The sequence below is a fragment of the Cypionkella sp. genome, from assembly GCF_034376685.1.
Taxonomy (GTDB): Bacteria; Pseudomonadota; Alphaproteobacteria; order Rhodobacterales; family Rhodobacteraceae; genus Cypionkella.
The window spans coordinates 1-51,343 of the sequence record NZ_JAXMJJ010000038.1 but is presented as its reverse complement, the minus strand read 5'-3'; the positions used below and the strand labels follow the sequence as shown (position 1 = coordinate 51,343).

The 51,343-nt window shown below is 60.3% G+C and carries 51 protein-coding genes, 1 tRNA gene, 4 pseudogenes and 1 other annotated feature; of the genes and pseudogenes, 33 read left to right on the top strand and 23 right to left on the bottom strand.

Annotated features, from left to right (window positions below; translation table 11 throughout):
- Positions 1–3: 3 nt before the first annotated feature.
- The 8 genes from U1A24_RS09190 (at position 4) to U1A24_RS09155 (ending at position 7,710) form a co-directional block, all read left to right on the top strand.
- Positions 4–1,068, top strand: a complete 1,065-nt coding sequence (locus tag U1A24_RS09190) for a 2Fe-2S iron-sulfur cluster binding domain-containing protein (protein ID WP_322321683.1) — start codon at positions 4–6, stop codon at positions 1,066–1,068.
- 37 nt (positions 1,069–1,105) lie between these two features.
- The gene (locus U1A24_RS09185) at positions 1,106–2,164 is read left to right on the top strand and encodes an aromatic/alkene monooxygenase hydroxylase subunit beta (RefSeq protein WP_322321681.1); all 1,059 of its coding nucleotides are present in this window, start codon (positions 1,106–1,108) and stop codon (positions 2,162–2,164) included.
- Positions 2,165–2,175: 11 nt separating this feature from the next.
- A complete protein-coding gene (locus U1A24_RS09180; RefSeq protein ID WP_322321680.1) occupies positions 2,176–2,544 on the top strand; it encodes an MmoB/DmpM family protein in 369 nt (122 codons plus the stop codon).
- Between the two features lie 59 nt (positions 2,545–2,603).
- Positions 2,604–3,629 carry an amidohydrolase family protein gene (locus tag U1A24_RS09175; RefSeq protein ID WP_322321679.1) on the top strand — a complete coding sequence of 342 codons (1,026 nt, stop codon included), beginning with the start codon at positions 2,604–2,606 and terminating at the stop codon, positions 3,627–3,629.
- Complete coding sequence (locus tag U1A24_RS09170; RefSeq protein WP_322321678.1) at positions 3,629–4,456, top strand: iron-sulfur cluster assembly protein; 828 nt, start codon at positions 3,629–3,631, stop codon at positions 4,454–4,456. The genes U1A24_RS09175 and U1A24_RS09170 overlap by 1 nt, the downstream gene beginning before the upstream one ends.
- A gap of 51 nt (positions 4,457–4,507) precedes the next feature.
- Complete coding sequence (locus tag U1A24_RS09165) at positions 4,508–6,139, top strand: molecular chaperone GroEL (RefSeq protein ID WP_322321677.1); 1,632 nt, start codon at positions 4,508–4,510, stop codon at positions 6,137–6,139.
- Between the two features lie 36 nt (positions 6,140–6,175).
- Positions 6,176–7,219 (top strand): NAD(P)-dependent alcohol dehydrogenase, encoded by a 1,044-nt coding sequence (locus U1A24_RS09160; RefSeq protein WP_322321676.1) that lies wholly within the window; start codon positions 6,176–6,178, stop codon positions 7,217–7,219.
- Between the two features lie 95 nt (positions 7,220–7,314).
- Positions 7,315–7,710, top strand: a complete 396-nt coding sequence (locus U1A24_RS09155) for a VOC family protein (RefSeq protein ID WP_322321675.1) — start codon at positions 7,315–7,317, stop codon at positions 7,708–7,710.
- Between the two features lie 78 nt (positions 7,711–7,788).
- Here the strand turns inward: U1A24_RS09155 and U1A24_RS09150 are convergent, their stop codons facing one another.
- From U1A24_RS09150 to U1A24_RS09110, 9 genes are all read right to left on the bottom strand, one after another.
- Positions 7,789–8,244 (bottom strand): DoxX family protein, encoded by a 456-nt coding sequence (locus U1A24_RS09150; protein WP_322321674.1) that lies wholly within the window; start codon positions 8,242–8,244, stop codon positions 7,789–7,791.
- 82 nt (positions 8,245–8,326) lie between these two features.
- Entirely contained in the window at positions 8,327–8,644 is a 318-nt protein-coding gene (locus U1A24_RS09145) for a hypothetical protein (RefSeq protein WP_322321673.1), read from the bottom strand.
- Between the two features lie 125 nt (positions 8,645–8,769).
- Positions 8,770–9,438, bottom strand: a complete 669-nt coding sequence (locus tag U1A24_RS09140) for a potassium channel family protein (RefSeq protein WP_322321672.1) — start codon at positions 9,436–9,438, stop codon at positions 8,770–8,772.
- Positions 9,419–10,594 carry a low temperature requirement protein A gene (locus U1A24_RS09135; RefSeq protein ID WP_322321671.1) on the bottom strand — a complete coding sequence of 392 codons (1,176 nt, stop codon included), beginning with the start codon at positions 10,592–10,594 and terminating at the stop codon, positions 9,419–9,421. Before U1A24_RS09135 ends, U1A24_RS09140 begins: the two co-directional genes overlap by 20 nt.
- Positions 10,595–10,832: 238 nt before the next feature.
- Positions 10,833–12,074 (bottom strand): ABC transporter substrate-binding protein, encoded by a 1,242-nt coding sequence (locus U1A24_RS09130; RefSeq protein ID WP_322321670.1) that lies wholly within the window; start codon positions 12,072–12,074, stop codon positions 10,833–10,835.
- A gap of 68 nt (positions 12,075–12,142) precedes the next feature.
- Complete coding sequence (locus tag U1A24_RS09125) at positions 12,143–13,195, bottom strand: aldo/keto reductase (protein ID WP_322321669.1); 1,053 nt, start codon at positions 13,193–13,195, stop codon at positions 12,143–12,145.
- Positions 13,192–13,533: a TIGR04076 family protein gene (locus tag U1A24_RS09120; protein ID WP_322321668.1), complete on the bottom strand. Its 342-nt coding sequence runs from the start codon at positions 13,531–13,533 to the stop codon at positions 13,192–13,194. Before U1A24_RS09120 ends, U1A24_RS09125 begins: the two co-directional genes overlap by 4 nt.
- Positions 13,533–14,003, bottom strand: a complete 471-nt coding sequence (locus tag U1A24_RS09115; RefSeq protein WP_322321667.1) for a DUF3830 family protein — start codon at positions 14,001–14,003, stop codon at positions 13,533–13,535. Before U1A24_RS09115 ends, U1A24_RS09120 begins: the two co-directional genes overlap by 1 nt.
- Positions 14,000–14,707, bottom strand: coding sequence for a GntR family transcriptional regulator (locus U1A24_RS09110; protein ID WP_322321666.1), 708 nt, complete (start codon positions 14,705–14,707; stop codon positions 14,000–14,002). Before U1A24_RS09110 ends, U1A24_RS09115 begins: the two co-directional genes overlap by 4 nt.
- A gap of 91 nt (positions 14,708–14,798) precedes the next feature.
- On the opposite strand from U1A24_RS09110, the gene U1A24_RS09105 reads away from it, so the two are divergent.
- The 5 genes from U1A24_RS09105 to U1A24_RS09085 are packed head-to-tail and all read left to right on the top strand — an operon-like array spanning position 14,799 to position 19,438.
- Positions 14,799–15,563, top strand: coding sequence for an ABC transporter ATP-binding protein (locus tag U1A24_RS09105; RefSeq protein ID WP_322321665.1), 765 nt, complete (start codon positions 14,799–14,801; stop codon positions 15,561–15,563).
- Complete coding sequence (locus U1A24_RS09100; RefSeq protein WP_322321664.1) at positions 15,560–16,297, top strand: ABC transporter ATP-binding protein; 738 nt, start codon at positions 15,560–15,562, stop codon at positions 16,295–16,297. The genes U1A24_RS09105 and U1A24_RS09100 overlap by 4 nt, the downstream gene beginning before the upstream one ends.
- Positions 16,294–17,202: a branched-chain amino acid ABC transporter permease gene (locus U1A24_RS09095; protein ID WP_322321663.1), complete on the top strand. Its 909-nt coding sequence runs from the start codon at positions 16,294–16,296 to the stop codon at positions 17,200–17,202. The genes U1A24_RS09100 and U1A24_RS09095 overlap by 4 nt, the downstream gene beginning before the upstream one ends.
- Entirely contained in the window at positions 17,199–18,143 is a 945-nt protein-coding gene (locus U1A24_RS09090; protein WP_322321662.1) for a branched-chain amino acid ABC transporter permease, read from the top strand. The genes U1A24_RS09095 and U1A24_RS09090 overlap by 4 nt, the downstream gene beginning before the upstream one ends.
- On the top strand, positions 18,143–19,438 hold the full coding sequence (locus U1A24_RS09085; protein ID WP_322321661.1) for an FAD-dependent oxidoreductase: 1,296 nt from the start codon (positions 18,143–18,145) through the stop codon (positions 19,436–19,438). The genes U1A24_RS09090 and U1A24_RS09085 overlap by 1 nt, the downstream gene beginning before the upstream one ends.
- Before the next feature lie 94 nt (positions 19,439–19,532).
- On the opposite strand, the gene U1A24_RS09080 is transcribed toward U1A24_RS09085, so the two are convergent.
- A complete protein-coding gene (locus tag U1A24_RS09080) occupies positions 19,533–20,879 on the bottom strand; it encodes a sigma-54 dependent transcriptional regulator (RefSeq protein WP_322321660.1) in 1,347 nt (448 codons plus the stop codon).
- On the bottom strand, positions 20,876–22,501 hold the full coding sequence (locus tag U1A24_RS09075; RefSeq protein ID WP_322321659.1) for a sensor histidine kinase: 1,626 nt from the start codon (positions 22,499–22,501) through the stop codon (positions 20,876–20,878). Before U1A24_RS09075 ends, U1A24_RS09080 begins: the two co-directional genes overlap by 4 nt.
- A 222-nt stretch (positions 22,502–22,723) precedes the next feature.
- Here U1A24_RS09075 and U1A24_RS09070 point away from each other — a divergent pair, with 222 nt between their 5' ends.
- Positions 22,724–24,085: a dicarboxylate/amino acid:cation symporter gene (locus U1A24_RS09070; protein ID WP_322321658.1), complete on the top strand. Its 1,362-nt coding sequence runs from the start codon at positions 22,724–22,726 to the stop codon at positions 24,083–24,085.
- A 332-nt stretch (positions 24,086–24,417) separates the two neighbouring features.
- On the opposite strand, the gene U1A24_RS09065 is transcribed toward U1A24_RS09070, so the two are convergent.
- The 3 genes from U1A24_RS09065 to U1A24_RS09055 all read right to left on the bottom strand — a co-directional run bounded on the left by U1A24_RS09065 (position 24,418) and on the right by U1A24_RS09055 (position 28,385).
- Positions 24,418–26,352, bottom strand: coding sequence for an ABC transporter permease (locus U1A24_RS09065; RefSeq protein WP_322321657.1), 1,935 nt, complete (start codon positions 26,350–26,352; stop codon positions 24,418–24,420).
- On the bottom strand, positions 26,349–27,362 hold the full coding sequence (locus U1A24_RS09060) for a betaine/proline/choline family ABC transporter ATP-binding protein (protein WP_322321656.1): 1,014 nt from the start codon (positions 27,360–27,362) through the stop codon (positions 26,349–26,351). The genes U1A24_RS09065 and U1A24_RS09060 overlap by 4 nt, the downstream gene beginning before the upstream one ends.
- Positions 27,363–27,440: 78 nt before the next feature.
- Positions 27,441–28,385: an ABC transporter substrate-binding protein gene (locus U1A24_RS09055; RefSeq protein WP_322321655.1), complete on the bottom strand. Its 945-nt coding sequence runs from the start codon at positions 28,383–28,385 to the stop codon at positions 27,441–27,443.
- 177 nt (positions 28,386–28,562) lie between these two features.
- Here U1A24_RS09055 and U1A24_RS09050 point away from each other — a divergent pair, with 177 nt between their 5' ends.
- Positions 28,563–29,267 (top strand): response regulator, encoded by a 705-nt coding sequence (locus U1A24_RS09050; RefSeq protein WP_322321654.1) that lies wholly within the window; start codon positions 28,563–28,565, stop codon positions 29,265–29,267.
- Here the strand turns inward: U1A24_RS09050 and U1A24_RS09045 are convergent.
- Positions 29,248–32,130: a sensor histidine kinase gene (locus U1A24_RS09045; protein ID WP_322321653.1), complete on the bottom strand. Its 2,883-nt coding sequence runs from the start codon at positions 32,128–32,130 to the stop codon at positions 29,248–29,250. The two genes, U1A24_RS09050 and U1A24_RS09045, sit on opposite strands and share 20 nt — an antisense overlap.
- Positions 32,131–32,186: 56 nt before the next feature.
- On the opposite strand from U1A24_RS09045, the gene torT reads away from it, so the two are divergent.
- A complete protein-coding gene (torT, locus tag U1A24_RS09040) occupies positions 32,187–33,245 on the top strand; it encodes a TMAO reductase system periplasmic protein TorT (protein ID WP_322321652.1) in 1,059 nt (352 codons plus the stop codon).
- A 131-nt stretch (positions 33,246–33,376) separates the two neighbouring features.
- Here torT and U1A24_RS21695 read toward each other — a convergent pair whose 3' ends face one another.
- From U1A24_RS21695 to U1A24_RS21685, 3 genes and pseudogenes are all read right to left on the bottom strand, one after another.
- A complete protein-coding gene (locus tag U1A24_RS21695; RefSeq protein ID WP_416136384.1) occupies positions 33,377–33,622 on the bottom strand; it encodes a hypothetical protein in 246 nt (81 codons plus the stop codon).
- 223 nt (positions 33,623–33,845) lie between these two features.
- Positions 33,846–33,899: pseudogene (locus U1A24_RS21690) on the bottom strand (hypothetical protein); the annotation flags it as partial.
- Between the two features lie 126 nt (positions 33,900–34,025).
- Positions 34,026–34,133: a sequence feature (AL1L pseudoknot), on the bottom strand.
- 121 nt (positions 34,134–34,254) lie between these two features.
- A pseudogene (locus tag U1A24_RS21685) lies at positions 34,255–34,455 on the bottom strand (IS3 family transposase); the annotation flags it as partial.
- Positions 34,456–34,597: 142 nt separating this feature from the next.
- Here U1A24_RS21685 and U1A24_RS21680 point away from each other — a divergent pair.
- The 5 genes and pseudogenes from U1A24_RS21680 to U1A24_RS09010 form a co-directional block, all read left to right on the top strand.
- Positions 34,598–34,726 (top strand): annotated as a pseudogene (locus U1A24_RS21680) (IS3 family transposase); the annotation flags it as partial.
- A 396-nt stretch (positions 34,727–35,122) separates the two neighbouring features.
- Positions 35,123–35,611, top strand: a complete 489-nt coding sequence (locus U1A24_RS09025) for a paraquat-inducible protein A (protein WP_322321651.1) — start codon at positions 35,123–35,125, stop codon at positions 35,609–35,611.
- Complete coding sequence (locus tag U1A24_RS09020) at positions 35,578–36,216, top strand: paraquat-inducible protein A (RefSeq protein WP_322321650.1); 639 nt, start codon at positions 35,578–35,580, stop codon at positions 36,214–36,216. Before U1A24_RS09025 ends, U1A24_RS09020 begins: the two co-directional genes overlap by 34 nt.
- Position 36,217: 1 nt before the next feature.
- The gene (locus U1A24_RS09015; protein ID WP_322321649.1) at positions 36,218–38,305 is read left to right on the top strand and encodes an intermembrane transport protein PqiB; all 2,088 of its coding nucleotides are present in this window, start codon (positions 36,218–36,220) and stop codon (positions 38,303–38,305) included.
- A 1-nt stretch (position 38,306) separates the two neighbouring features.
- The gene (locus U1A24_RS09010) at positions 38,307–38,867 is read left to right on the top strand and encodes a PqiC family protein (RefSeq protein ID WP_322321648.1); all 561 of its coding nucleotides are present in this window, start codon (positions 38,307–38,309) and stop codon (positions 38,865–38,867) included.
- Positions 38,868–39,142: 275 nt separating this feature from the next.
- Here U1A24_RS09010 and U1A24_RS09005 read toward each other — a convergent pair.
- Positions 39,143–39,244 (bottom strand): annotated as a pseudogene (locus U1A24_RS09005) (IS5/IS1182 family transposase); the annotation flags it as partial.
- A gap of 188 nt (positions 39,245–39,432) precedes the next feature.
- Positions 39,433–39,507: transfer RNA gene (locus U1A24_RS09000), tRNA-Thr, on the bottom strand.
- A gap of 137 nt (positions 39,508–39,644) precedes the next feature.
- On the opposite strand from U1A24_RS09000, the gene U1A24_RS08995 reads away from it, so the two are divergent.
- The 3 genes from U1A24_RS08995 to U1A24_RS08985 are packed head-to-tail and all read left to right on the top strand — an operon-like array spanning position 39,645 to position 41,589.
- Complete coding sequence (locus U1A24_RS08995) at positions 39,645–39,836, top strand: hypothetical protein (RefSeq protein ID WP_322321682.1); 192 nt, start codon at positions 39,645–39,647, stop codon at positions 39,834–39,836.
- A gap of 11 nt (positions 39,837–39,847) precedes the next feature.
- Positions 39,848–41,116, top strand: a complete 1,269-nt coding sequence (murA, locus tag U1A24_RS08990) for a UDP-N-acetylglucosamine 1-carboxyvinyltransferase (RefSeq protein ID WP_322321647.1) — start codon at positions 39,848–39,850, stop codon at positions 41,114–41,116.
- Positions 41,113–41,589 carry a DUF2948 family protein gene (locus tag U1A24_RS08985; RefSeq protein ID WP_322321646.1) on the top strand — a complete coding sequence of 159 codons (477 nt, stop codon included), beginning with the start codon at positions 41,113–41,115 and terminating at the stop codon, positions 41,587–41,589. The genes murA and U1A24_RS08985 overlap by 4 nt, the downstream gene beginning before the upstream one ends.
- Before the next feature lie 29 nt (positions 41,590–41,618).
- Here the strand turns inward: U1A24_RS08985 and U1A24_RS08980 are convergent, their stop codons facing one another.
- Positions 41,619–41,792: a hypothetical protein gene (locus U1A24_RS08980; RefSeq protein ID WP_322321645.1), complete on the bottom strand. Its 174-nt coding sequence runs from the start codon at positions 41,790–41,792 to the stop codon at positions 41,619–41,621.
- 499 nt (positions 41,793–42,291) lie between these two features.
- On the opposite strand from U1A24_RS08980, the gene U1A24_RS08975 reads away from it, so the two are divergent.
- The 8 genes from U1A24_RS08975 (at position 42,292) to U1A24_RS08940 (ending at position 49,242) form a co-directional block, all read left to right on the top strand.
- The gene (locus tag U1A24_RS08975) at positions 42,292–43,572 is read left to right on the top strand and encodes an ABC transporter substrate-binding protein (RefSeq protein ID WP_322321644.1); all 1,281 of its coding nucleotides are present in this window, start codon (positions 42,292–42,294) and stop codon (positions 43,570–43,572) included.
- A gap of 112 nt (positions 43,573–43,684) precedes the next feature.
- Entirely contained in the window at positions 43,685–44,653 is a 969-nt protein-coding gene (locus U1A24_RS08970; RefSeq protein ID WP_322321643.1) for a sugar ABC transporter permease, read from the top strand.
- On the top strand, positions 44,650–45,483 hold the full coding sequence (locus U1A24_RS08965; RefSeq protein ID WP_322321642.1) for a carbohydrate ABC transporter permease: 834 nt from the start codon (positions 44,650–44,652) through the stop codon (positions 45,481–45,483). Before U1A24_RS08970 ends, U1A24_RS08965 begins: the two co-directional genes overlap by 4 nt.
- A gap of 4 nt (positions 45,484–45,487) precedes the next feature.
- Positions 45,488–46,489 (top strand): ABC transporter ATP-binding protein, encoded by a 1,002-nt coding sequence (locus tag U1A24_RS08960; RefSeq protein ID WP_322321641.1) that lies wholly within the window; start codon positions 45,488–45,490, stop codon positions 46,487–46,489.
- A 66-nt stretch (positions 46,490–46,555) separates the two neighbouring features.
- Entirely contained in the window at positions 46,556–47,341 is a 786-nt protein-coding gene (locus U1A24_RS08955; RefSeq protein WP_322321640.1) for a ThuA domain-containing protein, read from the top strand.
- Positions 47,341–48,399, top strand: coding sequence for a Gfo/Idh/MocA family oxidoreductase (locus tag U1A24_RS08950; protein WP_322321639.1), 1,059 nt, complete (start codon positions 47,341–47,343; stop codon positions 48,397–48,399). The genes U1A24_RS08955 and U1A24_RS08950 overlap by 1 nt, the downstream gene beginning before the upstream one ends.
- A 117-nt stretch (positions 48,400–48,516) precedes the next feature.
- Positions 48,517–48,693 (top strand): CTP synthetase, encoded by a 177-nt coding sequence (locus U1A24_RS08945; RefSeq protein ID WP_322321638.1) that lies wholly within the window; start codon positions 48,517–48,519, stop codon positions 48,691–48,693.
- A 60-nt stretch (positions 48,694–48,753) separates the two neighbouring features.
- Positions 48,754–49,242, top strand: coding sequence for a cytochrome b (locus tag U1A24_RS08940; RefSeq protein ID WP_322321637.1), 489 nt, complete (start codon positions 48,754–48,756; stop codon positions 49,240–49,242).
- A gap of 72 nt (positions 49,243–49,314) precedes the next feature.
- Here U1A24_RS08940 and U1A24_RS08935 read toward each other — a convergent pair whose 3' ends face one another.
- Positions 49,315–50,088: an alpha/beta fold hydrolase gene (locus U1A24_RS08935; protein ID WP_322321636.1), complete on the bottom strand. Its 774-nt coding sequence runs from the start codon at positions 50,086–50,088 to the stop codon at positions 49,315–49,317.
- A 96-nt stretch (positions 50,089–50,184) separates the two neighbouring features.
- Between U1A24_RS08935 and U1A24_RS08930 the strand changes: the two genes are divergently transcribed.
- Entirely contained in the window at positions 50,185–50,556 is a 372-nt protein-coding gene (locus U1A24_RS08930) for a hypothetical protein (RefSeq protein ID WP_322321635.1), read from the top strand.
- Here U1A24_RS08930 and U1A24_RS08925 read toward each other — a convergent pair.
- On the bottom strand, positions 50,553–51,343 hold a 791-nt coding region (locus U1A24_RS08925; RefSeq protein WP_322321634.1), incomplete at its 5' end, for a DUF817 domain-containing protein. The genes U1A24_RS08930 and U1A24_RS08925 overlap by 4 nt on opposite strands.

Genomic DNA, 51,343 nt, shown 5'->3' with positions numbered 1-51,343 from the left:
CAGATGTCAGAAACCTTCACCGTTCGATTGGAACCCGTCGGGGTCGAATTCGAAGTGGCAACCGGCGAGACCGTGCTGGACGCCGCCTTCCGTCAGGGCATTTCGCTGCCGCATGGCTGCAAGGAAGGCCAATGTTCGGCTTGCAAATGCAACCTTACCGAAGGCGAGGTCGAACTGTTGAAATACTCCACCTTCGCCTTGTCGGATGGTGAACGCGAACAGGGCGGCATCCTGCTGTGCCGGTCCCTTGCGCAAGACGATCTGACCATCGAGCTGTTGAATTTCGACGAGGAACTGCTGTCGAAATCCATTGCGGTCAAAGACTTTAAGGGGAAGATCACGGCCAAATCCAACCTGACGCATGACATCCGGGCCATCGAAATAGACATCGAAACGCCGATCAAATTTTGGGCCGGGCAATATGTCGACATCACCGTCAGAACCAAAGATGGGGAGGAGATTACGCGCTCGTTCTCCATGGCAAATACGCCGGACGAAACCCAAAAACTCCGGTTCATCATCAAAAAATACCCTGACGGAAAGTTCAGCAATGAACTCGACGCAGGCGGTATCGAAGTCGGAGCCGCCGTCACCGTGCGCGGACCCTACGGCACCTGCTTCCGCCGTGAAGGACGGACAGGGCCGATAGTGCTGGTCGCCGCAGGTTCGGGCATGTCGCCGATCTGGTCGATCCTGCATGACCACATCGCCAGCGGCGAAAAGCGTCCGGTTCATTTCTTCTACGGTGCCCGCACCCAGACTGATCTGTTCTACCTGCCGCAGATCGCGGCCATCACCGCCGCCCACCCGGAAATCAGCTTCACCCCGGTTCTGTCACACGCCAGCGATGATCCCGATTGGCACGGCGCGCAGGGCTTTGTGCATCAGGTGGTTGGCAGCGAACTCAAGCGATTGGGCATCGAAGACGGCGATGCTTACGCCTGCGGTCCACCGCCGATGATCGACGCGCTCAGCCCGGTTCTGTTCATGCTCGATTTCGACCCCGAGCGCACCTTCTACGACAAGTTCACCCCGTCCACCGCACCCGCGCCGATCAAAGCGCATTGATACCAAAGGGTTAAAACCCACCACAAGGGAGAGAGACATGGTTGCCACATCAAGCTCGGTTGGCTCAGGCGCCGCAGGGGCCGCGATTTTCGCCGACAGCGAAAGCCGCCGCTACCGCTACTTTGAGCCCCGCGCCAAGCGCGCCACCCATTACGAAGACGTCACGGTTGACGTGCAGCCCGACCCCGAACGCTACCTGATTCAGGATTGGATCATCGCGTTCCCGGATGGTCGCGGGGCCTATGAAAAGGGCAACACCAAGGCGCAAAGCAGCAACTGGCACGCCTTCCGCGCCCCCGATCAGGAATGGGAACGTACGCATTACCAGCGCCAGTCGCGCATCGAAGTGATGGTGCAGGCGGTGATCGCCAATGGTCGCAAATCCGGCGCGCAACTGGTGTTTGATGCCGCTTGGGGCAAGACCCTGCAAAAGCATCTGGGTGCGTGGAAACACGCCGAATTCGGCTTGGGCTGTGCGCTGATGCAAGCGCAGCGTCAGGGCTACACCCAGATGATCAACAACGCGACGCTGACCAATTCGTCGTACAAACTGCGGCTGTCGCAGGACATCACGCTGTATCTGGCCGAGATCGGTATGGATATTGCCGGCTGGGATGACGAGGCGGGCAAAACCGGCTGGTTGGAAGACCCGATGTGGCAAGGCACCCGCGAAGCCGTCGAAACCATCATGGGCACCGAAGATTATCTCGAACAGTATTTCGCGATCAATCTGGTGTTCGAACCACTGGTTGGTGAGCTGTTCCGCTCGGGCTTCCTGATGCAGTTCGGTGCTGCCAACAACGACTTCATGACGCCTTCGGTGATCGCGGCGGCAGAAGGCGATTACGAGCGTAACCTCGCCAATGCCATCGACCTGATCTGGCTTCTGGCCAATGACGAAAAGTTCGGCGCGCAAAACCGCACGCTGTTTCAATCCTGGGTCAAAAAGCATGGCGCACTGGCCGACAAGGCCGCCCGTCAGTTGCAGCCGATCTGGTCAAAGCCGCATTCCAAGCCGATCAGCTTTGAAGAAGCGCGCGCCGTTTCCGAAGAACGTTTCGCCAAGATCCTCGGCGAAGTTTCCCTGTCCCGCTGAAAGGAAGTCCCATGTCAAACGTTGCACGCGACAATTCGCACGACAACATCTTCAAGGCGATGAAGGACATCACCTTTGATAAAACCGTTTCGCATCAATGCGGTGTCACCATGTCAGATTCGGTCGAGGCCCGCGCCATCGCCGAATTCATGGATCAAAAGCCGGGGGTGACGGTGACGTATAACCCCGCGCTGATCCGCATTGATGGTTCCGGCAAGCTGATCTTCAAAATGGATGAGATCAGCGAATTCTTGGGCCGCGAAATGACCGCCGAGTTGTTCGAGGTGAATTCCTCGACCCACTATGGCCGCATGGTGCGCACCGACGACAACACGGTGATCCTGTTCGGCGATATGAACGAGATGCTCGAATACATCTGAAAATCCGGTGCGGGGGCAACCTCGCACCCCCTTTCAACCCATTCCCAAAGGCAACGAAGATGTATGTAACCCCCGAAGGCAAAGAGATTTTCGTGGTCGATGGCCACGCCCATTTCTGGGACGGCAGCCCGGAAAATCAGAAAAACATCCACGGCAAGCAGTTCATCGACTGCTTCTATGCCTACCATACCGGCCTTTCCCCGAAAGAGCAGCTTTGGCAGAAGTCGAAGTTCGAGAAATACAGCGCAGATGAACTTTACAATGACCTGTTCATCGACGGGCCCGACGACATCGCCATCTTCCAGACCACCTCGCTGAGCGACTTCTACAAGACCGGCTTTGGCTGCATCAAGCGCACCAGCGAAATCGCCAAGAAATATCCCAACCGTTTCATCGTCAACGGCGCCTTTGATCCGCGCGACGGCGAAAAGGCCTTGGAATACATCCACTTCATGAAAGAGACCTATGACATTAAGGGGGTGAAAATGTACACCGCCGAGTGGAATGGGGCCTCGAAAGGCTGGCGGCTGAACGATCCGGCGGCGTATAAATGCTTCGAGCTGTGCGACAAGCTCGGGATCAAGAACATCCATGTGCACAAGGGCCCGACGATCATCCCGCTCAGCAAGGATGCGTTTGATGTGCATGATGTGGACTATGCCGCGACGGATTTCCAGAACCTCAACTGGATTGTCGAGCATTGCGGCCTGCCGCGTCTGGATGATTTCTGCTGGATCGCCACGCAGGAAACCAATGTCTATGCGGGCCTTGCCGTGGCCCTGCCGTTCATCCATTCCCGCCCGCGCTATTTTGGCGAGATCATGGCTGAACTGTTGTTCTGGCTTGGGCCAGAGAAGATCCTGTTCGGCTCGGACTATGCGATCTGGACGCCGAAATGGCTGGTCGAAAAGCTGTGGGCCTTCCAGATCCCGGAAGACATCTCGGCGGAACGCGGCGGCGTGCAACTGACCGATGAGATCAAGGAAAAGATCCTCGGCCTGAACGCGGCGCGGCTCTACAACATCGACGTCGCTGCGCGCAAAGCCGAATTTGCCGCGCATCCGATCTCTATCGCAGCCGAGTGATGACCATGACCGCGCCCACACCTTTCGTCTTGGATGACGCCCCGTTAAACCAAGCCCCATTGGAACAAGTGTGGGCGCGGCTTGATCTGGTGATGGACCCCGAACTCGATGAACCCGTGACCGACATGGGCTTTATCGAGGCGGTGTCGATCACCAGCCCCCCTGATCAGAACATCTCTACGGTGCATGTCAGCTTCCGCCTGCCAACCTACTGGTGTTCGCCCAACTTCGCCTTCCTGATGGCTGAGGGTATCAAGCGTCAGATCGAAACCCTGCCTTGGGTCGGTCAGGCCGTGGTGACGCTGCAAGACCACATGGCCGCCGAGGAAATGAACGCCGCCGTCAACGCCGGGGCCAGTTTCGGCGCGGTGTTTGCCGAACTCCACCCTGATGAAAACCTTGCTGCGCTGCGGGAGAAGTTCGACATCAAGGCGTTCCAGCGTCGGCAGGAAGTGGTGATCAAAGCGATGCTCGCCATGGGTTTCCTGCCCAATGAAATCCTGACCATGCCGCGTGCGCTTGTCGAAATCGCCGAGTTTGCCGACCCCGATGCTGTCCGTCAAAAAGCCCGCTACCTCGCGATCCTCGACGAAAAACACCTCGCTCCCAGCCCGCGCGATCTGGCGTTCCCCACCTATCAGGGCACCAGAATTGACGATTACCCGCAGTATATGGACCTGCTGCGCGCGGTCAGGATCAACATGGAATTCTCCGGCTCGCTTTGCCGGGGCTTGAAACGCAGCCGCTACCAAGAGGCCGATCTGTCCGGCGATATCCCGGTTCTGGTCGATTTCACGACCCATACCCCGACGCACGCCTGCCGCTGACAGGCGATCCCAAAAACACTGCAAAATCCGGCTTTGGCCGAAGGAGGAACTATGCCCAAGATCATGATCCACGGTAACGACGCCCGCCGCGCCTTGGCGCATGGCGTGCAGAAACTGTCGGCGGCGGTTGAAGCCACACTCGGCCCGATGGGCATGAACGCGATGATTGATCGCCCGATGGGCACGCCTTTGATCAGCCGCGATGGCGTCTCGATTGCCTCGGAAATAGAGTTGTTCGACCGCTTTGAGAACATGGGCGCGCAGGTGGTGCGCGAAGTCTCAATGCAGACCAATGACGTGGCAGGCGACGGCACCACCACCTCGATTGTGCTGGCCAATGGCATGATCCAATCCGGCGTGGTGCTGATCGACAAGGGCGCGAAGCCCGTCGATCTGTGCCGTGGCATCGCGATGGCGGTAGAGGCTACCACCCATGCCCTCCGCGCTGCGGCCAAGCCCGTCAAAGATCACGCCGTGCTGTCGGCGGTCGCCAAAATCTCGGCCTCCAGCACCGAACTGGGCGAACTGGTCGCCGAAGCCTTCCGCCGCGTCGGCGCGCAAGGCGTGATTTCCACCGATTACGGCACCGGCAACACCTCAACCCTGCAGGTGGTTGACGGCATGGCCTTTGATCGCGGCTATATTTCGCATCACATGGTCACCGATCTCGATGCGATGCGCGCCGTGGTGCTGAACCCCTATATCGTGCTGACCGATATCAAGATGAAGACCGCCAGCCAGTTGGATGCCGCCAAGGCGATTGCCGCCGAGGATGGCCGCCCGCTGGTGATCATCAGTGAAGAAACCTCGCCCGAGGTGCTGCTGACCCTTCTGGGCAAAGACGGCCCCGGCAAATTCCTCGTGGTGCATCCGCCAGAATTCGGCCACTGGCGCCGCAATATGATGGAGGATCTGGCGATCCTGACCGGCGGCAAGGTTCTGGCCCGCGATCTGGGAGACAGTCTGGAAAACATTACCCGCCTGGATATGGGGTCTGCGGAACGGGTTGAGGCGACCAACTCCGACACCATGATCATTCGCGGCAATGGCGATCCGCAAGCCATCGCCGCCCGCCGCGCGCAAGTGCAGCGCCTATACGAAGTCGCCCCTCCCAACGTCGACAAGGACAAGCTGCAAGAGCGCCTCGCCAAACTCTGCGGCGGCACCGCGACGATCTTCGCGGGCGGCGTTACGCCAGTGGAGCAAAAACGCACCATCCAACTGATCGAGGACTCCTTGAACGCCGTGCGCGCTGCATCAGACGAAGGCGTTCTGGTCGGCGGTGGCGTGGCACTGGCGCGGATTGCGCCCTCGCTGGCCGAACTGGCGCTGGCCGAGCAGGGCGATGTGCGCCGCGGCATCGAGTTGGTGCAATCGGTTCTGACCCTGCCGCTGGCCCGCATCGCCTTTAACGCAGGTGCTGAACCCAATGACGTGGTGCGCAAGGTCTGCGCGCTGCATGGCGATCACGGCTACAACGCCGCCACCGGAATCTATCAGGATCTGATGAAATCCGGCGTGATCGACCCGGTGCGTGTGACCTATTCAGCGCTGATGAATGCAGCTTCCGTCGCGACGCTGATCCTGACCACCGAAACCCTGATCGCCGATCTGGCCGAGGATGAAGACCCGACCGCAGGCGCTGCCTTGGGTGGCGGGGCCGAAAAGCTGGGCCGTAAGTGATTGGTTGACCATTAGAAATCAGGAAAGGGCTGCGCCATGAAAGCCGCAAGACTTTACGAATACGACCCCGCGATGAACGTCCAGTTGAAGATCGAAACCGTCAAAGCCCCCACCATCATGGGGCCGAATGATGTGATCGTTAAAGTCGGGGCTGCGGGCCTCTGCCGCACCGATCTGCACATCATCGAAGGCGTGTGGAAAGACATCATGGATCAGGGCGGCAACCTGCTGCCCTATATCATGGGCCACGAAAACGCCGGTTGGGTCGAGGATGTCGGCTCGGGCGTCACCTCGGTGAAACCCGGCGATACGGTGATCTGCCATCCGCACCGCACCTGCGGCATCTGCCTGTCCTGCCGCTACGGCGATGACATGCACTGCGAACACAGCCTGTTTCCGGGCCTCGGGCTGGACGGCGGCTTTGCCGAATACTTCCTGACCTCCGAGCGCAGCCTGATCAAACTGAACCCCAACATCACGCCGCTCGATGTGGCACCAATGGCCGACGCTGGCATCACCGCCTATCGGGCGGCGAAAAAAGCCGCCAAAGCCCTGCGCCCCGGCGCTTATTGCGTGATAGTCGGGGTAGGGGGCCTCGGCCATATCGCCCTGCAATGCCTGCATGAAATCTCGGGCTGCCGCATCATCGCGGTCGACCGTGAACCAGCAGCCCGCCAGCTGTGCAAAGACCTCGGCGCGGATTTCGTGCTGGATGGTGGCCCGAATATCATCGAGGAAATCAAGCAAATCACCGGCGGCGGCGCGCAGGTGGTGATGGATTTCGTCGGTGAACTCGGCGTCGAAAACCTGTGCTGGAAGATGGTGCGCCCCGGCGGCGAGCTGATCATGATCGGCTACGGCGGCAAGATCGAAGTGCCCACCGCGCATCTGGTGATCAACGAAATCAACATCGGCGGCTCATTGGTTGGCAACTACACCGAACTGGTCGAACTGATGGAGCTGAACGCCGACGGCAAGGTCAAGATGCACTATGCCGAATACAGCTTGGACAACATCAACCAAGCCCTCGATGATTTCAAACACCGCCGCTTTGCAGGCCGTGGGGTGATCGTGCCATAGGCTGGCAGGGCAGGGCTAAAACCCAGCCATTGAAACCCCAAGCTTGCTGCCGCAAATTGCGGCAGCAATGCCCGCCCAAATTTTGAGGAGTCCTTATGGCCAAAGCCATCCATGCGATGATCCGTGTGCTAGACGAGGCCCGCTCTGTCGCGTTCTATCAACAAGCCTTCGGGCTGAACGTCGCGGATCGTCTGCCCTTCGACCGCTTCACATTGGTCTATCTCAGCAACCCCGAATCCGATTTTGAGCTGGAACTGACCATCAACTCCGGGCGCACCGAACCCTATAACATCGGGGACGGCTACGGCCATCTGGCGCTGTCGGTCGCAGATCTTGAGGCCGAACACAACCGCTTGACCGCCGCAGGCCTTGCCCCGCGCAAGATCGTCGATTTTGCTCCGGCAGGCCAAGTGATCGCCAGGTTCTTCTTTATCGCCGACCCGGATGGCTATCAGATCGAAGTGCTGCAGCGTGGCGGCCGCTACCTTTAGGCCGCAGACCGGCCCGGTTCAAAAGCCAAACGGGCCGGACGCTGCTGCATCCGGCCCGCGGCCATCAGAAAGATCGCGTCAGATCTGGCGTCCGATCACACGGTCCACCGAGTACCACCCGGCCCCCTTCAGCGCAAAGAACAGCGTCACGCTGGCCCAGATGATCGAAAGCTCGGCACCTTTATAGCCCTGATCCAGATGCACCCAGTGGAACCACACCGTCACCAGCAACACGAAGGTGGTGGCCAATGCGGCAGGACGGGTCAGCAGGCCAGCAATCAGCAGCAGGCCGCCAAAGAACTCGGCCACGGCCAACGCCGTCGCCCAAAGCCAGCCCGGATAAAATCCGATGCCTTGCACCATCTCGACCGCACCCAGCGGGTTCTGGATCTTCGGCCAGCCGTGAATCACGAAAGCCACGCCGACCACAACGCGCAGCAGCGTCTCGGCCAAAGGCGCAAGCCGCGCGTAAATCGGTGCAAGTGCGGGGATCAGATAGCGGACGTCGCCGCTGTTTTGGGTATCATTGCTCATGTCATGTCTCCTGAGGCCGCGCTTTCCGGTCTTTCCGGGGCGGCACTGAAATCGGTTCGGCCCCAAGGGGCCAGCACAGCTTTCAGACAGAGACGCGCGGTGGTTTCCAGGGTGGCACCTGCGTTGGCATAGGCTTGGCCAGCGTCAAATGGTCCGAGACCGCAACACATCCGCCGTCCAGACCAAACGTCACATCGGCCAGCAAAATCGCATCGAAGCACTTCTTGCCAAGCGGGTCGCCCGAGGTCTCGGCCCCCGCGCGCAACGCAGGGTCGATACACATCTCAACGCCGGATGCCTTCACACAACCGCTGCCCGAAGGCGATCCGCTTGCCGTGCCAAGCACCGCCACTAGGGCGATGGCGACAAGCAGATGGATCAATCGGGGCAGCAAAGACATGTAGGGCTTTTCAGTTAGCGCGGGGCGGTTCAGTCAGGGTCACCAGCATAACAGCAAAGCCTGCGGGCGGCCAGTGCTGGGCTATGGATCGTCCCGGCGTGGCTCCTGCCGCTACGCCAAGGCGCTTATGGTGCCTTGGGGCTGGCATGCATCCCGACCAGCCGCGACAGCAGGATAACGGTGTAAAGCACCCCGATCACCGCCTCAAAAATCGCGAAGGATTGTGCATAAAACCCCTGCGGCGTGATATCGCCATACCCCACCGTGGTCAGCGTGACATAGCTGAAATAGACCATCTGTTGCCAAGAGATCGGTTGACCCGAAGCCACCGCAAACGACCCCGGCGCGATCCATTCGATCAATGCGAAAATTGCCGCAAACCCCGAGCCGATCACCAGATAGATCGAGGTCGCCGCCAGCAGTACATCCGTCATCACCACGCTGGCGCGGAAGATATACACAGCCAGCACCCACCCCATTACAAGGTGATAGGCAATCGAGCTTACAAACACCGCCAGCGCCGTCCAAGGCCCCGGCGTGTAAGAGTTCAACAGCCCCGCCACGATCACCGCCGCTCCGCAAATCGCAGCAAGCCCGCGCATCCGCGCATCCGCCACCAACCCCCAAGTCGCCACCACAAAGATCAAGCCGTAGAACATATAAAACAGCGCAGGCCAGACCCCACCCAGATCCGACAGCGGATAGATCAGGTTGTGAACCAGCATCGCCAGCAGCAAGCCCAGCGTCACCCGCAGCCCGCCAATGGGTGGCACCTTATGCATCGGCTTTACCATGCGCAAAGCTTGCCAGCGCCAGCATCACCGCCAGCACACCAGCGCCAAGCCACAGCCCATTCAGATGCAGCATCAGGCAAAGCCCGCCCCACACCGCCAAGCCCAAAACCGCCGCCAGATAGCTGAACGGCAGTTTCTGCGCCATAGTGCGATGAAACAGCGCCGAGCCCGCCAGAAAGATCGCAGGACCCGCAGTGGCAATCAACGCCACTGGCGCATGCACGGACTCCAGCGGATGCGCCACGATCATCTCAATAGCGACGGCCACCACAATCGCCCCGCAAACCATCACGCCATGCGCATAGGCCAGCCCCGCCCGCGCCAGCTTGGTGTGATCGCTTGAATGGGCAAAGCCATGCTCGCCCGCCTCGGACAGATGCACGAAATAGATCCACCACAGGCTGAGGATCAACATAAACCCCAGCCCCGCCGCCACGAGAACATCGACTTGCAGCGGGTGTTCCACCAGTAAGCCACCAAGCAACAGCACCGATTCCCCCAAAGCGATGATGAACACCTGCTGATTGCGCTCCAGCAGGTGCAAGCCCCGCAAGGGCCAGCTTTGCATCGGGGTCGCGCCGAACCTGGGCAGCCAGAAGCCATGATAGGGTGCGGCGTAATCCAACAGCACCGCGACGATCCACAGCCAAACCCGTTGCTCTGGCAGCACTGCCCCCGCCACCCAGAACAGCCCGGAAATCGCACTCCACGCGCAAAGCTGGGCATAGTTCTGCCCCATCCTTTGGCCGCGAAACACCAGCGCCATATAGCCCGCCCGGATCACCGCCATGGTGACATAAGCCCCGACGAACAGCCCCGCCCGGCTGCCATAAGCCTCGGGCATCGCCACCGCCATCAGCAAGGCGCAGCCCATCAGCACGGCCATCAGCGTCCGCCCGCTGGCATGATCGGGGTTCAGCCAATTCGTCGCCCAAGCGGTGTAATTCCACGCCCACCACACGGCGGCAAACAAAGTCACCGCCTCCAACGCGCCCAGCCAGCTTTCATGCGCGAGCAGAAAATGCGACAGTTGGATGATCGAAAACACATAAACCAGATCGAAGAACAGCTCCATATTGGTCACGCGCGGGCTGTCTTGCGGGCCAAGTTTGCGCAGGGCGCTGGTGGGGATGAAGCGGTCGATAATAGATTGCAACTTGGCTGACCTTTAAGCTGCGTCACTGATTTTAAGATATATTCAGGATATTTGACGCCGCTGCAACAAAAGCTGTTCTCGCCTGACCCTACTAACTGTCGGCGGCAAGCCAGTCTTAAACCCTTCGCGGGGCAGGGAAGGGCGCATGAAAAAAATCGGCCCAAGCTGCGGGCCGATCTTGTCTTGTGGTGTTGTCGAACTTTGAGCGCAGCAGAAATGCCGCGCCCAAAAGGCTAAGTTACTTCACTTCGGCCTTGACCGCATCGACATCCGCTGTGGTCATCTCGCCAATCGTGGTGACTTTGCCGTCAACGATCTGCCACAGCCGGAACGGCCCCGAGATATCGCCGTATTGGTCGAAATTCACCGGACCAATCACGCCTTCATAGCGGATCGCCTTGCCCTCTTTGATCAGCGCCAAAGCCTTGGTAAACTCTTCCTTACCGGCGTAAATCACCTCGCCCGCCGGATCGACTGCCTTGCGCAACGCCTCCGGCAGTTTCGCCGCATCCGGCCCACCCGCGATGGCAATCGCCAGACCCACCAGCGCGCCCGCATCATAGGAACGGTCAGCCGCAGGTGCCGCCGGGTCCAGCCCCGAGAAGGCGTTATAGTTGGCGTTGAAATACTCGGTCGAGGCCGAAGCCACGCTGCCCGACGAGGTACCGTAGGCCCCGCCCAGATACTCCGCACCAACAGCGGCGATGAAATCATCCGAGTTCATGCCGTCATTCAGCAGGAATTTCTGCACGCCACCTTGGGAAATCCAGGTCCGCGCGATGGTCGCCCCATCCACCGGGTCCGAGATCAGATACAACGCATCCGGCTCGCCCGCCAAAGCCGCCGTGACTTCTGACGCATAGCTGGATTGCTTGGCGTTATACGGCGTCACGGAAACCACCGTGCCGCCCAACGCGGTGTAGGGCGCGGTGAACTCCTTCACCAGATTGACGCCGAAGTCGTTGTTCTGATGGATGATCACGATTTTCTTCATGCCCTGATCCATCGCGAACTTCGCCGCAGCCACGCCCTGCAGCGCGTCCGAAGTGATGGTGCGGAAGAACACGCCATTGGTTTTGCCATCTTTCCCCAGCGCCGTCAGCGTCGGCGAGGACGAGGCGGGTGAGACTTGCAGCACCTTCGCGGGCCCGGTCACCGAGGTCAGGATCGGGATCGACATTGGGCTGATGATGCCACCAATGATCGCAGGCACCTTGGCCACCTGAACCAGTTGCGTCGCCGCATCAACGGCAAGGTTGGCCTGCGTCTGGCTATCGCGCGTGTCGGTTTTCAGTGTGCAGCCCGCCACACCGCCCGCATCGTTCAGATCGCGAAACGCCATTTCCACCGATTTCGCCCCGGCCTGACCATAAGCCCCGGCCTCACCTGTCAGCTCCAGCACCAGCCCGACGGTAATGTCGCAGGCCTGCGCGCCGATCGGCATCAGGGCTGCAACGCTGGCTAGAAGTAACTTTCTCATATCGTCCTCATCTGTTGGAATAGCCTTATATTATCCGCGCAGGTTCAGGCTGATCCGCGCGCTGGCGTTCAAGACGCCTTATTCAGGTTGTATTTGATGATCTGGCCGTGCCGCCCATGACGGTCACGCTCCAACGTATAGGTGTCGCCTTCCGGCACATGCCCCTGCGCCAGCACCGCCGCGATTTCCGCGCGGTCTTGCGCAGACAGCCGCAGCCCGGCCACCTTCAAATTCTGCGCCAGATGGCTGCGATTGCGCGCCCCCACGATCACCACCGCCACCGCAGGTCGATCCAGCATCGCCGCACTGGCCACCGTGGCAATATCGGTGTCATGCCGATCCGCGATCCCGCGCAGGCACCGCAGCAGGGCCTGAAACAACTCCCAACCGCCGAAATCATCAATGATCAGCTTGTATTTCGTGAGGGAGCGGTTCTCCAACGGATGCTCCGGCTCGGCCACGCCCAACCAGCGATCCCCCAAAAACCCACCCGCCACCGTGCCATAGCAGAAAATCCACATGCCATGGGCCTCGGCCGCCTTCGCCAACAACCGCTCGGCCCGCGAATCCAGCAGCGAATACTGCACCTGCATCGACAGCAACGGCACGCCGGCGCCGATGATCTCCAGCGTCCGCGCGGTGTCGAAATTCGTGCCGCCGATCTGATCAACCTTGCCCTCCAGCCGCAGCTCATTCAGCCAGCCGACCGCCTCCAGATAACGCGGCACCGCGTAGTCCCACCAATGAAACTGCACCAGATCCAACCGATCCATCCGCAACCGCGACAGCGAAGTTTCCACGCTGCGCCGAATGGTGGCGCGGTCCACCACCGCCAATGCCTCCAGATCCGGCACCAGCTTGGTATGCACCTTGATCCGCGCCAAAGCCTCGGCCCCGCGCTGATTGCCGTAAGCAGTGCGGAACGCCCCGATCAATTCCTCGACCCCGGTATAAATATCAGCACAGTCAAAGCTGGTGATCCCGGCATCGGCGAAGGCGATCATATCCTCGACTTGCTGCGCGCCGTCCACCGGGCCATGCCCGCCCGCCAACTGCCAACCGCCACGGATCACCCGAGACGTGGTATAACCGGGGCGCAACTCTAGGGTGGGAACACTCATTCTGCGGACTCCTCAGGCAAGGGAACGGCGGTGGTATCAGCATGCGAGAACCGCCGCTTGCCCAGCCTTGTGATGCGCAGCCGTGACGGGCAATGCGGATCGGGGCAGGCGACTTCGGCATCCGAGGTCATCCAGTCATGCGGATGCGTCACCCGCTGCTTGGCGGGCAACAAAGGCAGGATCGACGACAGCGAATAGATCGAAAAGCTTTGCCCCGGCGGCATATGCAACTGCTCGCCATGCAGCTCAAACCAATCGCCGACCTTGCCGCAGTAAATCTTCGCACCTTCAGGAGCGACCAACTCCACCCGCAGGTCGTAAAGCTCGAACTCATCCATCAAAGTGCCCTTTCAAACGTGATCTCGCAAGCGCCCGCACGGCGGATTTTGCTGCAAGCCTCGGCCAAAGCCGCGCGGTCCTCGGCGCGCACCTGCGCCACCACCGAGCCCGCCAGCCAGCCAATCGGAAACAACATCCGCGCGCCGGGGCCATAAAACAGCCCGATGTCAAAGATCGGATCCGGGTTGCCGCCCCACATCCGCGCCGGCACATAGGCCAGCACAATATCGCCGGGTTGCGGATGCAACGTCGCATTCTCGGGCGGCAAGGCAGGCTCATCGCCCAGATGCGCGCTTGGGATCGGGCAGGAAATCTCCGGCCCTGTCCACATCGCATGTATCCCCGGCACCACACGCGGGGTTTCCAGATAGCGCCACAGGAAAGCCGCGTTCACCGGAGCCTTCTCGGGGTTCAACACCGCCAGAATATCCATACCAGAAGCGGCGTGGTTGATGCGAATAGTGTTCATGCGGCGATCTCTTTCGACAAAAGTTTCTTGCGCAAAAATGCAAACGGGCGGCTGATATCGGCGACCAAAGCCTCGCGCGCGGCCTGAGCTTTGCCCGCTGCCAAAGCCTCAATCATCGACAGATGGAAATGCGCAGAGTCGCTTTCACCAGCCTCTGAGAACGCAAAGATTGCCGCCCGCGTGCAAGGCCCCGATTGCAGCCACAGGCTTTCGATCATCGGGATCAGCACGGGCGAGCCGCAGGCATTGTAAATCTCAAAATGAAACGCCTGATTAAGTGCCGCTTCCTGCTCCACCGTCGCCGGATCACCGTCCAATCGCAGCGCCTGCCACTCCGCCATAAGCCCCCGCAGGATGGCGATATTGGCGGCGGTCATCCGGGGGGCGGCCAAAGCAATCGCCTCACCCTCAATCAAAATCCGCGTGCGCAGCAGATCGTCAATCCGCTCCAGCGTCATCGGCGGCACCCGGATTGATCGGTTCGGCAGCGCCTCTAACGCGCGTTCGCTGATCAAACGTCCCAAAGCATCGCGCACTGGCATCGTTGAAGTCATCAGCGCATCCGACAACTGCCGGATCGTCACCACTTGCCCCGGCGCGAATAGCCCACTGATCAAGGCGCGGCGCAGTTCGGTATAAACCCGATCCTGCACGCTTTCCCGCCCCACCGGAGCCAGAGTCAAACCTGTGTCAGCAACCGCCATCTGAACCTCACGAATCATCTTGCTAGAATTAATTAGACGCCCATACTGTGATCAAATCAAGTGTGATCACAGATCAAACATCAAGGTGGCCATGACAGTCTTGCAAGCGATCAATGTGTCTAAGCGCTTCGGCGGCGTCACTGCCGTGGATCAGATGTCGTTCTCTGTGGCCTCTGGCGAAATCCTTGGCCTGATTGGGCCGAACGGCGCGGGCAAGACCACGATGTTCGACCTGCTGGCGGGGTCGGTTGCGGCCACCTCCGGCCAAATCAAGCTGATGGGGCAGGATGTGACGAAATCGGCAGCCCATCGCCGCTTGGCCGGGGGCATGGGCCGCACCTTCCAAATCCCGCGCCCGTTCCCTGAACTCTCATTGCTCGAAAACATGCTGCTCGCCCGCCAAGATCAAAGCGGCGAACGGCTGTGGGCAAACTTCACCGCCCCCCGCCGCATTGCAGCCGAAGAACGCGCCGCCCGCGACAAGGCTTTGGGCCTGTTGGACCTCGTGGAATTACGCCGCTTGGCCGATGATCCCGCCCGCATTCTATCCGGTGGTCAGCGCAAACTGCTGGAACTCGCCCGCGTGATGATGGCCGACCCAAAGGTGGTGCTGCTTGATGAACCCGCCGCCGGGGTGAACCCAACCCTGCTGGAAGTCCTGATCGACCGCATCCGTGACATCAACGGCACCGGCGTCACTTTTGTTCTGATCGAGCATAACATCGACATGGTCACCCGCCTCTGCCACCGCATCCTCGTGATGGCCTCAGGTTCGATGCTCTGCCAAGGCACCCCCGAAGACGTCGCCCGCGACCCCCGCGTCATTGAAGCCTATCTCGGAGGCACCCCTGCATGAGCATCCCCAATGTGCCCATCCTTGACGTAAGGGGCCTGATCGCAGGCTATGAGCCCGGCCTTTCCATCGTCAAAGGCGCGTCCATCCACGCCGATGAGAAAGAAATCGTGGTGATCCTCGGCCCCAACGGTGCTGGAAAATCCAGCTTCATCAAAGCCATCGCGGGCCTTGTTCCCATCACCGGCGGCCAAGTCCTGCTCGACGGCCGCGACATAACCCACGGTGCCGCCCACCTCCGCGTCCGCCAAGGCCTCGCCTTCGTGCCCCAAACCGAAAACATCTTCCCGCTGATGACCGTCGAGGAAAACCTCCGCGTCGCAGGCGGCATCCTGGCCCGCAGCGAAGTGCAGGCCCGCATTGATGAGACCTACACAATGTTCCCAGACCTCGCCCGCCAGCGCAAACTCGCCGCAGGCAGCCTCTCGGGTGGCCAGCGTCAAATGCTGGCCGTGGGCCGCGCCCTGATCGTGCATCCCCGCGTGTTGATGCTGGACGAACCCTCGGCCGGCCTGTCGCCAAAATTTGTTGAAATGGTCTTCGCCCGCCTGAACGAAATCCGCCGCGCCGGCCTGACCATCGTCTTGGTCGAACAAAACGCCCGCGCCGCTTTGGCCATCGGTGACCGCGCCTATGTGCTGGTTGAAGGCCGCGAAGCCCACGAAGGCCGCGCCGCCACCCTGTGGGATGATCCGGTGGTAGCAGAGCTTTACCTTGGCCAGCGGAGGCACGCATGAACCTGCAATTCATCGTAGACGGCCTGATCTCGGGCAGCCTGATCGGCCTCGGTGCCATCGGCATCACGCTGACCTATTCCATCCTGCGCTTCTCCAACTTCGCCCACGGTGATTTCATGGCCTGGGGCGCGTATGGCACCCTCACCGTCGCAGCCGCCATCGGAGCCTTGGTCGGCACCACCGCCCCGATAGGCGCGCTTTCCTTCGGCTGGCCCCTGATCGCCGCCACCCTAATTGGCATGATCCTGACCGCCTGCCTCGCCCTGCTGCTCGACTGGCTGCTGTTCGCTCGTCTGCGCGACCGCGGCCAGTCGATCATCGTCGTGATGGCCTCCTTCGGGGCATCCATGGCCCTGCGCAGCCTGCTCGAATTCATCTTCACCTCCAGCCCGACCTACTTCTCGCGCGGCATCCAGATGGCGATCCCCGTGGGCCTCGGCATCCGCATCACCCCCGACCAAATGGTCATGCTCGCCACCACCGTGATCCTCGTCACCGCCATGCACTTCTTCATGAGCCGAAGCCAAACGGGGCGCGAGATGCGCGCCTACAGCCAGAACCCCGCGCTGGCCCGCGTCGTCGGCATCGACACCGCCCGCGTGGTGCGCGCCACATGGATCATCGGCGCGGCCCTCGCCTGCGCCGCCGGAGTCATGGTCGGCATCCTCGTGCAAATCCGCCCGCTGATGGGCCTCGACCTGCTGCTTCCCATGTTCGCGGCTGCCATCCTCGGCGGCATCGGTTCGGTGCCCGGAGCCGTCCTCGGCGGCCTGATCATCGGCCTGTCCGAGGCCGCCGCCGTGCAACTGATCGGCGCGGAATGGCGCGCCGCGATCGCCTTCGCCATCCTGATGGCGGTGCTTCTCGTTCGCCCGATGGGCCTGTTTGGAAGGGCTGAAAGATGATCGACCTCCTCGGCTACGGCGCGTTTTTCACCTCAAGCGCCTTGATTTTCGCCCTGATCACCCTTGGCCTGAACCTGCAATGGGGGCAAACTGGCCTCTTCAACGTCGGCATCGCGGGCTTTGTCGCGATCGGAGCCTACACCTCCGCCATCCTCACCACGCCCGAGACAGCCGACCGGATCGGCGGCTTTGACTGGCCGATCCTCGCAGGCTGGCTCGCCGCAGCCCTCGTCACCGCCGCCGCCGCCGCCTTTACCGGATTTGCCACTCTAAGGCTGAAATCCGACTACCTCGCCATCACCACCTTCGGCGTCGCCGTCGTCGTGCAACTGGTGGCGCTCAACGCCCAATCCCTGACCGGAGGCCCCTTCGGCGTCGCCTTCATCCCGCGCCCTTTTGCGAGCCTGCAAGACCAACCCGCGTTGTTCAACTTCATCAACCTCGGCGTCATCGCCGCCGTCACCATCGCCGTCTACCTCGCGCTGGAGCACCTCGCGCGCAGTCCATGGGGCAGGGTGCTGAAAGCCCTGCGGGAAGACGAACGCGCCGCAATTTCCCTCGGCAAATCCGCCCGGTCCTACCGCATCCAGGCCTTCGCCGCAGGCGGGGCCGTCATGGGCCTAGCCGGAGCCGTCCAAGCCCATTTCATCGGCTTCATCGCCCCCAACGGCTATCTGCCGACCCTGACCTTCCAGGTCTGGGCGATGCTGATGGTCGGCGGATCAGGCTCCAACCGAGGCGCAATCCTAGGCTCGGTCGTGGTCTGGGCGATCTGGGTCGGGGCAGGGGCGTTCAGCGCCGCGGTGGTTCCCGGTGATTGGCAAGCCCGCGCGGCATCTTTGCAAATCGTCGCCATCGGCGTCATGCTGTGCCTGATCCTGCTGTGGCGACCGCAAGGCTTCTTCGGCCCACACGGCCTGTTCGGAAAACGCCGCTCGTGATGCAAGACCCCGCAACCCTTTGGCACGCCACCGCAGCACCCGCACCACGCCGCCCCCCAGCACAAGGCGAGATCACCGCCGATCTTCTGGTGATCGGCGGTGGTTTCGCGGGCCTGTCCACCGCCTTGCACGCCGCCGAGGCTGACCTAAAGGTTGTGCTGCTAGAGGCGAACCAAATCGCCTCCGGGGCCACAGGCCGCAATGCGGGCTTCGTGGTGCCGAACTTCGCCAAGGTCGATCCCGAAGCCGTCCGCGCCGCTTTGGGTGAAGCCAAAGGCAGCCAACTGGTGCAAATGGCGGCCACCAGCGCCGATCTGGTGTTCGATCTGATCCAGCGTCACGCCATCGCCTGCGATGCGCAGCGTTCCGGCTGGATACAACCATCCCACTCCGCCACCGCCCTTGCCCGCGCCAAAGACCGCGTGCGCCAATGGTCCGCCGAAGGCCGCCCCGTCGAGTTCCTAACCGCCGCCGCCGTGCAATCCTTGACAGGCGCGCAGGGCTGGCTTGGCGGCTGGATCGACCATTCCGGCGGCGTGCTGAACCCTGTCGCCTATGCCCGAGGTCTGGCCCGCGCCGCCGAGAAAGCGGGCGTGCAGTTGCATGAGAACTCCCGCGTCACAACCCTCACCTCCACGCCCGAAGGCTGGCAGGCCCGCACCGAAACCGCCACCATCCAAGCGGCCCGCGTCGTCAATGTCACCAACGCCTATGCAGATAATCTGATCCCCGGCCTCGCCCAAAGCTTCTTCCCGCTGAAAGTGTTCCAGATTTCCACCGAACCCTTGCCGCAATCCCTGCGCGAACGGCTGCTTCCCGGCGGTCAATGCGTCTCGGACAGCCGCCGCAACCTGTTCACCTTCCGCTTCGACGCCGCCAACCGCCTGATCACTGGCGGCATGCACATTCTGGGCATTGGCGCCGACGCCCGCGTGCCAAAAACCATCCACCGCCGCCTGGCGCAAATGCTTGATCTGCCCGACCTGCCGTCGCTGGCCTATCAGTGGTCCGGCATCGCTGCCGTCATGCCCAGCTTCCTGCCCCGCCTGATCACCCCAGCCCAGGGCCTGATCGCAGGCATCGCCTGCAACGGGCGCGGCATCGCCATGACCACCGCCATGGGCCGAGAACTGGCCCTTTGGGCGCTAGGCACCCCACCCGAGGCGCTGGCCATCCCGGTAAGCCCCCCCGCGCCGATCCCGTTGCACGCCCTGATGCGCCACGCCCCCAACGCCTTGCTACCGATCAGCCAACTGCGCGACCGTATCGAAAGCCCCGCCGGATTGGGCCGCTAAAGCCCTCAGTGCGCGGTGCTTAACAAATCCCTAACGGAAAAACTCAAGCAACTGATTTAAATATACAATTATTTTTGTCCACGCGTGGACACGCCTATTTCCCCCGGCCCCGAAACCCCTCAGGCCTGATCCCCAATCGGTTCACCTTGTCATAAAACGTCTTTCTCGGCAGCCTCAACCTCTCCATCGCCCGGCTGACATTGCCCCCACAAATCAACAAAGCCTCCCGGATCACCCCCGCCTCATAAGCCGCCATCATCTCGGACAACCCCACCACGTCCTCCCCCGCACCCTCCCCCCCAAACGCAGGCAACCCCAAAGCCAAAGACTCCGCAAACTGCATCAATTCCCGCGCATTCCCCGGCCAATCATGCGTCGCCAACCTCGCCTGCGTCAGCGGCGTGATCTGTGGCACCGGCAGGTTCAACCGCCCGCAAGCTGCGAGCAAAAAATGCCGGAACAAGATCGGAATATCCCCGCGCCGATCCTTCAATGCGGGCACATGCAGGGTCACGCCGGACAGCCGATAATAGAGGTCCGGCAGAAACTCCCCCCGCGCCACCATCGCGCCCAGATCCGCCTGCGTGGCCGCCAGCACATGCAAATCCACCGCCCGCGCGGCAGAGGCCCCCGCCGCCCAAACCTCACGCGCCTCAATCACATGCAGGATACGGGCTTGTTGGGGCAGGCTCAGCCGATCAATCCGGTCCAGAAACAATGTGCCGCGATGCGCCTTCTCCAGCCGACCCACCAGCCGGGTATGACGCGGCGCGCCGGGTTGGCCCGCCTCGGCCCCGATGAAATCGAGATCGAACCGCACCGCATCCAAGGCATCGCAGGCGACATGCACAAAGGCGCGGGCATGGCGCGGCCCCTCGCGGTGGATCGCGCGGGCGAGCAGGGTTTTGCCAGCTCCTGAAGGCCCAGTGATCAACGCATCAACTCCCGCCTCAGCTAACCGCGCCACGGTATCGCGCAGATGCACCATCGCCGTGCTGTCGCCTAATAGTTGCCCCGCCGCCACCGGAACCCCGCGCAAGGCCCGCAGTTGGCGGTTTTCCAGCACCAGGGCGCGGGCTTGCACGGCGCGGCGCAGCGCGGCGGTCAGCGCATCAAGGCCCACCGGCTTGGTCAGAAAATCCCAAGCCCCATCGCGGATCGCCGCGACCGCCATCGCCACATCACCATGCCCGGTCAGCAGGATCACCGGCAGTTCGGGGTCTATGGCGCGAATGCGGCGGAAGAGCTCAAATCCGTCCATACCGGGCATCCGCACATCCGACAGGATCACGCCGGGATAATCGGCATCAAGGCTCTGCAAGGCAGCGGTGGCCGAGCTGAAAGCCTCGGGCAGAAACCCGGCGATACGCAGGGACTGGGTCTGCGCTTCCAGCAGATCGGTGTCATCATCGACAAGGCGGACCAGTGGCAGGGCAGTCATGCGCGTGTCAGCCTCATGCGAAAGGTAGCACCTTGGCCGGGCAGCGGCGGGTCGGCGGTCAGCTCGTTGCCCAAGTCACGGATGATGTCCTGTGCAATCACCAGGCCAAGGCCCAGACCATCGGGCTTGCTGGTGGCAAAGGGTGTGAACAGCTGTGCTGCGATATCAGGGCGCAGGCCGGGGCCGTTATCTGCCACGCTGATCATCACATGGGTGGCGTCGACGGTGACAGTGATGCGGATTTCGGGATCAGGCCGCCCCGCCAAAGCCTCTTGCGCGTTCTGGATCAGGTTCACCAGAACCTGCTCCAACCGCACCGCCTCGGCCCGCACCATCAGCTCGGGGTCGGCACCTTCGATCACCAGTCGCGCACCTTCAACCCGACGGCGCGAGGCGGTCAGCATGACCGAAGCGTCAATGGCCTCTTTGACGCTGACGGATCCCACCTGTCCGGTTGCTTTGCGGGAAAAGCCGCGCAGATGGGTGGTGATCTGGCCGATACGTTCAGACATGCGCACGATCTTGCCAAGGTTTTCAGCCACCTCAATCGGGGCGGTTTTCTGCAATGCCAGCGCGTTTTCGGCCAACAAGCGGATCGTGGCCAGCGGCTGATTGACCTCATGCGCCAAGCCCGCTGTCACTTGTCCCAAAGTCGCCAGCTTGTTGGCCTGCACAAGATCCGCCTGCATCCGGGCCAGACGCGTCTCGGCGGTGCGGCGCTCGGCCATTTCGGCGGTGAGATCGCGGGTGCGGTCCTCGACCGCGCGTTGCAGATCGGCGGTGTAGCGCCGCGCGGCCAGAGTGGCATTCTCTGCCCGACGCCGCGCCCGCCCTGATCGCCAGATCAATGCGCCGAGGATGATCTGCAACCCAAGCGCCGCGCCTGCAGCCAATGCCCCGGCCTGCCGCGCCGGAGCCGTCGAGGTGCTGAAGGTCAGCGTCCAATCGGGCGCACCGGGCACCGGGCTGGTCATATTCAACTTGTCTTGCAAGCGCGGCATCGGCTTGAACCGCTCATCGCTGGCAGAAGATAGCAAGATGATGCCTTTGTCGTCGCTGACGCGGGTCTGATCAGGGCTGCGGGCCCAGCTGGCCTCCAGCACGTCAAACTCCATCTTGACGACCACAATGCCGGCAACGGCCCCTCCCTCTGAAACCTCATGTGACAAATACAGACCGGGGCGATTGCTGACCGTGCCAAGCGCGAACTCCAGCGCGGTGCCGTTGGCCATCGCATCGGTGAAGTAGCGCCGGAAGCTGTAGCTGCTGCCGACGAAAGACACCGGCTCGTCCCAGTTTGACGCGGCAATCGCCACACCTTCTGTATCCAGCAGATAGATCACATTGCTGCCGGTCTCTTCGCGCAACTGGTCCAGTTTTCGGGAAACCAGCTGTTGCGCGCCGCTTGATCCGCGCAACAGCGCGTCTTTCACCATCCCGTCATCCGACAGGATTGCCGCTACGGCGCGCTGCGTGGCCAGCACGCTTTCCAACGCCTGCACCCGCGAGTCCGCCGCCGCCGTGGCCTGTTCGCCAAGCCGTGACAGCGCTGCGGCATGGGCAAGGTAGAACGCAAGCGCCAGCACGCCGACTGCGGTGGCGGCAAGCACGCCGCGTATCATCAAGCGATTGAGACCAAGGATCATCGCAAAGCCCATTGTTTCACTTTCCACACTATCCGAAAAATCATGTGTGGAAAAGCGCACAAAATTGCACTGCCACCAATACGAAAAACCTATGACTTCAATGCATTGCCGTTATGCGCCTCATTTCTGCGCATCTGTTGAATGGATTGTAATCATAGCGTCACAGATTCGTCATCCGCATGTTGGGAGGAGACCACAATGCAGATCAACACTGCCGCTTCCGTGGCACAAGCGCCGCGTCCGTTCTATCGTCACCTTTATTTCCAGGTCATCTTCGCCATTATTCTGGGCGCGTTGATCGGGCATTTCTGGCCAAGCTTTGGCGAGTCTCTGAAGCCGCTTGGCGATGGCTTCATCAAGCTGGTGAAGATGATCATCGCCCCGGTGATCTTTCTGACCATTGTGACCGGGCTTGCGGGCATGACCAGCCTGCGCGGTGTCGGATCGGTTGCAGCCAAAGCCTTTGGTTATTTCTTTGTGTTCTCAACGCTGGCTTTGGTGGTTGGTTTGATCGTCGCCAATGTGGTGCAACCGGGCGCGGGGATGAACATTGATCCCTCCACTCTGGATGCCTCTGCGGTGCAGGGCTACAGCGAGAAGGCACACGAGAGCACCGTGACGGGCTTTGTGCTGAGCATCATCCCGGACACGATGGTTTCGGCTTTTGTCGACGGCAACATCCTGCAAGTGCTGTTTGTCGCCATTCTGTTCGGGCTTGGCCTGATCTTGATCGGTGAAAAAGCCCGGCCTGTGGTCGAAATCTTTGAGGCCGTCAGCAGCGTGGTGTTCCGCGTGGTGGATCTCCTGATGAAAGCCGCGCCGATTGGAGCTTTTGGCGCTTTCGCCTTCACCATCGGTAAATATGGCATCGGGTCGATCGTGAACCTGGCGGCTTTGGTGGGCACGTTTTACCTGACCTCGGCTTTGTTCATCGTCGTGGTTCTCGGCTCGGTTTGCGCGCTGAACGGCTTCTCGATCTTCCGTCTGATGGCTTATCTCAAAACTGAAATCCTGCTGGTCTTGGGCACATCATCGTCTGAATCGGCGCTGCCTGCGTTGATGGAAAAGATGGAGCGGGCGGGCTGCGCGCGCCCGGTGGTGGGATTGGTGGTGCCGACCGGCTATTCCTTCAACCTCGACGGCACCAATATCTACATGACGCTGGCGGCGCTGTTCATCGCACAGGCAACCAACATTGATCTGTCGCTGGGCGATCAGATCACGCTGCTGGCCGTGGCGATGCTGTCGTCAAAAGGCGCTGCCGGGGTGACCGGGGCGGGCTTTATCACGCTGGCTGCGACGCTGTCGGTGGTGCCTTCGGTGCCGGTGGCGGGGATGGCGATCATCCTTGGGGTCGACCGTTTCATGTCAGAATGCCGCTCGATCAGCAACTTCATCGGCAATGCCGTGGCAACGGTGGTGGTCAGCCGCTGGGAGAACGCGCTGGATCGCAGCAAGCTGGACGCTGCGCTGCGGGGCGATGCATTGCCCGAACGGGCTGCGGTGCAGGATCTGCACGCTCCGGCGGGCCTGCAGTTGGGCGAGGCGAGCGCGGACTGAACCGCAACACTGACCAGAATATCCTGCAAGACGCGAGGGGCCGACTGGCTGCCTCGCGTCGCATGTTTTGGGGGGGCGTGGTGCCAAGCACTGCGCAAGTGAAAACGGTGCGTGAAGTGGTCCGCACAAGGCAACCCGACCGTACTGATGGTGGGACGATACCTCTCCTGTGATGTGGATACTCTCGAATATTGCTCCACCCATCTGACGAAGGCATTTTGACCTTTAGATTGATTTTCTGTGCCACAGAATTTGTTCAGCATGGTCTGGGTGTGCCATGTAAGGTGCTTTTTGATGGCGTGACTCGGTGCAATATGCGTCACTGTCCTCTTTCAAATTCCCAGTGCGCGTTTGCGGGCCTCTGACCAGCGGGTGATCAGATGATCCGTCATCAGCCCCATGAAGGCGACGGCGAAACCCAGCACCAATCCTTTGCCCACATCGGTCGAGGATAGAGCGCGCTGCATTTCTTGCCCCAGATCTTGCGTGCCGATGAAGGCCGCGATGATCACCATGAACAGCGAGAACATCACCGATTGGTTGGCACCGACCAGCATGGTTGGCAATGCCATTGGCAGGCGCACATGCCACAGCACTTGGCCCCACGTAGCTCCACTCATATCGGCCGCCTCAATCATTTCCGGCGGCACGTTGCGCAAGCCCTCGATGGTGTAGCGCACCAGCGGTACGGCGGCGAAGACCACCACAGCGGCGACCACCGCCACATCATTGACGCCGAACAGCATGATGACGGGGATCAGATAGATGAAGCTGGGGAAGGTCTGAGCGGTGTCACAGGCCAAGAGCATCCGGGCCGCACGCGTGGAATTGCGCGCGCCCCAAATCGCCAAGGGAATGGCAAAACTGGCTGCTATCGCCACGGAAATGCAGACCATGTAAACCGTGATCATCGCTCGGTCCCACCAGCCGGATGCGGCAATCAGGCCAAAATAGGCGACGCAGATCAGCGCCGATCGCAGCCCTCCGATGGCCCAGCCTAAGGCCGCCAACAGCAAAAGCACGGCGGTGAAGGGCAGCCAAAGGTAGGCATCCCGCATCGGGATCAACACCCAAGTGATCAAGAACCACCGCAGCCAGAGCGTGACAGGGGTGATCAGGCGGATCACCTGATCCATCAGCGCGTCTATAGGGCCTGCTACAGACAGAGCCTGCTTGCGCTCGACCTCGAGAAAATACGGAAAGAAATGCGCCAGCACAAAGCCTACGGCGCAAAGCGCCAGCCAGATCACCAACAGCCGGTTGCGCGTGATCCAGAACGGGCTTGCTTCCTCGTGCACAGGCAGACGCAGCGCCCAAGCCTTGGTCAACCTGTCCAGCGTGACCGCCAGCAAAACAATGGTCACGCCAATCTCGACCGACAGGCCGATTTTCAGCGATTGCAGCAGTTGCAGCAGCTTCTGCCCTAAGCCCGGCATCCCGATGAAACTGGCCAGCACCACCATTGCCAGGCATTGCATGATAACCTGGTTGACCCCGATCAGAATCTCGGACCGAGCGGTGGGGATACGCGCGCGGGTTAGCAACTGCCAACGGGTCGCGCCTGACATCTTGCCCGCCTCGATCACCTCTTCCGGCACTTTCTTCAATCCCAGCAAGGTCATGCGGATCATTGGCGGCACCGAGAAAATAATGGTGACAATCGCGCCGGCTTTCGGCCCCACCCCGATGAACACCACGACCGGGATCATATAGGCAAAATGCGGCAGGGATTGCGCGATGCTGAGTATCGGGTTCAGCACCCGCTCAAACCGCGGCGACCGCCAGGCCAACACGCCCAGCACAAGACCGAGTGTGACCGAAAACGGCGCGGCGACGACAATGACCGATAAGGTCTCCATCGCCCATTTCCATTGCCCCATCAGCGCGATCCAGACAAAGGTACCGCCGCTGATCAGCCCCAGACGCCAGCCTTTCAGCGCATAGCCTGCCATGAAGGCGGTGACGGCAATGACGCTCCACGGGATCGGTCCAAGGTTGGGCCAACGGCTTTTGCCGTAAAGCAGGTTGGCGGTGACGTTCAGCAACCATTCCACCACATCGGAAAACGCCCGCGTCACCGCCATCAAGCCCAGATCGTTTTGCAGGAAAGCAAAGGCCGCGTTGATCCAATCAGCGAAGGGCAGCACCAGCCATTCCGGCGGGCGGATCATACCCTGCGGCAGTATCGCCTTGCCAAGCATCAATGCCACTGCCAGCGCCAGCAGAAGTTTGGCGGTGCTGGCAAAGCGCGCAGACCGCCCGATCACTGTGCATCCCCAAGCAGCACATCGAGCGCCTTTTGCCGCAACACCGACCCGATCACTGCGCCCTTTGCGTTGACTACCGGAATTTCTATGCGCGGGTCCGAGATCAGTTGCCGTGCCAGATCACGGATGGTGCGATGCGCGGCAATGGGTTCACCTAAGGTGGGAGAGGTCAGTGGCCTTGCAAGACTGCCGATATGCACCACACGGGCGCGGTCAATTTCGGAGGTGAACTTCGCCACATATTCCGTGGCCGGATGCAGCACGATCTGGTCGGGGGTGTCGCATTGTTCAACCCGACCATCTTTCATGATCGCGATCCGGTCAGCCAGACGCAGAGCTTCGTCGAAATCGTGGGTGATGAAGATGATCGTCTTGTTCATCATCGCCTTCAGCCGCAGAAATTCATCCTGCATCTCGCGGCGGATCAATGGGTCGAGTGCCGAAAAAGGCTCGTCGAGAAACCAGATGTCGGGCTCGACCGCCAAGGATCGCGCGATGCCAACGCGCTGCTGCTGGCCGCCGGAAAGCTCGCGCGGGAAGTAATCCTCACGGCCTTTCAGGCCAACCAGTTCCAGCATTTCGCGGGCACGGGCGTAGCGGGTACTGCGATCCTGCCCGCGCATTTCCAACGGGAAGGCGACGTTTTCCAGAACCGAGCGATGTGGCAGCAGGCCAAAGCTTTGAAACACCATACCCATCTTGCGACGACGCAGGTCGATCAGTTCGGGTTCAGACAGGGTCGCGATATCGCGGCCTTCCACCGTAACCGAACCACCGGTGATCTCGATCAGCCGCGACAGACAGCGCACCAGCGTCGATTTGCCGGAACCCGACAGCCCCATGACAACCAGCATTTCCCCACGCCGGATCTCCAGATTAAAATCGCGCACCGCATGGACATAGCCTGCCTGCGACAGACCGGGATCGGCCTTCAGCTGCGCTAGATGCTGCGCCGGGTTCGACCCGAAAATCTTGTAGACATTGCGGCAGGTGATAACGCTTTCCGTCATGCGGGAACCTCGATCTTAGGCAAAGGGTCGGCCCACCCGGCAACGCGCTGGATGGGCCAAAGACTGCGGCTGTACGGCTTAGTTCAGCCACGCTTTCCAAACGTCCGGGTTGGCATCCATCCACGCCTTTGCGGCGTCTTCCGGCTCCATCCCGTCGATATCGACCAATTTGGCCATCTCGGCGATCTGCGGGTTGGTCAGGCTGACTTTGGTCAGCGTGGCATAGGCGGCTGGCCATTTGTCTTTCATGCCATCCCAAGCGGCAATTTTCAGATAGCCGTTGGCCGGGTTGCCGCAGTCATAGGTTTTGTCAGGGAAAGGCCCGACCGAGGGGTCTTCGTTGCAACCCGGCACCCATTCAGGGAAATTCACAAATTCCCCCGGCCAGACCGCTTCGGCAAAATTTGGCGTCCAGTTGAACACCACGATCGGCGTCTTGGTCTTTTCGGCGGCACCAATCTCGGCCCAGATCGCGGCGGCAGAGCCTGCATTGACCACGGCGAAGTTCATCCCCAAGGCGTCAACCTTTTCCTGATCATGCTTCAACCAATCCACCGGACCGCCCAAAAAGCGGCCTTTCTCGCCGGTTTCCGGGGTTTTGAACAAAGCCGCGCAATCGTTCAACGCTTTCCAGTCCGGCAGACCGGGGCAGGCTTCTTTCGTCCAAGCAGGATACCACCAATCCTCGCGCGTGATGGCGTTATGGGCACCTGCGGCGTGAATGCCACCTTTGGCCACGGCGGCGTCAAACGACGCGCCAAACGCGCCTTCCCAGACTTCCACTTCCAGCGACGCGTCGCCCAAACGAATGGATTCGTAGACCGCCTGACTGTCGGTCGTGACATATTCCACGCTGTTGCCCATCGAGGTGAAGACATCACCGACGACATGGCTCATCACGATCTGGCTGGACCAATTGTGCAGCGGGATCATGATCGGATCGGTCGAATCCTGCGCCCAGACGGCGGGGGCCAGCAAAGCCAGTGCAGTCGCCCCGGCCAGCAGTGTTTTCATAGATTTCATGGTGCATCCCTGTTGGATATCCGCGCCTGTGCGCAGTGTTTCGCGGGAAATTTACGGCCTTCCCTGCGACTCAAGGCTAGGGATGGGTTGTGAATGCGTCAGACCCCCGCGATGAACGGACTCGCATTGTTTGTAAAAAATTGTTAACAGGGGGAAACACACCAGACGGAAGGGCCGATGGCGTCCAAACCAGCGCATATTGTCATTGTCGAAGACGAGCCGGTGACTCGCAGCACTTTGGCGAGCTATCTGGGCTCGTTCGGCTACCGCGTCTCGGAATGTGACACGGCGGAGAAGGCTGAGAAAATCCTTGCACAAAACACCGCTGATCTACTGATTGCTGACATCAATTTGCAAGGCAAAGACGGGCTGGAGATTACCCGCGAACTGCGCGCGCGCTCGGAAATCGGCATCATCTTGTTGTCAGGCCGCACCGATGATGTGGATCGCATCGTCGGTCTGGAGCTTGGCGCGGATGATTATGTCTGCAAACCGTTCAATCGGCGCGAGTTGCTCGCACGGGTGAAAAACCTGTTGCGGCGTACCACGGCGATGCGGGCGATGACTCGGCGGGTATTTCATTTCAACGGCTTCAGCTTTGATGTGGCCTCCCGGCAGGTGACGGATGCCACGGGTCAGGCGATTGTGCTGACGCGGGCGGAATACGAATTGCTGCGGGTTTTCGTGACCAATCCGGGGGCGGTTATGGACCGGGATCGGCTGATCATGGCGATCACCCACCGGCAAGATGGCACCAACACCCGTACCATCGACGTCTTGGTGCAACGGTTGCGGGCGAAATTCGGCGATGACCCCAAAGCCCCTCGGATATTCACCACGTCACACGGCGAAGGCTATGTGTTCACTGCGCAGCTTGATTAAGGCTGGGATCAAGAATAGCCAAAGCCGTCTCGATAGCCAAACGACTTTCCTCGGCGAGTATTGGCATTTGCTGGATGCAAATCTCCAGTTGTGATGACGCGCCAAGTTCAGCCAAGGCCTCCATCTGATCCAGATGCGCGACCAAAGTCGGCAGAGCAAAATTACCCACCGCGCCTTTCAGGTGATGCGCCGCCTGCGCCAATGCCATCCAATCGCCGGGCCCTGCGGCGGCGTTGATAGCCAGCAGTCCTTTCGGCAATCTGTCCAGAAACATCCGCGCCAGCCCGCAAGCACGCTCCGCCCCCATATCGGAGGCCAGATCGAACAGAACATGCCGATGTGGAACCACTTCAAGCAGCGCGACAGAGAGCGCCTCGAACGACAGTGGTTTCGGCAAAACCGCTGACATACCTGCCTGCAGATTTTCCAGCCGATCCGCTTCCTGCACATGCGCCGAAACTCCGATGATCGGCAGGCCCGCAATCCGTTGATCCGCCATCGCCCGGATCATCCGCGTCGCCTCGGTGCCAGACAGACCCGGCAGGTTCACATCCATCAGGATCACGTCAAACTTGGCATCCTGCAGCACCGACAATGCCGCCTCAGCCGTTCCAGCCACCTGCACCTGATGCCCCATATCCTCCAGATAGGTCTGAATAACCATTTGATTGATATCGTTATCCTCTACCACCAAAGCTTGCAATTTCCGACCATCGGACTGAACCGGCACATCCACGACATCAGCGGGCAGGTCTGCGGCTTGACCTGGGCGGAACCGGGCCTCCAGAGTGAACACCGTCCCGGCACCGGGCGCACTTTGCACGGTCAGTGTCGCCCCCATCGCATCGGCAAACCGCCGACAAATCGCAAGCCCCAATCCGGTGCCGCCATAATGCCGCGCGGTCTGCGCATCCTCTTGTTCGAACACGCCAAAAATCCGCTCTTGCGAGGCTTCGGCAATGCCTTTCCCGGTATCGCTGACGGCAAAGATCAAGACAAAGCCGCCCCCATCGTCCCGCGACGTAACGCTTAAGCCAACTTCGCCCTGCTCGGTAAATTTCACCGCGTTGGAGACCAGATTGAACAGGATCTGCCGCAGTTTTCCCATATCGCCCACCACTGCGGCGGGCAAAGCGGCGGGCACATCCAGCCGTAGCATCAGGCCTTTTTCCTGTGCGCTCGGGCCCATCAACCCGACAATATCGCGCAACAAATCAGCTGGCGCGAAGGTCACTTCCGCCAAAGACGCAGCCCCGGCTTCAATCTTGGAGTAATCCAGAATATCGTTCAAAATCACCATCAACCCCTCGCCCGAGGCATGGGCCGCGCGCAACTGGCGCTGTTGGCGCAGCGATAACCCATCGCGCCCCAGACTGCGCAACATGCCCAACACACCATTCATCGGGGTGCGGATCTCATGGCTCATCATGGCAAGGAATTCTGATTTAGCGCGATCCGCCGCCTCGGCCCGGTTACGCGCCTCGGCATGGGCGCTGACCTCGCCGCGCAACTGCTTGGTCTGCTCGGCCACCAAAAGCTGCAACTCAAGCCGGTGGCGGCGCAGCTCGGCCAGGTTCTGATCGCGCTCAGCTTCCAGCGCATGGTTCTCAATGCCTTGCAGGCGGAACACCTCGACCGCGGCTTCCATTTCCGCGATCTCATCGGTGCCTTGCGGGGTGATGCGCCCGACCGCTTCGCCATCGGCAAGCCGCGTCATCGTGGCCGACAGCGCATCCAGACGCCGGGTGATGTTGCCGCGCACATAGATCCAGACGACCGCCATGGAAATCAACAAAGCCGCAACCGAGCCCCAGACGTAAAGCTGCTGCGTGGTGCGGATCGCCGCACTGGCTTCCACCCCCGCCAAAACTGCCCGCCCTGTGATCTGATCGGCAAGCGCCTGCGCCTCGCGCTCCAGCCGCACCGCCGCCGCGCGCACGTCGCTTTGCGCCCCCGCGATCAGGCGATTGAGATCAAGAATGCCTTTGGTCAAACTGAACATGTCAGCCGCATCCGGTGGCGGTGCCGCGCTGGGTCGGATCATCTGCAACAGCGCCAAGGCGCGCTCGGCCCGGATCGGATCATTCACTGACAGAATACGGCGCGTCACAATGTCGATGCGGAACTGCAACTCTGCCTGCACCTGCGCAAGCTCTGCTGGGTTTTGCACCGTCGCAATCCGGTTCAGCAACAACCCAACTTCACCGATATGCGAGCGCATTTCAGACATCTGACCTTGGCGGAACAGATCGACCTCGATCAGCTTATCCAACGTATCCAAGCGCTTATCGGTGTCTGGCCCCGCGCCTTCCAGATCATACAGGCTGGAGATAACCGCCGAGGTCCCCATTTGCGCATTTGCCACCAGCGTATCGGCAATTTCCAACAACTCGGTCGTGGCGATCAGACCCGCATGCAGCCGCGCGCCCTGTGCTGCGATGGCGATGATGCGGTCCTGCACCAATCGGTCAAGCCGCGCGATACCGCTGCGCACGTCGGCTCCGGCTTGCTCAAGCCCCAATGGAACGCCATCTCCCGTGCCTTCATAGCGCGCAACCCGCTGTTTCAGCGCATCGGCCTGCGCAAACAGATAACCCGCACGTTCGCGCCGCGCCGCTTCCGTGGTGACGGCCGCAAGTTCAGGCGCGACGACGACGATACGGCTGATTTCCTCGGTAAAACCTCGCACTTCGGAAATCGCCGGAATGGTTTCCTTGATGACATTGGTTTGGTTGCGCGCAACCTTCTGCAACTCGATCCAACCCAGAACCCCGGTCAGAGTCGGCAAGCCCGCGATGACCAGAAAGGCCATCAGCAGCATACGCCCCAGACTGACGCGCGATGGGCTGGACTTGTGCGACATCTTCCGTAACCCTACCCCTGATCTGACATCAGATTACAGGGGATGGAAGCAAAGGCATGAGATTTTTGCGACACGTCCTGTTTGCGGCGATTGCTGCCGTCACCATCCAACCCGCAAACGCCGAGTCTTGGCAACTGGATGTGCCGACCGTGCCGTTTGATGATGACAGCCAAACCCAGCCTCTGCTTTACCATCCGCTTGATCACGCCGCCAAACCATGGCGACTTTGCGTGCTCTATCCGCATCTGAAAGACGCCTATTGGCTTAGCGTCAACTACGGCATGGTCGAAGAAGCCACCCGGCTCGGCGTGTCCTTCGATCTATACGAGGCAGGCGGCTACCCAAACCTCGCCCGCCAGATCGAACAGGTGAAAGCTTGTGGCAAGCGCAATATGGATGCGCTGATCCTTGGGCCAGTCTCCTATAATGGCCTGTCCCCGGCTGTTCTGGAGATTGCGCAACAGATGCCCGTCATCGCTTCGGTGAACGACATGGACGATGCAGGCATCTCTGCCAAATCCAGCGTGCCTTGGCGGGAGATGGGCGCGGCGGCGGGGCGCGCTATAGCGGCGCGGCATCCAAAGGGCGGCCCTGCGGTCAAGCTGGCATGGTTTCCCGGCCCCAAAGGTGCCGGCTGGGTGCATTTCGTCGAACAAGGGTTTCTCGAGGCCCTTGCCGACAGTTCCGCCCAGATCGTCGCCACCCGCTACGGCGATACCGGGATCGAGCAACAGGTGCTCTTGGTCGAAGATGTGCTCGACCGCGTACCCGAGGTGGATTACCTCGTCGGCAGCGGTCCGATGGCCGAGGCTGCCGTTTCGATCCTGCGCGCGCGCAATTTGACAGGCCGGATCGGCGTCGTCTCAACTTATGTCAGCCACGGCGTTTATCGCGGCATCAAGCGCGGGCGCATTCTGGCAGCCCCGACCGATTTCGCCGTTCTTCAGGGGCGCTTGGCGGTCGAACTTGCGGTGCGCGCCATCGAAGACAATCTGACGATCCGCCATGCGGGGCCGCGCATCGTCACCTTGACGCTCGAAAACATCGACGAGGTCGGCACACAGGAGACCCTCGCCCCAGCCTCGTTCGTTCCGGTGTTCCAAGTAGCGAACTGACCCAGGCCGATCGCAAAGCATGTTGATTGGTCAGGCAAGGTCCGCCTACGTGGAACTACAGCTTTGGACAGCAGTGGCGAAGCTGTTTTAGGATTTTGAACCGCGCCGGGTTTGCCGGAGGCTGATTGGTCTTAGTTGCGCGGCCATGGCTTCGGTTTCCAGAGCTGCGTAGAAGTTTGCTTCGGCTTTGGCGGGCGGTTGAATCCGCCCTGGCTGCCACGGTTGCTGTGGTGAACCAGTCCGATGTCCTTGGTCGGGCAGCGTTGATAGACGGCCTTTTCGAGGGCGCCGAGGACGAAACCGGCATGCGCCGAGGTGCCGACGAGCCAGCCGATGATTTTGCGGGCATAGGTGTCGATGACGAAAGCGACATGCACGAACCCCTTCCAGGTGGCGACATGGGTGAAATCCGATACCTACAGCATGTTCGGCGCGGGTATCCGAAACTGGCAGTTCACGTTGTCCAGCCATTGCCGGCAGGCGCATGCAAATCATGCGGCCGAGGGGGCACGGCAACTTCTTGTCAGGGATCATCGTCTTGTGCGGCTTGCCCCGGATAACCCCTTGAACACCCACCGCCTTCATCAGTCTGGCGACCGTGCGGCGGGCAACGTCAAACCCTTCGCGTCGCAACTGTCGCCAGACCTTGCGCACACCACAAACCTACCAGTTCGCATCGAACACGCGCTGAATCTCCGGCCGAAGCGCCTCATAGCTCTTGGCACGATCAGACAGCCGCGCCGGATCGGCACGCTTGGCCAGGTGGTCATAGTAGGTGGCAGGGGCGATCGGCTGCAGATCGGTTCGACCTCGCGCGCATCCCGATGCGCGTCGATGAACGACACCATCACTTCGACCGGCGGTCGAGTTCCCGTTGCCGAGCGGGCGAATGCATGCATTCGCCGAGAGGGGCCATCGCAAAGTTTGCGTGGGCCTTGCGAAGGATCTCGTTCGCCTGGCGCAGTTCGCGGTTCTCACGTTCTAGTGCTTTCATCCGTTCAGCCATATCGCTGGAGACGCCCGCGAGCTTGCCGCAATCGACCTCGGCCTTCTTGCCCCAGTCGTTCAGAGTCTGTGGTGCACAGCCGATCTTCGCCGCAATCGACATGTTCGCCTGCAAACCCGCCCCGTGCTGCCCCTCAGTGCCGAGGACCAGCCGCACCGTACGTTCGCGCACTTCGGCGGAAAACTTGTTCGTGGTGTTGCTCATGATGCTCCATCCTACTCAAGAGTTGGAGCATCCGGTAAACCCGGCGCGGTTCAGGTCCCCGGACCGTCGAGATGCTGGCGTCGGTGATCAGGCAAACCGACCGAAAACGGCTTCATCGAAGCTTTAAGAAGCTTTAAATAGTGAGCCGAGATTTGAATGCCTCACAGCCTACTGGTTCATGAGCCTTGCAGTTGCAGTCGAAAAGCTGGAGGGTTGGCACAGACACTACAACGGCGATAGCCTACACAGCGCCTCGGATACAACCTCCTGAGCGCGCTATACTCTCCTGAAGATGCCGCCGCCAACCTGTCGTGGTGACCAAGGCTGCAAAATCCTGCTTCCGGCGGTCCAAATTTGGGTATCAGATCATAGGTTGGGCTTGCTCTGCACCAAACTGAGAGATTGTCCGGGGGCAGAGCAGACTCCAAATCATTCTGCGACCGACAGTTGATTGGCTTTGCGCGTGGCGTCGGTTTAGGATGCAGGGATGAATGTCGCGCCTCAACCCATTCCCCGAAATCTTTCCGATCTAGATGATCAGGCGCTGGCCGAGTTGGTGGCGTGCCCGACCTGTGACACATTGCATCGCCTGGTTGCGGTGGCTCCGGGGCAAAAGGCGCGGTGTCGGCGGTGTCACTCGGTGTTGTTGGCGCCTCATAACAGCGCGATGACCAAGATCGTCATGCTTGCCCTGACCGCCACCGTGTTGATGGCGGCGGCGATTTCGTTTCCATTTCTGACGTTGGAAGCGCGGGGGTTGACGCAGAAAAACTCGGTCATTGACGCCATCCTTGCGTTTTCTTCCGGGCTCATGTTGCCCTTGTCACTGGTGACCGCCGGTTTGATCGTGGTCTTGCCGCTGATGCGGCTGGCGGCGATCCTATATGCCTTGACCCCAATGGCGATTGGCTGGGCGCCCGCAAAGGGTGCGCTTCAGGCGTTTCGGCTGGCCGAAACCCTTAAGCCTTGGGCAATGGCCGAAATTTTTATCGTCGGAGTGGCCGTTGCACTGGTCAAAGTGGCAGGCTTGGCTATCTTGACGATTGGTCCTGCGTTCTGGGCGTTTACGGCGCTGGTCTTGATCACCGTCTTGAATGATAATTTCATGTGTAGGTTGACGATATGGCGCACGCTAGAGGATCGCAGACCCGACTGATAACCGCGCGTGCGGCGGGTTTGATCGCCTGCCGCACCTGTGGGCGCGTACATCAGGCGGAGACTGAGCTTTGCCTGCGCTGTGGCCAAGTGCTCAGCAGTCGGGATGAGACCAGTTTGCAACGTGTGTGGGCTTGGCTGCTTGCCGGCTTTATGGCCTATATCCCGGCCAATCTTTACCCGATGCTGGAGACGACGACGCTGGGCAAGACCCAATCCAACACGCTGCTGGGCGGCGTGGTCGAATTGGTTCTGCACCAGTCTTATGCGGTTGCAGCCATCGTGTTCGTCGCCAGTATCGTCATTCCGATCGGCAAGTTTGTGGCGATTTCCTATCTGGCCGTGCAGGTGCAGCGCCCGGACAGACATACGGTTCATCTGAAACACCGGATGCTTGAGGTGGTCGAGTTCATTGGCCGCTGGTCGATGATTGATGTCTTCGTGGTTGCGCTTTTGTCTTCGCTCGTTCAACTGGGCACGGTCGTCAGCGTCAAGCCCGGCATAGCGGCGATCAGCTTTGCCCTGTCGGTGGTATGTACCATGTTGTCAGCGATGAGCTTTGACAGCCGACTGATCTGGGATACCGACTCGAAGGATAGCGTGTAGCGTGACTGACCTCGCCCCCCCTGAACTTGAAATCGAGCCGCCGCGCCACTCGCCTTGGCGCAACCTCTCGCTGGTTTGGCTGGTGCCTGTGCTGGCGCTTATGGTGTCTTTGGGCATCGCCTGGAAAAACTACAGTGATCGCGGCACCTTGGTCACGATCACTTTTTCCACCGCAGCCGGGGTGCTGCCGGGTGAGACCACGTTGAAATACCGCGAGGTCGTCATCGGCACGGTAGAGAATGTGCAGTTTACCCCCGATCTGCAAAGGGTGATCATTTCCGCTCGGGTCCAGAAGGATGTTGCGGCGACCCTGCCGTCGGACAGTCAGTTCTGGGTGGTGCGGCCCAACGTCACCGCCAACGGCATCACAGGTCTGTCGACGGTGCTCTCGGGGGTTTACATCGAGGGCGCTTGGGAGCCTGTATCGAACTCGAACGTGCGCAGCTTTGCCGGGTTGGAGGCAGAGCCAATCGTGCGCCCCGGCCGTCAAGGCACCCGCATCACCCTGCGCAGCAAGAATGGCTCGCTGCTGCCGACGGGGGGGCCGATCATGTTCAACGGGGTGGAAGTCGGCAAACTGGATGTGCCACGGATCACCGACACCGGCGACAGTGTCTTGGTTGATGCCTTTATCAACGCGCCCAACGACAAATTCATCACCACGGCAACGCGGTTCTGGGACACCTCGGGGTTCTCGGTGAAACTGGGACCAAGTGGCGTTGCCTTGGATGTTTCCAGTCTGGGATCGTTGTTGCGTGGGGGCATCGCCTTTGACACCACCTTTAGCGGCGGTGAGCCGATCAATGACAGCACGGTGTTCAATCTGTTTGACGATGAAGACTCTGCGCGGCAGAGTATTTTCACCCAGATCGGCGACAATGCCGTGCCGTTGGCGGTTATTTTCACTGGCTCTGTCAACGGGTTGGCGGCAGGTGCTCCGGTGGAATACCACGGCTTTCGCATCGGGCAGGTCACCGGGATCAACGCCTTCATCGAACGCACAAGCGGTGGCGGTCGTGTGGTCAAATTGCGCACCGAGCTTGAGATTGACCCGCAGGCGCTGGGGTTGGACGAAAGCACAGGCAAGTCTGAGGTGATGGCATTTCTGGGTGATGCGGTCGACAAAGGCCTGCGGGCACGCCTGGCCAACACCAGCATTTTCAGTGCTGCGCTGAAGATCGAACTGGCAGAACTGCCGAAGGAACCTTCGGCTGCGATGGTCGTCGGTTCCGACATGGTGCCGGTGCTGCCCAGTGTCGTATCGGATCTGCCTGATCTGAACGCCACAGCGGATGGGATGCTGAGACGCATCAACGGCTTGCCGATTGAAGAACTGATGCAGCAAGCCATTTCCCTGATGGCCTCTATTGAGGCGGTAGCGGGATCTGAGGATACCCGCGCAGCCCCCGGCGCGCTGGTCAAACTGCTGGACGATGCCAGCGGGCTGATCAACAAGGACGACACCCAAGCCATCCCAACGGAATTGCGTGGCGCGATTGCCGATTTGCGCGCGGTGATTGACGATCTGCAAAAGCGTGGCGCGACAGAGAAATTGGCCACATTGTTGGACAATGCCAACAAGATCGCGGCCAATCTGGATGAGGCGTCCAAGGACTTCCCGCAACTGGTGGAAGACCTGCAAGAACTGGCGGCCAAGGCCAAGGCGCTGAATGCGGAAGAGTTGATCGACAGCACCACCAAGCTGATCCAGACTGCCGATGGCGTCATCAGCACCGATGCCATGAAGGCACTGCCTGCGGATCTTTCGGCGGCATTGGTGCAAGTTCAAGCCGCGTTGAAAGAGCTGCGCGAAGGCGGCGCGGTCGAAAACGTCAATGCCGCTTTGGCCTCGGCCAAGACGGCGGCGGAATCGGTGGCGACGGCCGCGGATGATCTGCCGAAGCTGACGGCAGAGCTGGACGCGCTGGTTGGCAGGGCCAATGCGCTGATCTCGGCCTATGGTGCGAAATCCGACTTCAACGGCCAAACTCTGCAGCTTTTGCGCGAACTGCAAACCGCCGCAAAGGCCGCAACGCAGCTTGCCCGCACCATCGAGCGCAATCCCAACTCTCTGCTGATCGGACGTTAAGATGCACAAGACCTTGATCATTTTGCTCGCTCTGGCCAGCCTGACTGCCTGCGGCGATAAGAAGGCGCGCTTCGAGATCCCTGCGCCAACAGCTGCTACCGAAGCGCGGTTGCGCGTCAGCAGCATTGAGGTGCGGGATGTGTCGCTGCCCGCCTATGCCTCGGCGTCCGAGATTGTTGTCGAGGACGCTGCGGGCGCGCTGCGTCCGGTGCCCAAGGCGATCTGGGCAGATGATCCCGCGCGCGGTGTCACCGGGGCTTTGGCGCGCAGTCTGGAGGCGGCCTCCACGGCCAATGTCGCAGCCGAGCCTTGGCCGCTGAACACCGAGCCGCAGGCACGCGTGCAGGTCCGCATTGATCAGATGAGCGCCAGGGCCGATGGCAGCTTTTATCTGGAAGGGCAGTTCGCAATATCCTCATCCAGCGGCGCTGTCTCTGACAGCCTGAACCGCTTTGCGATTTCAGTTCCGATGGCCGATCTGGCTCCAGCCTCCGTCGCCGGGGCGACTGGGGCGGCGCTGGATCAACTGGCCGCCAAGATCATCGCAACGTTGAAGGGTTAAGCCGCAGCATGTGATCGTCGTGAGGGGTGGTTGAGACCGCGAGCGGTGCCCATTGTGATGATTGGTGGCCAAACGAGGACCAGTTTGGGAGACGACAATCTCATGTGGGGGGGCGTTGTGACCTTCGGGGGCATGTTATACTTCGCGTTTGCACCTAGAGCATCCCGTTAGCATTCGGATTTCTGCCCCGATCAGAGCTTCTTCCAACTGCGTGTCGAGGTCAGGCGCAACGCATTGCCCTCTGAATGGTTTACCTGCAAACCATTCAGAGGGCCGCGCTCATCGAGCAGTTTGAAGCACCGCATTCTGGTCTCCACCTGACTTTGTAGGTGATACGCGCTACAGCGCCGTCAGATGGTGCGGCCGAGGCGGTGTGTTTAAAGGACAGTGTCGTTTCTCGTCTTGCCACCAGAAGAGGGCATCCACGCTATCAACAGAACCCAAGGTGCGGGGATGTTTGGTGCGACGGGCCATTTGCAAAGCTATAATTCAGCACTCTGGCGAAGACCGAAGCCGATCTAAGCCGTTAATAGCATATATCTTATTGATCTGAAATAAGGAAATATGGTGCTGCAAGGGAGGATTGAACTCCCGACCTCTCCCTTACCAAGGGAGTGCTCTACCACTGAGCTACTGCAGCGCCGGATGCTGCGGCACCGTTCGGAACCGCTTGCGTGGCGGCTGAATAGACGCGTTCGCAGCAGGGTGCAAGAGCAAACTGGCGGATTTTTTGGCAAGCTTGCTGGACGCTTCGGCGGCCCTGTATTAGAAGGGCACATGCGTGAAAAATCTGATGATATTGGCCAGACCAAGCCCAAATCCCAACGTGAGATCGAGCGCGAGGCGCGCTTGAAGCTGGCGTTGAAGGCGAATATGGGCCGCAGGAAGGCGCAGGCGCGGGCAAGGTCGGCCGTGGATTCGGATAGCCCTGATGCGGGCCAGATCGACGATAACAACAAAAACGAGTGAGGCTTAGGCAGATGGATTCGATTTTGGTCAAAGGCAATGGACCGCTGAACGGGGTGATCCCGATTGCGGGGGCAAAGAATGCCTGTCTGACACTGATGCCCGCGACATTGTTGTCAGAGGAGCCGCTGACGCTGACCAACGCGCCGCGACTGTCCGATATCGCAACGATGACGCAGCTTTTGCAATCGCTTGGCGCAGAAGTTGCCAGCATGCAGAATGGCCTTGTGCTGGCAATGTCGAGCCACAAGATCGACAACCACACCGCCGACTACGACATCGTGCGCAAGTTCCGTGCCTCTATCCTAGTGCTGGGCCCGTTGCTCGCGCGGGATGGGCATGCCGTGGTGTCATTGCCGGGGGGGTGTGCGATTGGCGCGCGTCCGGTGGATTTGCACCTGAAAGCGTTCGAGGCGATGGGGGCGGAGCTCGATCTTCGCGATGGCTATGTCCATGCCAAGGCTCCGGGTGGCCGTTTGCGTGGTGCGGTGGTGGAGTTCCCGTTCGTCTCGGTGGGCGCGACCGAGAATGCTTTGCTGGCGGCGACTTTGGCGAAGGGCACCACGGTTCTGAAAAACGCCGCGCGCGAGCCGGAGATCGTCGATCTCGCGGTGTGTCTGCGCCGGATGGGCGCGCAGATCGACGGCGAAGGTACCAGCACGATCACCATTCAGGGCGTTGACCGTTTGGGTGGCGCGACCCATCCGGTGGTGACGGACCGGATTGAACTAGGCACCTACATGTTGCTGCCAGCGATTTGTGGCGGTGAGGTCGAATGTTTGGGCGGCAAGATGAGCCTTGTCGGTGCATTTGCTGAAAAGCTTGATGCGGCTGGGGTTTCGGTGGTGGAAACCGAACGCGGGCTGAAAGTGACGCGCAAGAATGGCCGCGTGCGCGCAGTGGATGTGGTGACAGAGCCGTTCCCCGGTTTCCCGACCGATTTGCAGGCCCAGATGATGGCATTGCTCTGCACCGCTGACGGGGTTTCGGTGCTGGAGGAGAAGATCTTCGAGAACCGCTTCATGCACGCGCCAGAACTGGTGCGGATGGGTGCAAAGATCGATGTGCATGGCGGTCATGCCACTGTGACAGGTGTGGAAAAACTGCGCGGCGCGCGGGTGATGGCGACGGATCTGCGTGCCTCGGTCTCGTTGATCCTGGCCGGGCTTGCGGCAGAAGGCGAAACCGTGGTGAGCCGGGTCTATCACTTGGATCGCGGCTATGAGCGGGTTGAAGAAAAGCTGCGCGGCGTGGGCGCGCAAATTGAACGGATCAGCGGATGAGCGATGCGCGGTTTGAAGACGGCGACGAGCAACCGCTGCGACTGATTGCGCAGGATGGCGAAGGGCTGGCAGTGATTGCCACGCTTTTGCAGGATGCGGTATTTCCGATCACCGAGATGTCGCTGGTGCGGCAGAAGCGGCGGTTTGCGCTGATGTTGAACCGCTTCCGTTGGGAATACCGTGAGGCCGCCGAGAAGACTGGTCGTCAGTTTGAACGGGTGCAAAGCCTGCTGGTGTTTGAAGATGTGCTGGCGGTGCGCAGTCAGCACATTGACCGAACCGCGACCGATACGATCCTGTCCTTGCTGGATATCAGCTTCTTGCCGGGCGAGGATGGCACCGGGTTAGTGACGCTGGTGCTGGCAGGAGGTGGGGCGATTGGCTTGCAGGTGGAAGCGCTGGACGTCACCCTGCGCGATGTCACGCGGCCCTATCTGGCACCTTCGGGTAAGGTGCCAGAGCACGGCGCGTAAGGCGCGGCCCCTGCTTTAAGCGCTGGGGTTTAGTCTTTCGGCCCGTTGGTATTGATCACCACGGAATTCTTCGTGCTGGGCGTCGCCACGGCGGGCTTGGCCTTGTCTTTCTTCGGCTTTTTCACGTTCTTGCCGGGTTTGCTCATGCCCTTGGCCATTTGGTTTTCCTTACAAGCGGCGGCCATCCGTTTGGCCTCGGTCATCATGCGCCTTTACGGGCGCAAACCCAAGCCCATTCGCGGCGGGTGGACAGATCTGGCAGTGATCTGACCCAGGACGTATTCAGCGGATCTGTGGGAAATTCATATCGCTTTTAGTTCGATTGGCGCGAACTGGCCCCGAAACGGCTCCTTCCCATGTCTGTGCGGTTAGGCGGGCTAGTTTGTGGTGAAACCACATCCTCTTATGTAAAAACAAGGGTTTACAGAACATTCTCCGAAGGGGTCATGCTGCGGTGCCGCAGAGAAATGCGGCGGCGCAGCTACTGCGCACGGAACTGGTATGCTAAGTGCCGCACCAAATGATGCGTGCCCTGACTGTAAATTTGAAAGCGCTTTGAGGCGAGAATCGTTGACGAATTGGCACGGTTCGGGCTAGATCGCCTGCAAACGCTTCGGGAGGCCGTCTTAGCCAAGTCGGAAAGGAAGCGTTTTTAACAGGGAAGCGTCCATGTGGCGCAATCAAAATTTAGGGAGGAAATCCATGTCCTTTGGATTCAAGAGCCGCGCGCTGCGGTCGGCCGCTGTTGTCGCGCTGGTCAGCGCGCTTGGCACGCCGATGATGGCAGAAGAAATCTTCTATGTGTCCGGCTCCGTCGGCAAGGCAGTTGAGAATTTCAAAACGCTGGTGAAGCCGTGGGAAGATGCCACCGGCAATACGGTGACGATTGTGCCGATGCCGGCTTCGACCTCGGACCAGTTCGGTCAGTATCGGCTTTGGCTGGCCGCCGGAGCAGCCGATATTGACCTGTATCAGACCGATGTGATCTGGGCGCCGCAGTTGGCGGATCACTTTGTGGATATGGCCGAAGTCGCCAAAGATCTGGCACCGACACATTTCCCCTCGATCATCGAGTCGCAAACCGTCGGCGGCAAGCTTGTGGCTTTGCCGATCTTCACCGATGCACCTGCACTGTATTACCGCAAGGATTTGCTGGAGAAATACGGCGTTGCGGTTCCGAAAACCTGGGATGAGCTGACGGCGGCTGCGACCACCATCCAAGAGGGTGAGCGGGCGGCAGGCAAGGGTGATTTTTGGGGCTATGTCTGGCAGGGCAACGCCTATGAAGGGCTGACCTGCGATGCGCTGGAATGGGTGAAATCCCACGGCGGTGGCCAGATCGTTGAAGCCGATGGCACAATCTCGATCAACAACGAGAAAGCCATCAAGGCGCTGGAAACCGCAGCAGGCTGGGTTGGCACGATCTCACCATCCGGCGTGCTGGCTTACGGTGAAGAAGAATCGCGCGGTGTCTGGCAGACCGGCAACGCGGCCTTCATGCGCAACTGGCCCTACGCCTACCAGTTGGGCAATGGCGATGATTCAGCGGTCAAGGGCTTGTTCGACGTCACCACGCTGCCAGTGGGCGCCGAAGGTGATACCTCAGCTGCAACTTTGGGCGGCTGGAATGTGGCCGTTTCAAAATACTCCAAGCATCAGGACGTGGCGATCAGCCTAGCGCTGTATCTGGCTGGGCCCGAGGCGCAAAAGGCACGGGCAATTTCGGAATCGGCGCTGCCGACCATCGTGGCTTTGTATGATGACGCCGACATTGCTGCAGCTCAGCCAATCATCCCGCAGTGGAAAGAAGTGTTCCTGAACGCGGTGCCACGTCCGTCGGCCCCCACGCTCGGCAAGTATAACGAGGTGTCCTCGAAATTCTGGTCGGCGGTGCACCAAACACTGTCGGGGAACGGCTCGGCTGCCGACAATCTGGCAGGACTGGAAGCAGATCTGGCCGACCTGAAGGGCGACGCCTGGTAATCCTCCCGATATCGGGCACGCCTTGAGGATGGGCGGCGGCACAGCGCTTTAGCCAACCGCCGCCCATCTTTTGCGCTCGACCTCATAGAAGGTCGTCACAGGGGGGAAATACATGACAGCTTCAAAAACTGCCATTGGGCGGGAAAGTGGCCTGAGCCTGCAACAGCAGCGCCAGAGATCCGCGTTCTGGTTCCTGGCGCCGATGCTGATCGCGCTGTTTTGCGTGGCGGCTTGGCCTTTGCTGAGAACGATCTGGTTCTCGTTTACCGACACATCGCTGAACAGTCTGTATGGCGGCAAGTGGATCGGTTTTGACAATTATTTCAAGGTGCAGACCCTGTCCAACGGCACGGTGCGCTATCGGGGGACGTTGGTCGATCCGGCGTGGTGGAACGCGGTGTGGAACACCGTGCGGTTCTCGGTGGTCTCGGTGGCCTGTGAGACAGTGCTGGGTCTGATCGTGGCGCTGGTGCTGAATGCCGAGTTCAAGGGCCGTGGCTTTGTGCGCGCCGCGATCCTGATCCCTTGGGCGATCCCGACCATCGTTTCGGCGAAAATGTGGGCCTGGATGCTGAACGACCAATACGGCATCCTGAACGATATGGCGCTAAGCCTCGGGCTGATCAGCACCAAGATCGCATGGACCGCGAACTCTGATACCGCGATGTATGCGGTGTTGATGGTGGATATCTGGAAAACCACGCCGTTCATGGCTTTGCTGTGCCTCGCAGGCCTGCAAATGGTGCCGCGCGATATCTATGAGGCGGCGAAGATCGACGGCATTCATCCGGTGAAAGTGTTCTTCAAGATCACTTTGCCGTTGATCCGTCCGGCGCTGATGGTGGCCGTGATCTTCCGCATGCTTGATGCGCTGCGGGTGTTCGATCTGATCTATGTGCTGACGCCAAACTCGGCGGCGACCAAGACCATGTCGGTGATCAGCCGCGAGAACCTGATCGAGTTCGACAAATTCGCCTACGGCTCGGCACAGTCGACGCTGCTGTTCGCGATCCTGGCGATATTCGTCTCGCTGTATATCTGGCTGGGCAAGGTTGATCTGTCTGGGGAGGGCGGCAAATGACCAACAACAAGTTGTTGAAATCCGTCGCCTTCTACGCGCTTGTCGTGGTGATCGTGGTGTTCTCGATCTTCCCGTTCTACTACGCGATTGTCACCTCTTTCGCGACCGGAACGGCGCTGTTTGAGACCAATTACTTCCCAAAATCCTTCGATTGGGCGAACTACGAAGCAGTCTTGGGCGGGCGGACATTCCCGCGCAATATCCTGAATTCGGTGTTCGTGGCGACGACGACAGTGGTGTTTGCACTGTTCCTCGCAGTGACGGCATCCTACGCCCTCGCACGGGTGCGGTTTCGTGGCCGGGGGCTGCTGCTGATGACGATCCTTGCGGTGTCGATGTTTCCGCAGATCGCCGTTCTTGCCGGGTTGTTCGAACTGATCACCTATCTGGGCCTGTTCAACTCTCCCTTCGCGTTGATCTTGTCCTACACGATCTTCACGCTGCCGTTCACGGTCTGGGTGCTCACCACCTTCATGCGCGATCTTCCAGTCGAGATTGAGGAAGCCGCGATTGTCGATGGTGCCACGCCGTGGATCATCGTGACCAAGGTGTTCTTGCCGCTGCTGTGGCCCGCTTTGGTCACCACGGGGCTCTTGGCCTTCATCGGGGCGTGGAACGAATTCCTGTTCGCGCTGACCTTCACCTCGTCCGAGGTGACACGGACAGTTCCGGTGGCGATTGCACTGCTTTCCGGCGCGTCGCAGCAGGAAATCCCTTGGGGCCCGATCATGGCAGCAAGCGTCATCGTGACGGTGCCGCTGATCATCCTCGTTCTTATCTTCCAACGCAAAATCGTCGCGGGTCTGACCGCAGGCGGCGTGAAGGGCTGAAAAAATGGCAAAAATCGAACTGAAGAACGTGAAGAAGTCCTATGGCGCGGTGGATGTGATCAAGGGCATCGACCTGACCGTCGAGAAGGGCGAATTCATGGTGTTTGTCGGGCCATCTGGCTGCGGCAAGTCTACCTTGCTGCGGCTGATCTCGGGGCTGGAAGAAATCTCATCCGGTGACATGCTGTTTGACAATGAACGGGTGAACAATGTGCTGCCCAGCCAGCGCGGCATCGCGATGGTGTTCCAGTCTTACGCGCTTTACCCGCATATGACCGTCTACGACAACATGGCTTTTGGGATGAAACTGGCGAAGGCCAGCCCTGAGGATATGAAAAAGCGGGTGATGGAGGCGGCGAAACTGCTGCAAATTGATCACCTGTTGGAGCGTCTACCGAAGCAGCTTTCCGGCGGCCAGCGCCAGCGCGTCGCGATTGGCCGCGCGATTGTGCGCGACCCTCGGGTGTTCCTGTTTGACGAGCCGCTCTCAAACCTTGACGCGGCTTTGCGGGTGCAAACCCGGTTGGAAATCGCCAAGCTGCACCACTCGATGTCGGATGTGACGATGATCTACGTCACCCACGATCAGGTTGAGGCGATGACGCTGGCTGACCGTATCGCCGTGCTGCGTGATGGCCGGTTGGAACAGGTGGGCTCGCCTGCCGAGCTGTATGAGCGCCCGAATTCGATCTTCGTCGCGGGCTTTATCGGCAGTCCGAAGATGAACTTCCTGACCGGAAAATTCGCCAGCGATCACGGCTGCACCACCTTGGGCATCCGCTCGGAGCATATTGACGTGGTTGAGGGCGGTCTATGGACGGGGACGATTGTTCATGCCGAAGATTTGGGCAGCGACAACTATCTGTTCGTTGAAGTGGGCTCGGATGAGCCTTTGATCGTGCGTCGCGAAGGTAAATTGATCATGAAAGTGGGCGATACCGTCTCGCTTTCGCCGAAGGACGGCCAGTTGCACAAGTTCGATGAGAACGGCAAGCCGATCCGCTGAAATTCTGAAAAACCATCCGGTCGCACCCCTGCCTTGGGGTGCGGCAGCTTAGAGAAGGAGCATGCCATGAGCATCCGCGTCACCGTTTGGGGCGAGAACGTCCACGAACAGAAAAACAAAGTCGTGTCAGGGATTTACCCGCTGACCATGCATGGCACGATTGCCGCGAGCCTGAACAAATCCGAAGGCATTGCGGCGACCACCGTGACCTTGCAAGATGCCGAACACGGGCTGACAGCCGAGAAACTGGCCGCGACTGATGTGCTGATCTGGTGGGGCCACGCCGCACACGGCGATGTCGATGACGCGATTGTCGAGCGGGTTTGCAACGCAGTTTGGGGCGGTATGGGGATCATCTTCCTGCACTCCGCCCACTTCGCCAAACCGTTCAAACGCCTGATGGGCGCGCCATGTAACCTGACTTGGCGTGAGGCGGGCGAGCGCGAACGCCTGTGGGTCACCAGCCGTCAGCATCCGATTGCAGCAGGTCTGCCGGATCATTTTGAGCTGGAATATGAGGAAATGTATGGCGAGCCGTTTGGCGTGCCGGAACCCTTGGAAACCGTGTTCGTCAGCTGGTTTGCGGGCGGCGAAGTGTTTCGCTCTGGCCTGACCTACAAGCGCGGCGCGGGGAATATCTTCTACTTCCGTCCGGGGCATGAAACCTATCCGACATATCACGACGCCAATGTGCAGCGGGTGGTCTCGAATGCGGTCAAATGGGCGTATAACCCGAATGCACGCATCGCCAACCCCGGTGACGCACCAAACACCCCCGTCGATAAGGCGCTAGAGCCGATCACCGAGCGCGGGCCGCGGCTTCACCATGATGGCGAGGCGGGGTATCGGTAATGGCGAAACCCGTTCGTATTCTGATCCTTGGCACCGGCGGCATGGCTGCGAACCATGCCGACAGTTTCAAGGCGATTGAAGGCGTCACACTGGTTGGCGGCATCGACACGCGCCCTGTGCAACTGGCGGAGTTCTGTGATCGCCACGGCATCGCCGGGCGGTTTACTTCGATTGAGGAGGCGATTGCCTGGGGCCAATTTGACGCTGTCACCAACGTGACCCCGGACGCAGCACATTATGCGACAACCTTGCCGTTCCTGGCGGCAGGCAAGCATGTGCTCTGCGAAAAGCCGCTGGCAACGTCCGAAGCGCAGGCCGATGCGATGGCTGAAGCTGCCGCGAAGGCGGGCGTGGTGAACATGGTCAACCTCAGCTACCGCAACGTGGCCGCCTTGCAAAAGGCGGCGGCGATGGTGCGCGAGGGGGCGATTGGCACGGTGCGGCATTTTGAGGCGAGCTATCTGCAAAGCTGGCTGACCCAACCTGCTTGGGGCCACTGGGACAAAGAAAGCCAATGGCTGTGGCGTTTGTCGACCAAGCACGGCTCGAAAGGGGTGTTGGGCGATGTCGGCATCCATATCCTTGATTTCGCAACCTTTATCGCCGGACAAGCGGCGATCGAGGTCTCGTGTCGCCTCGCCACTTTCCACAAAGCCCCCGGCGATCAGATTGGCGAATACCCGCTAGACGCCAATGATTCTGCCACCATGCAGATCGTGCTGGAGAATGGGGCACTGGGCACGGTGGCCGCGACGCGCTTTGCTTCTGGCCATCTGAACGACCTGCGCTTGCGGATTTATGGCGACAAAGGCGGGCTGGAAGTGTGCTGGGAGAAGAACGAAAGCACGCTGCGCGCTTGTCTTGTGGCCGATATGCAAACCGGAATCTGGCATGACGTTGAAGCGCCGGTCCTAGCCACGATCTACCAACGCTTCATCGCCGCGATCCGGGGCGAGGGCCCCGCAGATCCCGATTTCGCGCGGGGTGCGGCATTGCAACGCCTGCTGGATCGGGCGGAGCAATCGGCGGGCAAAGCCGGGCTTAGCCTTCGGGTTTGACCCGGCTTTTTCCGCCGCAAGCGGAGGCGCCCCCAGCGCCTCCGCTTGATCCGTATCAAGGCGAGTCGATCGGTCGCGTGACAGGTTGTTTTTGCAGACACTGCAAGGAGCCAGATCATGCCACGCCTGATGATGATACTTTTCTCGATGGTCTCGACGACCCTGATGGGGGTGGGCGTGATCATTGCCTTGACCACCGGATTTGTAACTTTGAAGCCAATCCTGCTGGCGGCGGCCATTGGCTTTGCGCTGGCGTTGCCAGTGTCGTGGCTGATTGCGAAACAACTGGCATAAGGCACGACGGAACCTCACGCGCGCGGCGTATCAGCTTTGGCAGTTTTGAAAGGATACCGCATGTCGACCCTCAAGGGCTATTCCGTCACACAAATTGCGCTGCATTGGATCGTTGCGGCTCTGATCGTGTTTCAGATGATCTTTGGCGACGCGATGGGCAGCGCATGGCGGGCAGTTCGAGAGGGGTTGGCGCCAGATATGACCCTCGCGGTTTGGGCGCATATCATCGCCGGCATCGCGGTGTTGCTGTTTGTCGTATGGCGGCTGGCCCTGCGCTTCACGCGCGGTGCGCCAGAGGCACCTGCGGCTTCGGTGATGATGATGCAGGCGGCGAAATGGGGACACCGGGCGCTTTATGCGGCGATGGTGCTGGCGCCGATCTCGGGGCTGATGGCATGGTATGGCGGCGTCGAATCCGCAGCCGAGGTGCATGAGTTGTTCAAGCCGGTGCTGATCTTGCTGGTGCTGGGTCATGTTCTAGCAGCATTGTATCACCAATTTATCCGCAAGGATGGGCTGCTGTTGCGGATGAAGCGCCCGTTGGACTAAGGCTCGCGGCCCGCGGCAAACCGGAAAGTCAGATTTTCCGTGCACGATTTTTGGTGCAAAAATCTGCGTGGCTCAGGCGTTCAGAAAGACCTGCACCGCTTGCTCAAACTCACGCGGACGTTCGGCGTGGAGCCAATGGCCCGCACCGGGCAGCTTGGCGAAATGTGATTTCGAGAACAGGCTGCGGATGGCGTCGCGATATTCTGGCTTGACGTAATGCGACAACGCCCCGGTCAGGAATAGGGTGTGGCCCTCAAAGCGGCCTGTGGTGCCCGGCCAGCCGACGATCAGCGGCATCTGATCCTCCAGCACATCAAGGTTCAGCCGCCAGACTGGCGGTTGCGCTTTAAGATCCAGAGATTGCAGGAAAAACGCCCGCAGCGCAGGGTCGTTCACAGTGGCGCTGAGCCTGCGATCAGCTTCACTCCGCGATGTCAGACCGTTCAAGTCCAACGCGCGCATCGCGGCGATATACTGGGTTTGGTCATGCGTGTAGGCCACAGGCGCGATGTCAGCCACCACCAGCTTACGCACCAGTTCGGGCCGGGTCAGCGCCAGTTGCATCGCCGCCTTGCCGCCCATCGAATGGCCCAGCACATCCATCGGCGCGCCCAGGGACATGACCACCTCTGCCAGATCGCCCGCCATATCGGGATAGCTTTGCGAAGATGCCCTTGGGCTTTGACCATGATTACGCATGTCGACCACATGTACGGCGCGCCTGTCGGCCAAATGGCGGGCGATCACACCCCAGTTGCGGGCAGAGCCATAGAGCCCATGCACGATCAAGACATCGGGTAGGTTGGGGTCGGCTGCGGTGGCAGGATAGGTGGTTGTTGCAAGCATGGTGTCTTGATAGCGCGGACATATTGTTTCGACCAGACCAGTTGAAGCCAATCTGTGGTGGCGGTAAGGTCCGGCGATATCACAAGGATGCGCAGCATGACCGGAGTGCCCCTGCAACAGATGGCCGACCGTGTGGCAGCACTGATGGAAGACCGCTTGCGGGTGCGCGGTCAGGGCCTTGGTGAAAAGCTGCGCAAGGGCGGGCGCTTGTTGCCGCGCCGGGTGCGCGCGGCGGCAGAGGTTTTGCACACAGGTGCCACGATGGCGCAAAACCCCAAGCTCTGGGCGCAGGTCGATCAACAGTCGGTGGCGCAGGCCTATGATACCTGTGTGCGACATCTGAACGGCGTCGATGGCGGAGATCGCCGCAAGGGGGCTGTGCTTGGGGTTGCGGCCTCGGTTGCGTTTTCCGTTCTGGCGGTGGCGGCGCTGCTGGTTATCGTGCTGGCTTGGCGCGGGTTTGTCTAAGCCCGCCGCAGGGCTTGGCGGCTGACCAAAGTGACGGTCGCGAAAGCCACATAGAGCAGCAAGTACCACGAGCCGATCTTGGCAAAGCTGACCCAATGCTCGGGGCGTTGGCCGGAATAGAGCCAGGTTCCGGTGGCTGTGCCGATATTCTCGGCCACCCATAAAGCGAGGCTGGAAAAGAACGCGGCCAGCGGCATCGGCATCCACCATTCCTTGTGCGAGATGCGAAACCAGATCCGGGTGCGGCCGTATAGCAGCACTGTCGCGACAAACAGCACAACCCGGATATCGGGCAGAAAATGGTGGGTGAAGAAGTTCATATAGATCGCGCCCGCCAGCAGAAAGGTCAGCCACAGCGGCGGATAGGGAGCAAAGCGCATCTCGAAGATACGAATGACGCGGGCCATATAGCTGCCGACCGAAGCATACATAAAGCCTGAAAACAGCGGCACACCTGCCAGTTTGAACAAGCCGAGCTCGGGATAGATCCATGATCCGGCATGGGTTTTGAACAGCTCCATCGCGGTCCCGGTCAGGTGAAACAGTAGAATGACGCGGGCTTCCTCCCAGGTTTCCAGCTTGAACCAAAGGAAAACAGCTTGCGTCACCACGGCGAACAGGAACAACGCGTCATAGCGCTGCAACGGCCAGTCGGGTTGCCAGATGGCTTTGGTCAGCAGAATCGCCAGCAGCAGCAACCCACCGAACAGGCAGGCCCAGCCTTGCTTCAGCACGAACATCACCAGTTCCGCCAACCCGAACGGCAGCCGCGCGCGAGCCCAATCGC

Bases quoted from the DNA above. Each gene is read 5' to 3' on its own strand.
- U1A24_RS09190 (WP_322321683.1), top strand. From the start codon at position 4: ATGTCAGAAACCTTCACCGTTCGATTGGAACCCGTCGGGGTCGAATTC.
- U1A24_RS09185 (WP_322321681.1), top strand. From the start codon at position 1,106: ATGGTTGCCACATCAAGCTCGGTTGGCTCAGGCGCCGCAGGGGCCGCG.
- U1A24_RS09180 (WP_322321680.1), top strand. From the start codon at position 2,176: ATGTCAAACGTTGCACGCGACAATTCGCACGACAACATCTTCAAGGCG.
- U1A24_RS09175 (WP_322321679.1), top strand. From the start codon at position 2,604: ATGTATGTAACCCCCGAAGGCAAAGAGATTTTCGTGGTCGATGGCCAC.
- U1A24_RS09170 (WP_322321678.1), top strand. From the start codon at position 3,629: ATGACCATGACCGCGCCCACACCTTTCGTCTTGGATGACGCCCCGTTA.
- U1A24_RS09165 (WP_322321677.1), top strand. From the start codon at position 4,508: ATGCCCAAGATCATGATCCACGGTAACGACGCCCGCCGCGCCTTGGCG.
- U1A24_RS09160 (WP_322321676.1), top strand. From the start codon at position 6,176: ATGAAAGCCGCAAGACTTTACGAATACGACCCCGCGATGAACGTCCAG.
- U1A24_RS09155 (WP_322321675.1), top strand. From the start codon at position 7,315: ATGGCCAAAGCCATCCATGCGATGATCCGTGTGCTAGACGAGGCCCGC.
- U1A24_RS09150 (WP_322321674.1), bottom strand. From the start codon at position 8,244: ATGAGCAATGATACCCAAAACAGCGGCGACGTCCGCTATCTGATCCCC.
- U1A24_RS09145 (WP_322321673.1), bottom strand. From the start codon at position 8,644: ATGTCTTTGCTGCCCCGATTGATCCATCTGCTTGTCGCCATCGCCCTA.
- U1A24_RS09140 (WP_322321672.1), bottom strand. From the start codon at position 9,438: ATGGTAAAGCCGATGCATAAGGTGCCACCCATTGGCGGGCTGCGGGTG.
- U1A24_RS09130 (WP_322321670.1), bottom strand. From the start codon at position 12,074: ATGAGAAAGTTACTTCTAGCCAGCGTTGCAGCCCTGATGCCGATCGGC.
- U1A24_RS09125 (WP_322321669.1), bottom strand. From the start codon at position 13,195: ATGAGTGTTCCCACCCTAGAGTTGCGCCCCGGTTATACCACGTCTCGG.
- U1A24_RS09120 (WP_322321668.1), bottom strand. From the start codon at position 13,533: ATGGATGAGTTCGAGCTTTACGACCTGCGGGTGGAGTTGGTCGCTCCT.
- U1A24_RS09115 (WP_322321667.1), bottom strand. From the start codon at position 14,003: ATGAACACTATTCGCATCAACCACGCCGCTTCTGGTATGGATATTCTG.
- U1A24_RS09110 (WP_322321666.1), bottom strand. From the start codon at position 14,707: ATGGCGGTTGCTGACACAGGTTTGACTCTGGCTCCGGTGGGGCGGGAA.
- U1A24_RS09105 (WP_322321665.1), top strand. From the start codon at position 14,799: ATGACAGTCTTGCAAGCGATCAATGTGTCTAAGCGCTTCGGCGGCGTC.
- U1A24_RS09100 (WP_322321664.1), top strand. From the start codon at position 15,560: ATGAGCATCCCCAATGTGCCCATCCTTGACGTAAGGGGCCTGATCGCA.
- U1A24_RS09095 (WP_322321663.1), top strand. From the start codon at position 16,294: ATGAACCTGCAATTCATCGTAGACGGCCTGATCTCGGGCAGCCTGATC.
- U1A24_RS09090 (WP_322321662.1), top strand. From the start codon at position 17,199: ATGATCGACCTCCTCGGCTACGGCGCGTTTTTCACCTCAAGCGCCTTG.
- U1A24_RS09085 (WP_322321661.1), top strand. From the start codon at position 18,143: ATGCAAGACCCCGCAACCCTTTGGCACGCCACCGCAGCACCCGCACCA.
- U1A24_RS09080 (WP_322321660.1), bottom strand. From the start codon at position 20,879: ATGACTGCCCTGCCACTGGTCCGCCTTGTCGATGATGACACCGATCTG.
- U1A24_RS09075 (WP_322321659.1), bottom strand. From the start codon at position 22,501: ATGATACGCGGCGTGCTTGCCGCCACCGCAGTCGGCGTGCTGGCGCTT.
- U1A24_RS09070 (WP_322321658.1), top strand. From the start codon at position 22,724: ATGCAGATCAACACTGCCGCTTCCGTGGCACAAGCGCCGCGTCCGTTC.
- U1A24_RS09060 (WP_322321656.1), bottom strand. From the start codon at position 27,362: ATGACGGAAAGCGTTATCACCTGCCGCAATGTCTACAAGATTTTCGGG.
- U1A24_RS09055 (WP_322321655.1), bottom strand. From the start codon at position 28,385: ATGAAATCTATGAAAACACTGCTGGCCGGGGCGACTGCACTGGCTTTG.
- U1A24_RS09050 (WP_322321654.1), top strand. From the start codon at position 28,563: ATGGCGTCCAAACCAGCGCATATTGTCATTGTCGAAGACGAGCCGGTG.
- U1A24_RS09045 (WP_322321653.1), bottom strand. From the start codon at position 32,130: ATGTCGCACAAGTCCAGCCCATCGCGCGTCAGTCTGGGGCGTATGCTG.
- torT (WP_322321652.1), top strand. From the start codon at position 32,187: ATGAGATTTTTGCGACACGTCCTGTTTGCGGCGATTGCTGCCGTCACC.
- U1A24_RS09025 (WP_322321651.1), top strand. From the start codon at position 35,123: ATGACCAAGATCGTCATGCTTGCCCTGACCGCCACCGTGTTGATGGCG.
- U1A24_RS09020 (WP_322321650.1), top strand. From the start codon at position 35,578: ATGGCGCACGCTAGAGGATCGCAGACCCGACTGATAACCGCGCGTGCG.
- U1A24_RS09010 (WP_322321648.1), top strand. From the start codon at position 38,307: ATGCACAAGACCTTGATCATTTTGCTCGCTCTGGCCAGCCTGACTGCC.
- U1A24_RS08995 (WP_322321682.1), top strand. From the start codon at position 39,645: ATGCGTGAAAAATCTGATGATATTGGCCAGACCAAGCCCAAATCCCAA.
- murA (WP_322321647.1), top strand. From the start codon at position 39,848: ATGGATTCGATTTTGGTCAAAGGCAATGGACCGCTGAACGGGGTGATC.
- U1A24_RS08985 (WP_322321646.1), top strand. From the start codon at position 41,113: ATGAGCGATGCGCGGTTTGAAGACGGCGACGAGCAACCGCTGCGACTG.
- U1A24_RS08980 (WP_322321645.1), bottom strand. From the start codon at position 41,792: ATGACCGAGGCCAAACGGATGGCCGCCGCTTGTAAGGAAAACCAAATG.
- U1A24_RS08975 (WP_322321644.1), top strand. From the start codon at position 42,292: ATGTCCTTTGGATTCAAGAGCCGCGCGCTGCGGTCGGCCGCTGTTGTC.
- U1A24_RS08970 (WP_322321643.1), top strand. From the start codon at position 43,685: ATGACAGCTTCAAAAACTGCCATTGGGCGGGAAAGTGGCCTGAGCCTG.
- U1A24_RS08965 (WP_322321642.1), top strand. From the start codon at position 44,650: ATGACCAACAACAAGTTGTTGAAATCCGTCGCCTTCTACGCGCTTGTC.
- U1A24_RS08960 (WP_322321641.1), top strand. From the start codon at position 45,488: ATGGCAAAAATCGAACTGAAGAACGTGAAGAAGTCCTATGGCGCGGTG.
- U1A24_RS08955 (WP_322321640.1), top strand. From the start codon at position 46,556: ATGAGCATCCGCGTCACCGTTTGGGGCGAGAACGTCCACGAACAGAAA.
- U1A24_RS08950 (WP_322321639.1), top strand. From the start codon at position 47,341: ATGGCGAAACCCGTTCGTATTCTGATCCTTGGCACCGGCGGCATGGCT.
- U1A24_RS08945 (WP_322321638.1), top strand. From the start codon at position 48,517: ATGCCACGCCTGATGATGATACTTTTCTCGATGGTCTCGACGACCCTG.
- U1A24_RS08940 (WP_322321637.1), top strand. From the start codon at position 48,754: ATGTCGACCCTCAAGGGCTATTCCGTCACACAAATTGCGCTGCATTGG.
- U1A24_RS08935 (WP_322321636.1), bottom strand. From the start codon at position 50,088: ATGCTTGCAACAACCACCTATCCTGCCACCGCAGCCGACCCCAACCTA.
- U1A24_RS08930 (WP_322321635.1), top strand. From the start codon at position 50,185: ATGACCGGAGTGCCCCTGCAACAGATGGCCGACCGTGTGGCAGCACTG.